This window comes from Brevibacillus brevis (genome assembly GCF_022026395.1).
In the GTDB taxonomy this organism is placed as follows: domain Bacteria; phylum Bacillota; class Bacilli; order Brevibacillales; family Brevibacillaceae; genus Brevibacillus.
Genome location: NZ_CP041767.1, coordinates 3,929,728 through 3,985,700 on the forward strand (window position 1 = coordinate 3,929,728; position 55,973 = coordinate 3,985,700).

60 protein-coding genes, 5 tRNA genes and 3 riboswitches (2 of these 68 only partly in view) are annotated in these 55,973 nt (G+C 47.3%); of the genes, 21 read left to right on the plus strand and 44 right to left on the minus strand.

The window, feature by feature from the left end; all coding sequences use genetic code 11:
• The 3 genes from FO446_RS18785 to FO446_RS18795 all read right to left on the minus strand — a co-directional run.
• Positions 1-541 carry the beginning of a trans-sulfuration enzyme family protein gene (locus tag FO446_RS18785; RefSeq protein WP_173608236.1) on the minus strand. The gene continues 647 nt to the left of window position 1, outside the view, so only the first 541 of its 1,188 coding nucleotides appear in the window; it begins with the start codon at positions 539-541; its stop codon lies off the left edge, out of view.
• The gene (locus tag FO446_RS18790; RefSeq protein ID WP_237898758.1) at positions 538-1,701 is read right to left on the minus strand and encodes an aminotransferase class I/II-fold pyridoxal phosphate-dependent enzyme; all 1,164 of its coding nucleotides are present in this window, start codon (positions 1,699-1,701) and stop codon (positions 538-540) included. Before FO446_RS18790 ends, FO446_RS18785 begins: the two co-directional genes overlap by 4 nt.
• Before the next feature lie 94 nt (positions 1,702-1,795).
• A riboswitch (SAM riboswitch) is annotated at positions 1,796-1,915 on the minus strand.
• Positions 1,916-1,989: 74 nt separating this feature from the next.
• Positions 1,990-2,448 carry a pyridoxamine 5'-phosphate oxidase family protein gene (locus FO446_RS18795; protein ID WP_007723265.1) on the minus strand — a complete coding sequence of 153 codons (459 nt, stop codon included), beginning with the start codon at positions 2,446-2,448 and terminating at the stop codon, positions 1,990-1,992.
• 167 nt (positions 2,449-2,615) lie between these two features.
• On the opposite strand from FO446_RS18795, the gene FO446_RS18800 reads away from it, so the two are divergent.
• Positions 2,616-2,927, plus strand: coding sequence for a DUF5665 domain-containing protein (locus tag FO446_RS18800; protein WP_015892138.1), 312 nt, complete (start codon positions 2,616-2,618; stop codon positions 2,925-2,927).
• A 9-nt stretch (positions 2,928-2,936) separates the two neighbouring features.
• Here the strand turns inward: FO446_RS18800 and FO446_RS18805 are convergent, their stop codons facing one another.
• From FO446_RS18805 to FO446_RS18815, 3 genes are all read right to left on the minus strand, one after another.
• Positions 2,937-4,325 carry a hypothetical protein gene (locus FO446_RS18805; protein WP_237898759.1) on the minus strand — a complete coding sequence of 463 codons (1,389 nt, stop codon included), beginning with the start codon at positions 4,323-4,325 and terminating at the stop codon, positions 2,937-2,939.
• A 190-nt stretch (positions 4,326-4,515) separates the two neighbouring features.
• Positions 4,516-4,791, minus strand: coding sequence for a hypothetical protein (locus FO446_RS18810; RefSeq protein WP_173608239.1), 276 nt, complete (start codon positions 4,789-4,791; stop codon positions 4,516-4,518).
• Positions 4,792-4,801: 10 nt separating this feature from the next.
• A complete protein-coding gene (locus tag FO446_RS18815; RefSeq protein WP_088908425.1) occupies positions 4,802-5,128 on the minus strand; it encodes a YlaH-like family protein in 327 nt (108 codons plus the stop codon).
• 231 nt (positions 5,129-5,359) lie between these two features.
• On the opposite strand from FO446_RS18815, the gene FO446_RS18820 reads away from it, so the two are divergent.
• Positions 5,360-5,833, plus strand: a complete 474-nt coding sequence (locus FO446_RS18820; RefSeq protein ID WP_173608240.1) for a glutathione peroxidase — start codon at positions 5,360-5,362, stop codon at positions 5,831-5,833.
• A 69-nt stretch (positions 5,834-5,902) separates the two neighbouring features.
• Here FO446_RS18820 and typA read toward each other — a convergent pair whose 3' ends face one another.
• On the minus strand, positions 5,903-7,744 hold the full coding sequence (gene typA, locus FO446_RS18825; RefSeq protein ID WP_048033790.1) for a translational GTPase TypA: 1,842 nt from the start codon (positions 7,742-7,744) through the stop codon (positions 5,903-5,905).
• A gap of 139 nt (positions 7,745-7,883) precedes the next feature.
• On the opposite strand from typA, the gene FO446_RS18830 reads away from it, so the two are divergent.
• Positions 7,884-8,495, plus strand: a complete 612-nt coding sequence (locus FO446_RS18830) for a YhcN/YlaJ family sporulation lipoprotein (protein ID WP_173608241.1) — start codon at positions 7,884-7,886, stop codon at positions 8,493-8,495.
• 79 nt (positions 8,496-8,574) lie between these two features.
• Here FO446_RS18830 and speD read toward each other — a convergent pair whose 3' ends face one another.
• The gene (gene speD / locus FO446_RS18835; RefSeq protein ID WP_007723244.1) at positions 8,575-8,976 is read right to left on the minus strand and encodes an adenosylmethionine decarboxylase; all 402 of its coding nucleotides are present in this window, start codon (positions 8,974-8,976) and stop codon (positions 8,575-8,577) included.
• A gap of 319 nt (positions 8,977-9,295) precedes the next feature.
• On the opposite strand from speD, the gene FO446_RS18840 reads away from it, so the two are divergent.
• Positions 9,296-9,790 (plus strand): GNAT family N-acetyltransferase, encoded by a 495-nt coding sequence (locus FO446_RS18840; RefSeq protein WP_221869087.1) that lies wholly within the window; start codon positions 9,296-9,298, stop codon positions 9,788-9,790.
• A 107-nt stretch (positions 9,791-9,897) separates the two neighbouring features.
• Here FO446_RS18840 and FO446_RS18845 read toward each other — a convergent pair whose 3' ends face one another.
• The 3 genes from FO446_RS18845 to FO446_RS18855 form a co-directional block, all read right to left on the minus strand.
• On the minus strand, positions 9,898-10,494 hold the full coding sequence (locus FO446_RS18845; RefSeq protein WP_173608243.1) for a hypothetical protein: 597 nt from the start codon (positions 10,492-10,494) through the stop codon (positions 9,898-9,900).
• Positions 10,495-10,840: 346 nt separating this feature from the next.
• The gene (locus tag FO446_RS18850) at positions 10,841-11,347 is read right to left on the minus strand and encodes a DUF4446 family protein (RefSeq protein ID WP_221869086.1); all 507 of its coding nucleotides are present in this window, start codon (positions 11,345-11,347) and stop codon (positions 10,841-10,843) included.
• 227 nt (positions 11,348-11,574) lie between these two features.
• The gene (locus tag FO446_RS18855; RefSeq protein ID WP_048033797.1) at positions 11,575-12,174 is read right to left on the minus strand and encodes a hypothetical protein; all 600 of its coding nucleotides are present in this window, start codon (positions 12,172-12,174) and stop codon (positions 11,575-11,577) included.
• 230 nt (positions 12,175-12,404) lie between these two features.
• Between FO446_RS18855 and FO446_RS18860 the strand changes: the two genes are divergently transcribed.
• Positions 12,405-13,040 carry a YktB family protein gene (locus tag FO446_RS18860; RefSeq protein ID WP_173608245.1) on the plus strand — a complete coding sequence of 212 codons (636 nt, stop codon included), beginning with the start codon at positions 12,405-12,407 and terminating at the stop codon, positions 13,038-13,040.
• A gap of 84 nt (positions 13,041-13,124) precedes the next feature.
• Here FO446_RS18860 and FO446_RS18865 read toward each other — a convergent pair whose 3' ends face one another.
• On the minus strand, positions 13,125-14,129 hold the full coding sequence (locus FO446_RS18865) for an NAD(P)H-dependent flavin oxidoreductase (RefSeq protein WP_396021479.1): 1,005 nt from the start codon (positions 14,127-14,129) through the stop codon (positions 13,125-13,127).
• Between the two features lie 121 nt (positions 14,130-14,250).
• Here FO446_RS18865 and FO446_RS18870 point away from each other — a divergent pair, with 121 nt between their 5' ends.
• Positions 14,251-15,723, plus strand: coding sequence for an aminotransferase class I/II-fold pyridoxal phosphate-dependent enzyme (locus tag FO446_RS18870; protein WP_173608247.1), 1,473 nt, complete (start codon positions 14,251-14,253; stop codon positions 15,721-15,723).
• An 86-nt stretch (positions 15,724-15,809) separates the two neighbouring features.
• Positions 15,810-17,780 (plus strand): beta/alpha barrel domain-containing protein, encoded by a 1,971-nt coding sequence (locus FO446_RS18875; protein WP_237898762.1) that lies wholly within the window; start codon positions 15,810-15,812, stop codon positions 17,778-17,780.
• Between the two features lie 69 nt (positions 17,781-17,849).
• On the opposite strand, the gene FO446_RS18880 is transcribed toward FO446_RS18875, so the two are convergent.
• From FO446_RS18880 to FO446_RS18900, 5 genes are all read right to left on the minus strand, one after another.
• Positions 17,850-19,748, minus strand: a complete 1,899-nt coding sequence (locus tag FO446_RS18880) for a hypothetical protein (protein WP_173608248.1) — start codon at positions 19,746-19,748, stop codon at positions 17,850-17,852.
• A gap of 106 nt (positions 19,749-19,854) precedes the next feature.
• Positions 19,855-19,980, minus strand: coding sequence for a GapA-binding peptide SR1P (locus FO446_RS18885; protein ID WP_007723214.1), 126 nt, complete (start codon positions 19,978-19,980; stop codon positions 19,855-19,857).
• Between the two features lie 118 nt (positions 19,981-20,098).
• Positions 20,099-20,896 carry an alpha/beta hydrolase gene (locus FO446_RS18890; protein ID WP_173608249.1) on the minus strand — a complete coding sequence of 266 codons (798 nt, stop codon included), beginning with the start codon at positions 20,894-20,896 and terminating at the stop codon, positions 20,099-20,101.
• 108 nt (positions 20,897-21,004) lie between these two features.
• Complete coding sequence (locus FO446_RS18895; protein ID WP_015892160.1) at positions 21,005-21,304, minus strand: DUF3055 domain-containing protein; 300 nt, start codon at positions 21,302-21,304, stop codon at positions 21,005-21,007.
• Positions 21,305-21,382: 78 nt separating this feature from the next.
• Positions 21,383-21,931, minus strand: coding sequence for a MarR family winged helix-turn-helix transcriptional regulator (locus FO446_RS18900; protein ID WP_007723208.1), 549 nt, complete (start codon positions 21,929-21,931; stop codon positions 21,383-21,385).
• 180 nt (positions 21,932-22,111) lie between these two features.
• On the opposite strand from FO446_RS18900, the gene FO446_RS18905 reads away from it, so the two are divergent.
• Together FO446_RS18905 and FO446_RS18910 are read left to right on the plus strand one after the other, a co-directional pair.
• Positions 22,112-22,540: a DUF1885 family protein gene (locus FO446_RS18905; RefSeq protein ID WP_221869085.1), complete on the plus strand. Its 429-nt coding sequence runs from the start codon at positions 22,112-22,114 to the stop codon at positions 22,538-22,540.
• Between the two features lie 110 nt (positions 22,541-22,650).
• Entirely contained in the window at positions 22,651-23,289 is a 639-nt protein-coding gene (locus tag FO446_RS18910) for a glycoside hydrolase family 73 protein (RefSeq protein ID WP_173608251.1), read from the plus strand.
• A gap of 110 nt (positions 23,290-23,399) precedes the next feature.
• Here the strand turns inward: FO446_RS18910 and FO446_RS18915 are convergent, their stop codons facing one another.
• The 5 genes from FO446_RS18915 to dapD all read right to left on the minus strand — a co-directional run bounded on the left by FO446_RS18915 (position 23,400) and on the right by dapD (position 27,824).
• Positions 23,400-23,762: a DUF4912 domain-containing protein gene (locus FO446_RS18915; protein WP_007723202.1), complete on the minus strand. Its 363-nt coding sequence runs from the start codon at positions 23,760-23,762 to the stop codon at positions 23,400-23,402.
• A 112-nt stretch (positions 23,763-23,874) separates the two neighbouring features.
• The gene (locus FO446_RS18920; RefSeq protein WP_048033807.1) at positions 23,875-24,474 is read right to left on the minus strand and encodes a hypothetical protein; all 600 of its coding nucleotides are present in this window, start codon (positions 24,472-24,474) and stop codon (positions 23,875-23,877) included.
• Positions 24,475-24,747: 273 nt separating this feature from the next.
• Positions 24,748-25,881 (minus strand): N-acetyldiaminopimelate deacetylase, encoded by a 1,134-nt coding sequence (locus tag FO446_RS18925; RefSeq protein WP_173608252.1) that lies wholly within the window; start codon positions 25,879-25,881, stop codon positions 24,748-24,750.
• A 3-nt stretch (positions 25,882-25,884) separates the two neighbouring features.
• Entirely contained in the window at positions 25,885-27,099 is a 1,215-nt protein-coding gene (locus tag FO446_RS18930; RefSeq protein ID WP_237898764.1) for an aspartate aminotransferase family protein, read from the minus strand.
• Positions 27,100-27,113: 14 nt separating this feature from the next.
• Positions 27,114-27,824, minus strand: coding sequence for a 2,3,4,5-tetrahydropyridine-2,6-dicarboxylate N-acetyltransferase (dapD, locus tag FO446_RS18935; protein ID WP_007723196.1), 711 nt, complete (start codon positions 27,822-27,824; stop codon positions 27,114-27,116).
• Between the two features lie 91 nt (positions 27,825-27,915).
• Positions 27,916-28,105, minus strand: a riboswitch (Lysine riboswitch).
• Between the two features lie 140 nt (positions 28,106-28,245).
• Here dapD and FO446_RS18940 point away from each other — a divergent pair.
• Together FO446_RS18940 and FO446_RS18945 are read left to right on the plus strand one after the other, a co-directional pair.
• Complete coding sequence (locus FO446_RS18940; RefSeq protein ID WP_173608254.1) at positions 28,246-28,686, plus strand: flavodoxin; 441 nt, start codon at positions 28,246-28,248, stop codon at positions 28,684-28,686.
• A gap of 68 nt (positions 28,687-28,754) precedes the next feature.
• On the plus strand, positions 28,755-29,303 hold the full coding sequence (locus FO446_RS18945; RefSeq protein ID WP_173608255.1) for a GNAT family N-acetyltransferase: 549 nt from the start codon (positions 28,755-28,757) through the stop codon (positions 29,301-29,303).
• Here FO446_RS18945 and FO446_RS18950 read toward each other — a convergent pair.
• Genes FO446_RS18950 through FO446_RS18960 form a run of 3 tightly spaced genes read right to left on the minus strand, consistent with a single transcriptional unit; the run spans position 29,278 to position 32,443 of the window.
• A complete protein-coding gene (locus FO446_RS18950) occupies positions 29,278-30,123 on the minus strand; it encodes an EcsC family protein (RefSeq protein ID WP_173608256.1) in 846 nt (281 codons plus the stop codon). The genes FO446_RS18945 and FO446_RS18950 overlap by 26 nt on opposite strands.
• A gap of 22 nt (positions 30,124-30,145) precedes the next feature.
• Positions 30,146-30,340 carry a hypothetical protein gene (locus tag FO446_RS18955; protein ID WP_229088093.1) on the minus strand — a complete coding sequence of 65 codons (195 nt, stop codon included), beginning with the start codon at positions 30,338-30,340 and terminating at the stop codon, positions 30,146-30,148.
• A gap of 60 nt (positions 30,341-30,400) precedes the next feature.
• The gene (locus FO446_RS18960; RefSeq protein ID WP_237898765.1) at positions 30,401-32,443 is read right to left on the minus strand and encodes a hypothetical protein; all 2,043 of its coding nucleotides are present in this window, start codon (positions 32,441-32,443) and stop codon (positions 30,401-30,403) included.
• Positions 32,444-32,633: 190 nt separating this feature from the next.
• Here FO446_RS18960 and FO446_RS18965 point away from each other — a divergent pair, with 190 nt between their 5' ends.
• Both FO446_RS18965 and FO446_RS18970 read left to right on the plus strand, forming a co-directional pair.
• On the plus strand, positions 32,634-33,434 hold the full coding sequence (locus FO446_RS18965; protein ID WP_173608259.1) for a class I SAM-dependent methyltransferase: 801 nt from the start codon (positions 32,634-32,636) through the stop codon (positions 33,432-33,434).
• On the plus strand, positions 33,431-34,105 hold the full coding sequence (locus FO446_RS18970; protein WP_173608260.1) for a type 1 periplasmic-binding domain-containing protein: 675 nt from the start codon (positions 33,431-33,433) through the stop codon (positions 34,103-34,105). The genes FO446_RS18965 and FO446_RS18970 overlap by 4 nt, the downstream gene beginning before the upstream one ends.
• Before the next feature lie 92 nt (positions 34,106-34,197).
• On the opposite strand, the gene FO446_RS18975 is transcribed toward FO446_RS18970, so the two are convergent.
• Genes FO446_RS18975 through FO446_RS18985 form a run of 3 tightly spaced genes read right to left on the minus strand, consistent with a single transcriptional unit; the run spans position 34,198 to position 37,926 of the window.
• Positions 34,198-35,715: an efflux RND transporter periplasmic adaptor subunit gene (locus FO446_RS18975; RefSeq protein ID WP_173608261.1), complete on the minus strand. Its 1,518-nt coding sequence runs from the start codon at positions 35,713-35,715 to the stop codon at positions 34,198-34,200.
• Between the two features lie 24 nt (positions 35,716-35,739).
• Positions 35,740-37,200, minus strand: coding sequence for an ABC transporter permease (locus tag FO446_RS18980; protein WP_173608262.1), 1,461 nt, complete (start codon positions 37,198-37,200; stop codon positions 35,740-35,742).
• Positions 37,201-37,224: 24 nt separating this feature from the next.
• On the minus strand, positions 37,225-37,926 hold the full coding sequence (locus tag FO446_RS18985; RefSeq protein WP_173608263.1) for an ABC transporter ATP-binding protein: 702 nt from the start codon (positions 37,924-37,926) through the stop codon (positions 37,225-37,227).
• Between the two features lie 221 nt (positions 37,927-38,147).
• On the opposite strand from FO446_RS18985, the gene FO446_RS18990 reads away from it, so the two are divergent.
• Entirely contained in the window at positions 38,148-38,321 is a 174-nt protein-coding gene (locus FO446_RS18990; protein WP_007723176.1) for a hypothetical protein, read from the plus strand.
• A 170-nt stretch (positions 38,322-38,491) separates the two neighbouring features.
• A complete protein-coding gene (pdxK, locus tag FO446_RS18995) occupies positions 38,492-39,319 on the plus strand; it encodes a pyridoxine/pyridoxal/pyridoxamine kinase (protein ID WP_237898773.1) in 828 nt (275 codons plus the stop codon).
• A gap of 71 nt (positions 39,320-39,390) precedes the next feature.
• Here the strand turns inward: pdxK and rarD are convergent, their stop codons facing one another.
• A complete protein-coding gene (rarD, locus tag FO446_RS19000; RefSeq protein WP_237898777.1) occupies positions 39,391-40,299 on the minus strand; it encodes an EamA family transporter RarD in 909 nt (302 codons plus the stop codon).
• A 287-nt stretch (positions 40,300-40,586) separates the two neighbouring features.
• Here rarD and FO446_RS19005 point away from each other — a divergent pair, with 287 nt between their 5' ends.
• The 3 genes from FO446_RS19005 to FO446_RS19015 all read left to right on the plus strand — a co-directional run bounded on the left by FO446_RS19005 (position 40,587) and on the right by FO446_RS19015 (position 42,467).
• Positions 40,587-41,495: an EamA family transporter gene (locus tag FO446_RS19005; protein ID WP_173608266.1), complete on the plus strand. Its 909-nt coding sequence runs from the start codon at positions 40,587-40,589 to the stop codon at positions 41,493-41,495.
• A gap of 145 nt (positions 41,496-41,640) precedes the next feature.
• Positions 41,641-42,102: a DinB family protein gene (locus FO446_RS19010; RefSeq protein WP_237898778.1), complete on the plus strand. Its 462-nt coding sequence runs from the start codon at positions 41,641-41,643 to the stop codon at positions 42,100-42,102.
• On the plus strand, positions 42,099-42,467 hold the full coding sequence (locus tag FO446_RS19015) for a glyoxalase superfamily protein (RefSeq protein ID WP_173608268.1): 369 nt from the start codon (positions 42,099-42,101) through the stop codon (positions 42,465-42,467). The genes FO446_RS19010 and FO446_RS19015 overlap by 4 nt, the downstream gene beginning before the upstream one ends.
• Positions 42,468-42,551: 84 nt before the next feature.
• On the opposite strand, the gene FO446_RS19020 is transcribed toward FO446_RS19015, so the two are convergent.
• The 8 genes from FO446_RS19020 to FO446_RS19060 form a co-directional block, all read right to left on the minus strand.
• Positions 42,552-42,627 (minus strand) — tRNA-His (locus tag FO446_RS19020).
• 17 nt (positions 42,628-42,644) lie between these two features.
• A tRNA-Leu gene (locus FO446_RS19025) sits at positions 42,645-42,731 on the minus strand.
• A gap of 9 nt (positions 42,732-42,740) precedes the next feature.
• Positions 42,741-42,816: transfer RNA gene (locus tag FO446_RS19030), tRNA-Val, on the minus strand.
• A gap of 38 nt (positions 42,817-42,854) precedes the next feature.
• Positions 42,855-42,928: transfer RNA gene (locus tag FO446_RS19035), tRNA-Glu, on the minus strand.
• Positions 42,929-42,936: 8 nt separating this feature from the next.
• Positions 42,937-43,029 (minus strand) — tRNA-Ser (locus tag FO446_RS19040).
• Positions 43,030-43,865: 836 nt separating this feature from the next.
• Entirely contained in the window at positions 43,866-44,675 is an 810-nt protein-coding gene (thiM, locus tag FO446_RS19050) for a hydroxyethylthiazole kinase (protein ID WP_173608269.1), read from the minus strand.
• A complete protein-coding gene (locus tag FO446_RS19055) occupies positions 44,641-45,183 on the minus strand; it encodes a hypothetical protein (protein WP_232773746.1) in 543 nt (180 codons plus the stop codon). The genes thiM and FO446_RS19055 overlap by 35 nt, the downstream gene beginning before the upstream one ends.
• Before the next feature lie 280 nt (positions 45,184-45,463).
• Positions 45,464-46,900, minus strand: coding sequence for an RtcB family protein (locus FO446_RS19060; RefSeq protein ID WP_173608271.1), 1,437 nt, complete (start codon positions 46,898-46,900; stop codon positions 45,464-45,466).
• 183 nt (positions 46,901-47,083) lie between these two features.
• On the opposite strand from FO446_RS19060, the gene FO446_RS19065 reads away from it, so the two are divergent.
• From FO446_RS19065 to FO446_RS19075, 3 genes are all read left to right on the plus strand, one after another.
• On the plus strand, positions 47,084-48,379 hold the full coding sequence (locus FO446_RS19065; RefSeq protein ID WP_237898780.1) for a helix-turn-helix transcriptional regulator: 1,296 nt from the start codon (positions 47,084-47,086) through the stop codon (positions 48,377-48,379).
• Entirely contained in the window at positions 48,366-49,175 is an 810-nt protein-coding gene (locus FO446_RS19070; RefSeq protein ID WP_237898782.1) for a WYL domain-containing protein, read from the plus strand. The genes FO446_RS19065 and FO446_RS19070 overlap by 14 nt, the downstream gene beginning before the upstream one ends.
• A gap of 102 nt (positions 49,176-49,277) precedes the next feature.
• On the plus strand, positions 49,278-50,384 hold the full coding sequence (locus FO446_RS19075) for an N-acetylmuramoyl-L-alanine amidase family protein (protein ID WP_237901075.1): 1,107 nt from the start codon (positions 49,278-49,280) through the stop codon (positions 50,382-50,384).
• Here the strand turns inward: FO446_RS19075 and FO446_RS19080 are convergent.
• The 7 genes from FO446_RS19080 to FO446_RS19110 form a co-directional block, all read right to left on the minus strand.
• Positions 50,369-50,845, minus strand: a complete 477-nt coding sequence (locus FO446_RS19080; RefSeq protein ID WP_173608274.1) for a hypothetical protein — start codon at positions 50,843-50,845, stop codon at positions 50,369-50,371. The two genes, FO446_RS19075 and FO446_RS19080, sit on opposite strands and share 16 nt — an antisense overlap.
• 170 nt (positions 50,846-51,015) lie before the next feature.
• On the minus strand, positions 51,016-51,672 hold the full coding sequence (locus FO446_RS19085; RefSeq protein WP_015892187.1) for a YitT family protein: 657 nt from the start codon (positions 51,670-51,672) through the stop codon (positions 51,016-51,018).
• A gap of 278 nt (positions 51,673-51,950) precedes the next feature.
• Positions 51,951-52,517 carry a bifunctional adenosylcobinamide kinase/adenosylcobinamide-phosphate guanylyltransferase gene (gene cobU / locus FO446_RS19090; protein WP_173608276.1) on the minus strand — a complete coding sequence of 189 codons (567 nt, stop codon included), beginning with the start codon at positions 52,515-52,517 and terminating at the stop codon, positions 51,951-51,953.
• A 12-nt stretch (positions 52,518-52,529) separates the two neighbouring features.
• On the minus strand, positions 52,530-53,306 hold the full coding sequence (locus tag FO446_RS19095; RefSeq protein ID WP_221869068.1) for an ABC transporter ATP-binding protein: 777 nt from the start codon (positions 53,304-53,306) through the stop codon (positions 52,530-52,532).
• A 9-nt stretch (positions 53,307-53,315) separates the two neighbouring features.
• Positions 53,316-54,353: a FecCD family ABC transporter permease gene (locus FO446_RS19100; RefSeq protein ID WP_173608278.1), complete on the minus strand. Its 1,038-nt coding sequence runs from the start codon at positions 54,351-54,353 to the stop codon at positions 53,316-53,318.
• Position 54,354: 1 nt separating this feature from the next.
• Positions 54,355-55,350 carry an ABC transporter substrate-binding protein gene (locus FO446_RS19105; protein ID WP_232773748.1) on the minus strand — a complete coding sequence of 332 codons (996 nt, stop codon included), beginning with the start codon at positions 55,348-55,350 and terminating at the stop codon, positions 54,355-54,357.
• Positions 55,351-55,505: 155 nt separating this feature from the next.
• A riboswitch (cobalamin riboswitch) is annotated at positions 55,506-55,655 on the minus strand.
• 149 nt (positions 55,656-55,804) lie between these two features.
• Positions 55,805-55,973, minus strand: partial view of an MBL fold metallo-hydrolase gene (locus FO446_RS19110; RefSeq protein WP_232773749.1) — the end only. Its footprint extends 776 nt past the window's final position; 169 of the gene's 945 nt are visible here — the last part of the coding sequence; its start codon lies off the right edge, out of view; the stop codon is at positions 55,805-55,807.

Genomic DNA, 55,973 nt, shown 5'->3' on the forward strand with positions numbered 1-55,973 from the left:
GGCGCTGGTAATACGGGGTAAGGAACGTATTATCGACAATGACGAGCACGCCGTGCTCCTTCGCGATTCGAGAAACCGCTGCAATATCTGTCACCTTTAAGGTAGGATTGGAGGGAGTCTCCAGGTAAACCCCTTTTGTTATCGGTGTAATGGCTGCGCGAACGGCTTCAGTATCTGTTGCATCCACGAATGTAACGGAGATGCCCATTCTCGACAATACTTTAGTCAAAAAACGAAACGTGCCACCGTATACATCCTCCGCCACTACAACATGGTCTCCGGCTGAAAACAGCATGAAAACGCTGGAAATGGCAGCCATGCCAGATGAGAACGCGAAACCTCGTGCGCCTCCCTCCAGAGACGCAATGGCTTCCTCCAAAGCCTGCCTGGTCGGATTGCCAGATCTGGCGTAATCAAAAGTACCTGGCTGATCGATATCAGTCTGATGAAATGTGGAAGCTTGATAAATCGGAACCGACGACGCACCTGTGAACGGGTCAATGCAAGTGGAACCGTGGAGGATCTTGGTTGCAAAATTCATCGTACACTCCCCCCTACGACCAAACTAGCATTCAAGGCCTGAAACAAATCGGCTATGACATCATCTGGATGCTCGATGCCAACCGACAGTCGCAATAATCGATCACAAACACCGACATGCTCTCTGACTTCTTGCGGGATATCCGCGTGAGTCTGCGTCGCCGGATACGTACACAATGACTCGACACCACCCAGGCTTTCGGCAAAGGACACGATTTGCAGATTTTGCAGGAACAATCCCACCTGCTCTGCATCGCGTACGCGGAACGATACCATCCCACTATGCCCGGTCGCTTGATTCACCTGGATCTCATGCCCGGGATGCTCTGGTAGACCTGGATAAAATACCTCCGCTACTGCCGGATGCTCACGCAGTTTTTCCGCTACAATCAACGCGTTGGATTGATGACGCTCCATCCGCAATGCCAATGTCTTCATCCCGCGAATGAGAAGCCAGCAATCCTGCGGTCCAAGTACAGCACCGATTGAATTGTGCAAAAACCGGATTTTTTCCGACAACTCTTCTCCTTTTGTTACGATGAGTCCAGCCAGTACATCGTTATGTCCTGCCAAATACTTGGTTGCACTATGTAAAACGATATCTGCACCAAGCTCTAGTGGGCGTTGACAATAGGGGGTTAAAAATGTGTTGTCTACAATCGTCAGGAGCCCGTGCTGTTTCGCCAATTGCGTTACTGCTCGAATGTCGGTAATCTGCATGAGCGGATTGGTTGGTGTCTCGACGAAGATGGCCTTTGTCTCTGGGCGAATCGCATTTTTGAGTGCATCAATGTCACGCAAATCCACGTACGAAAATGTCAGACCGTAACGAGAGAGCACTTGCTCGAACAATCGATAGGTTCCCCCGTAAAGATCGAGTGAAACGATCAGATGATCCCCCTGGGAAAACAAGCCCATGACGGTGTGAACAGCAGCCATACCAGAGGCGCAAGCGAATCCTGCATCTCCTGATTCCGCTTCAGCGATGGTTTCCTCCAAAATAGTGCGAGTAGGATTAGCTGTGCGCGTATAATCATATCCAGTGCTCTGGCCCAAGGCAGGATGACAATAAGCCGTTGCATAGTAAACAGGAAAACTCACCGCCCCTGTTTTTTCGTCTCTGCCTACTCCCGCCTGAATCAACTTTGTTTCCAATTTCATGTCTGTTTCTCTCCCTCCAATAGTGTACGAGGGCATCAAAAAAGCCCCCTTTCCTCTGAAAGAAGGCTTTGTTTACGTCACCGTAAGCAAATCCTTCTCATCTTTCAGAGTTTGATAACTCTGCAGGAATTAGCACCATTATCTCCCTGTTAAAATACAGGTGATTGGTTGCCGGGCATCATCGGGCCAGTCCCTCCGCCGCTCTGGATAAGAAGATTGCTATTCAATTCGATTGACCCTAATAGTAAAGGATCGGCAGGATTCTTGTCAACAATTTATTTCCACCCGTTAATTTGCATCTTTCAAGGCGGTCATAACTTGATTGTCCAGCTTCGCTGCTGCGTTTTTGTCATACGTTTTTTCATATTGTGGTTCTACGGAAATACGGGAACCGTAAAACATAATATCACGAACAGCCTCAATTTTGATCTCTGCCATGGCCAGCTTGAGCGGAACTCCTTCCAAGCGGTCTGTTTTAACGACAGCACGACCATTAATGGCAAAAGACGAGCCGGCACCGATCAAATGCAGGACAACCTGCGGTTCCTTCGCAATATTAGCCAAAATACGGGAGCGATTATCCACGGCAAAACGAATCGTATCGGCGCTGACAGCATACGTCCAGGACAAGGAGCTGAGCGATGGTGCCCCTGACTCATGGTCTACTGTGCCCAAAGTAACAAAGCGCTCCTTTTGCAAGAGCTTGAATAAATCTTCGGAAAGAGATTGGGAAACAGTTTCAGCCATTTCAAAGCCTCCTAACAAACGTTTTGTACGTTCATTTTACCCTTCGCACAGCTGATAGGCAAACGTTTCCTCTCCACCTTGATTCTGGTTGTCTTTTTCCCTAGACTGGTAGGTAACGATACCGAATAGTGAAAGGGGATGACAGCTTGTCGCCTACAGACCGTCTCATGCAGCAAATTGATCAAGTTCTTGAAGAGCTTCAGGAAGTTCGGAAGGTAAATGAGCGGATGCACAAAATTGCGATGTTCCTGGAAGATATCCGACTAGCAGATGTAATCCAAAATTACACAGCCCCGCGCAAGCTGCTCTGGATCAATTTCCTCGCAGGTCTTGCCCGGGGTCTGGGATTGACGATTGGTACTGCTATCGTTTTGGCTTTCCTCGGCTCCCTCTTGACGCAATTTCTTTCGATCCCCATTCTGGGTGATTACATCAGACAATTGGTGGAGTACGTCGAGACTTACAAGCAGCGGCCTTAATGATAGAGACTAGTCTCTGTCCTCGTCATGATCGTCATCGTCATCATCGTGATCGTCATTCCATTCCTTACCGTGCTTTTTCCAATAACCATACGCGTTGCCGTTGGGATGCTTATCTTTCTGCTTCCCTTTTTCTTTTTTCTTTTTGTCATCATCATCATTTTCATCGCCGTCTGTTGGCTTCACAGGCTCGACAATGACTTTTGTGCTTAATGCAACGTCAGCTTTCTTAACCAGCTTATCGTCTTCATACAGTGCGAATTGAATGGATTTGGCGCTAAAGGAACGATTCTTGTAAGACAAGGTCAAAGAAAACTCACCTTTGTCATTCGGTTCAATCTCTTTTTTCTGACCGTCTGGAGCGATCACAAACAGCTCAGTATCGTCCTTTTTGTTCCAGCCGCTTACTGTCCCTTTCACCTGAATGGACTTGGCGGCAGGATTGTTTACAGCAGTCGCCTTGATGGCATATTCGGTCGCTTGATCCTTATCAGGGGCGTTAACAATTTCTACCTGAACGGATTCGGAATCAACCTTCTTGCCATCCTCATAAACCTCGATCAAGGCTTTTTGATCTTTTGCTGCTTGTACATCCTTTACTGAAACCGTAAAGCTGCTTACGCCATCCCACAGCTTCTTCACGTTTGCGTCTTTTTTCACGCCATTATAGGTGACAGTTACTTTGTCTGCCCCCTGCTTGACAATTCCTTTTACTTTTAGTTCTTTTTTCTTCGCATCCAATACAGTCATGGTATGGATGATCATTTCCTTATCTTCTTCTGCTTTTGGAACGATCTTTACCTTTTCGCTATCGACCAGCTTGCTGCCTGCGTAGGCACTCACGGTTACATACGGTTCATAGGATGCATCCGGAGCTTCAAAGCTGACTGTAAAAGAGTGATCGTTGGTCGGAACGACTTCAATGATGTCAGAATTCGGCTTTTTCACAACAACCTTGGTGACATCCGAAGTCACAATCCCCTTTATGTATACCTTGTTATTTTCAGTCTTGGCATTTACGCTCACGATTTCTTCAGCATTCTCTGTCAGGCGCACTTCCAGCCAGATATCGCTGTAGTACTCGTTGTAGATACGCTCCCACTCTGCTTTGTTTTCTTCCATATACGTTTGGAGCTTCGTATTCAAGTTAATCTCATCTACAATAATGTACAAGTGATCTGCCTGATTCTTCAAGAGCATGTTCAGTGTCGTTGGATCATTTTGGGCAAGTTCCTTAAGATTGTAGCGCGTGACTTGCTTCCCCTCGTCATTCATGACTACCTTTGTGGCACTTGGACTAGCAATCGAGCTTGCATTGGCAAAAATTGGCGTCAAACAGCCAAGAATACCTGCCGCTGTCACCACTGCTAATACGGGCTTGGTCATGTACTTTTTCAATGGTAGTTCCCCCTTCTCGTCTGTCAAAATCCCCCTGTATGCTTGGGGCATGAATATTGACGGGAAATCATTTTCAAAAGTTGCATGATCCAAGAAACCGCGTCTTATTACCTATGAAATGCGCATGATACAAAAAAACTCCACCCACCTTCCGAATCATTTCGGCAAGTGGAGGGGAGTCATTGTCCCGTTAGTTGCAGTTGTACTTGGGTTCGCTTTCAATCGCGACCAATAAAGCTTCGACTGATTCAGCAGGGTATCGCACTTCCACAGACTGTGAATCAGCGTTCCCAAATAGCACGTACCAGCTACCTTCCTGACGATAACCGATATCGCTCATTTGATGATCCTCTCTCAGCAATTGCAAGAAAAAAGCAGCGGTATCCAAAGCAGAGCGGTCTTCTGGTCGCGCATCGGCAACCACTTGAATTTGGAGCCAATTAAAAAGTGCATCTTCACGCTTCACGTGGTTCTCCTCACTTTCGCCCAGTTTGCTCCGGTTTGATCCGTACCTTTACAATCACGAGTATCGCGATCGCCACCAGCATTGCACTTTTCACAGGAAGCTGCACATCCAAAATAGCGAAAATGAGAGCTCCAACAAATAAAAGGATGTACAAGAGCACGTTTTTCAAAATAGGCATACGGATACGGGTAGCAAAGCCAAGATAATAGACAATAATTAATTCCACAAACAAAATCCAGGCCCGATATTTATCAGCCCATATGCGAAAGCTGTCATATGCTGTGAGCTGATCTGGATTTGTTGGCACATAAGTTGATGCGATTTGTATCCAGTCCATCACTTATCTCTCCTGTCTTCAAGCGGTGAAACTCCTACCGCTTCACATGCCACCTCATAGGCGGAATGAAACGAATAGTTACTCCTTTTTTCTTAGGAAAACGCTATCTTTCTTACTTTATCAGGTGGTGCATTCTGTGTCAAAAAACGGTAGGCCCTTCCATGTGGCTGGCAAGATTTTCGCCGTACATGCTATGATGAGGGTATGTCAGTTGAAAAAGGTGGGAATAAGATGAGCTTGTATGATATTGCCGTCAAAACGATTTCCGGTGAAGAGCAGACATTGGACGCCTTCAAAGGCCATGTCCTGCTAATCGTGAACGTCGCCAGCCAATGCGGCCTTACCCCTCAATACAAAGGGCTACAGGGGCTGTATGAGCGTTATCAAGATAAGGGGCTGGTCGTTCTTGGCTTCCCTTGCAACCAATTCGCTGGGCAAGAGCCAGGAACAGAAGAGGAAATCGCAACGTTCTGCGATCGCAATTACGGCGTGACGTTCCCGCTATTTGCGAAGATCGATGTCAATGGTCCTGGTACCCACCCGTTGTATCAGTACTTAAAGGAACATGCTCCTAGCGAAGAAAATCCAGATATCGAATGGAACTTCGCCAAATTCCTCGTGGATAAAGACGGTCGTGTCGTGAAACGCATCAGTGCTCGTACTCAACCCGAAGAACTCAGCTCAGATATTGAGAGTCTGTTGTAAGGACAAGCCCAAATAAAAACGCCACTTCATCCCCAAACAGGATCAAGTGGCGTTCTTTTCTTTTCAATCTTACGCTTGCGGTTGTGCTTCATAGCGTCTTTGCTTCTCATAGCGCTCACGATCTGATTTGTTCAGATATTTTTTGCGCAGACGAACGGATTGAGGCGTTACTTCGCACAGCTCATCGTCGTTCAGATATTCCAGTGCCTCTTCCAAAGACAACATGCGAGGAGCCTTCATTTTGACAGTCTCATCTTTGGTCGCAGAACGTACGTTGGTCGCATGCTTTTCTTTACATACGTTCACAACAAGATCGTTGTCACGGTTGTGCTCGCCCACGATCATGCCTTCGTATACTTCTGTACCTGGGTGAATGAACATGGTTCCGCGATCTTCTACGGACATCAAGCCATATGTGGTAGCTGTTCCTGTCTCATGGGAAATAAGTACCCCTGCGTGACGTCCTCCTACCGCTCCTGGTACAAGTGGACGATAGCTGTCGAAGGAGTGGTTAAGAATACCGTAACCGCGTGTAATCGTCAAGAACTCTGTACGATATCCGATCAAACCGCGGGATGGAATAATGAATTCCAGGCGAACTTGTCCGAAGCCGTTGTTGATCATGTTAACCATCTCGGCTTTACGTTGACCCAATGTCTCCATAACCGCCCCTGTGTACTCTTCAGGCACATCAATGATCAACAGCTCAGCCGGTTCCATTTTTTGGCCATCGATCATACGAATGATAACCTCAGGCTTGGACACGCCCAGCTCAAAGCCTTCACGACGCATGTTCTCAACCAAGATGGACAAGTGCAATTCACCGCGTCCGGAAACCACATACGCATCTGGCGAATCTGTTTCATCTACACGCAGAGATACATCTGTCTCCAGCTCAGCCATCAGACGATCACGCAGTTTGCGGGAAGTCACGTGCTTACCTTCGCGACCAGCAAACGGGCTGTTATTCACAAGGAATGTCATTTGCAGGGTAGGCTCGTCAATTTTCAGGAGTGGCAATGCCTCTGGATGATCAACGTGGCAAACGGTTTCCCCAACGTTGATATCGTCAATACCAGAAATCGCTACGATATCCCCTGCTCTTGCTGTTTTTTGCTCAACACGCTGCAAACCGGAGAATCCGAACAGCTTTTGAATCCGTGCCTTTTTCACTTCGCCTTCGCGTGTAGTGACAGATACCATTTCATTCAGGTTCATGGTACCGCGATAGATGCGGCCAATCCCAATACGACCCAAAAAGTCGTTGTAATCCAGCATGGTTACTTGCATTTGGAGCGGAGCAGATTCGTCTGCGTCAGGAGCAGGCATATGCTCTACGATGGTGTCAAACAGTGGGCGAAGGTCGCCTTCCAGCTTATCTGGCTCAAGTCCTGCAATCCCTTGCAGACCAGAAGCATATACGATCGGGAATTCCAGTTGGTCTTCCGTCGCATCCAGATCAATGAACAGGTCGTACACTTCGTTGATAACTTCTTGAGGACGTGCATTGTCGCGGTCTACTTTGTTCACGACAACGATAGGGGTAACTTTAGCTTCCAGCGCTTTTTTCAATACAAAGCGCGTTTGTGGCATACAGCCTTCGAAGGCGTCGACGATCAACAGAACGCCATCCACCATGCTCATGATACGCTCAACCTCGCCACCGAAGTCAGCATGGCCTGGTGTATCCAAGATGTTAATCGTGAAATCTTTGTATTTGACAGAAGTGGTTTTCGCCAGGATCGTAATTCCACGCTCGCGCTCCAGGTCGTTGGAGTCCATCATTCTCTCTTCTACCTGTTGGTTCGAGCGGAATGTGCCCGATTGGATCAAAAGTTTGTCAACCAGTGTGGTTTTTCCGTGGTCAACGTGGGCAATAATTGCAATGTTGCGTATGTCAAGACGCTTCATGTGAACCTCCTCTATTATGCATACCTTCCATATTAACAGGTAGTGAAACGCGGCACAATGGGCAGTTTTTTACGGGAGCCACTTCCAGAGTAAGAGACTTCGTTTTCGTCATACTAAGGAAAATGGAGGTGGCATACGTATGAAACGGAGTGGCCCGAAATGTTTGGTTGGCTTGCTTTTGATTGCAACCATGATGACCGGATGCGCAAGCTCGAACAGCCATCCAAAAAATCAAGCGCACACACAAAGTACCACCAATCAGCAGGCCCCGGGTGCCAGGACTAGCCTCGCTCATGATTATCATGCCTACACTGGCGGAATCAATGCCCGCAATTATCACAAAGGCTATACGGTCAATGGTTTCAATCAGGATTTGGCTGAACAGCTCACCTTGGTCGCAGATGAAGTGCCTGGTGTGGAACGTGCTACTGTTCTCGTAAGCGGCACAGATGCAGTCGTCGGAATTCGTGTTCGGAAAAACTTTGGCCCTGAGCAAACGCGCATAATCGAACAGCAAGTCCACTCAGCCGTTCGTTCACGTGTTCCCAACTTCTCGATCCAAGTAGCCTCCGACGCAGCCACATTTGATCGGATTCGTGCCATCCATGCAGATATTTATGAAGAAGCTACGCATCGGACCAATCAAGTTGATGTGAGACCCAACATGAATAGTCAGATCACCAATACATCCACGGAATTTCGTTCTCTGCTCCATGATATTGGCGGCAGAATTCCTACTGTCACTCCATGATGACAAATAGGAATCGAAGCTCCATATAAAAGAGGTGCGGAATCAGCCCGCACCTCTTGAAAACTTTTCCATTTGTTCCTTACTTTGCCGCTTCAACCAGTTTCATTTCTGGCTCAACAACTTGCAGTTCACCCAAACCACGAACTAATTTCTTCGCGTAAGTTTTTTCCGGCTTCAGCACGGATACCAAGTAGTCGATAGCGATTTGCGGATCAACGGTTTCCCCACACGTGTAGCAATCCAGGGCAGCAAAGCCGCGCTCAGGATACGTATGAATGGACAGGTGGCTTTCCGAGAGAAGAACCAGTACGGTAGCACCCTGAGGAGAAAACTGCTTCGCTTGCACACTCAGTACCGTAGCACCGCATGCCTCAGCAGCCTCAATCATTTCCTTTTTCAAAAATTCTGCGTCGTTCAACAAATCAAACTGAACTCCCCATGTGTCAACAGCAACGTGTCTTCCGAAAGTCGAATATTCCATCTTTCGGTTCCCCCTTCCTAACGAGTGTAATGTTAAACATCGCTAGGACCTGCGTCATTCACTAACGGGGGCGGTTTCCGTTGTTATCCACCCTTTAAAGTGAATCCTGGTTCCTAATCCTGTTTCCAACGAAAACAACAATACCATGCATCGGCCTAGTTTGACAATACCCTTTTTCAATAATCTATAAGAACAATACAAATAGGCTGACGGCTGTCTCGACAGAATGCGGAGCCGACGCCTGCTACAAGTGGCCCTCACCTATTATGAAATATGCTAAACTTTTAGAAATGAACCAGAATGGAGAGGATCACAACACATGATTACTATCCGTAATGCCAAAGCAGAAGATTTGCCAACATTAATCGCCATCGAGCACCTTTGCTTCTCACCAGATGAGGCTGCAACACAGGAAGCATTTGAGAAGCGTATTCGATTGATTCCTGACAGTTTTTTTGTAGCGGAAGCGGATGGGATCATTGCGGGTTTGGTCAATGGACCCGTCATCGAATCCACCTTCATTACCGATGATCTGTTTCAAACGATTAAAGAAAATCCGGCAACTGGCGGACATCAAACCATTTTAGGATTAGCGGTTTCTCCCGCTTACCAAAATCGCGGTATTGCCTCCATGCTCCTCGCACACCTGGAAGCCTCCGCAAGAGAGTCCAATCGTGAGACAATCACGCTTACGTGTAAGGAAAATTTGATTGGCTACTATGAAAGTCATGGATACCTCAACAACGGTGTTTCCAGCTCAGATCATGCTGGAGCCATTTGGTACAATATGAGCAAGCCATTACAATTGCGCTAAGTGAAGGGCAAATAGTAAAAGCGGGACCTCTTGTTAGGAGGAAACCCGCTTTTTGTTATTCGCTATGTGATCCAATAAAAAAGGGCGCACCAGGCACCCTTCTTTCACTAAACTTCTAATTCAAATAGACGTCGCGATAACGTTGCTAATCGAACATCAATTGCTGGAAGTTTTTCTGGGGCAGTTCTCTTTGCCCAATTACGCAAATCCAGCCATCGGTCCGTCTCTTGACGTAAGGACTCAATCTCCTGCTCGCTGCCATCCTGCTGGAACAAAGCCTCCAGCTCATTGGCCATGTGCAGAGAGTTATTTTCAAAGATGGACACTTCTTCGTCTCCGGTTAGCTCCTGAATGCTCACAACCGATCCTTGATCGTAGTGATACACCATTGTGAAGCCGTCATAAATCCGGTGGACAATTCCATAGCCTCGGAACGCTTTCATTGCTTTTCTCATAGCATTTGCCAACTGCCGATCTCGAATTAGATACGAGCTGTCGCATGAGTAGCGGCTGCCAACCCGACAGAAATTCAATTGAATTTCTCCGGTCTTGTCATTCAAGATTACGTCACGATCGCCATTGTCACACACTTTGACTTGGACTGAAATGTGTTCATTGGTGAAAAGCGAAACGAACTGGTTCAGCTCTTCTTCATTCACCGTGAAATAGGCCTTGGCGTAATTAGTTGCTAAACGCTGTGCCATAAATATCTCCTCAATTCTTTTGGTTTGCATGGGCCGAGTACGACCGAACAGTTATCCAAAACAGAGGAGATACGCTAAGTATCAACAAAAGAACGCTGTAGAACCTGGCCTTGCCCTCCGCATCGAAAATCGATTTGGGTAATGAAGGCGGATCACCTACTTTTTGTTTTTCGCAAAAAAGCCATTTTTGACATCTTTATTATACCTCAGGTGCCCTCAAAAGTCTTGAGCAAAATGACGATGAATTTTAGCAAAAAACAGGAATATCCGCAATCAGAAGCAAGGAAATGAAAAGAACTCTCTGATTCATTCATATGCTTGCTGTTTCATTGAAATTCAGAGCCACTTATATCCCTGCGGTTGAGGTCATCGCTTTTTTGATCGCAGCCTGTTCTTCTTCAGACAAATGGTAGCTCGATGTTCCCTGCTCAAGCGGCTTGGCGTACACGCGAGATTCTTCTCGTCCAAAAATGCTGGTGATCACGACACCGTTCCCAGCGTCATCTGTTACCGCCAGCGAAAAGCTAAGATCACTGCCGACATCCCCGAAGGCATTGTAACGGATAATCGCTACTTTGCCGCATTGTGCTGCCATTCGTTGTGACAGACGATTGATGGCAAACTGCTGATCGTTATGCTGCTTTTTCATTTCCTCTACCTGATCCAGCAGTCTGTGCAAGCCTTCCTCGAGATTGGCTCCTCCCGTCCCTGTCATAATCCGGTTGATCGATTTCCTCAATCGATTGATCCGGACAGACTGCATAATCACGATCCATAACAGGATCAGTGTCAATGCGATGACGGCTAAAAGCAGGATCGCTACATTGGGGATTTGTGATAGGAATGCTTCCAAAACTTTTCTTCCTTTCCGGCGCGTTCGTAAATATGCTGTTAAAAACCTTCTTTATTGTACAACCGTCGAGCCTCCCATTCAAACAAGTCTTTCATAAAAACAACAATTACTACATTAGCGACTTTTCCATCAAAAAAAGCGACACCCTCATTTGTTTGAGATGTCGCTTTTTCATTCCGTATTCGTTTGTGTCAAACTCATCGTCCTTTGGCTATCCTCCAGTCTGCCTACGCTTCCAAAAGCAACATTTCCCGACGAAGCTGCTTTAATCGCTCCGTGGACTGCTTCATTTGACTTTGGTCTTTGGCTTGCATCGCGTCATACAACGTCGCCAGTTCATAATCCAACTCCAGACGCAGCACCGGGATGCGTTCTTCCGAGTCACGTCGTTTCATCGCGGCAATTACCTGATCCATCGTTACATTGCAAAATTTTTCATAGATCACTTTTTTCTCAGCTCCTTTTAATTCCACTATTCTGATAACTTCTCCGTACTGGATTTGCTTCAGCAAGACGCACTCTTCAAAAGTGACCTTGATCATGGCATGCCCTTTCGCCCGCTCTACGAAGTGGTACAGTACCAGTGCCACCCGAGAATCATTGACAGGAATGCCTGCAATGTGCAGCTTATAGGACCCGTTTAAACGCTGCATTTTCCAGTCGGATCGGCCATCTGTGGTGTTCACGAGGAGGTGAAACTGCTCGGGAGATTCTTTCCACGTGACGCTCACCCCTGCTTCCACCAGGGCCTGCACCATCGCGTGCAATGTTTTGCGGTCAAACCAAACTGCCAAATGAAAATACTCCAACTCCATGCCGAGATTCATCTTCTACAGGCCCCTCCCGTTGACAGAATACTCAGATATCATTTTTGCCGTAAGGGAGTGAGTGGTATATCATATTATTCAGACTTTGGTTTTGCTATTCATAAACTCGGCATGTATTTTTTTCCTGGATGGTATGATATCATATGGAGGATTCCAAGCTCCCTTGACGGGGACGATCGCCCTTTTCTTTCCAGTGGGGTTCGATGATGCTTAAAAGAGGTGTTTGTTACATGCCAACGTTTCCAGGTTTTCGTCAAGAAGATTTTGATGTTTTTGCCATCGATGGACTGGATGCCCGAATGGACGCAATCAAAACCAATATCCGTCCCAAATTCGAAGTACTCAGCCAACACTTTGCGCCCTTTCTCTCCGTAGCAACCGGGGATGAAATGTTTACGCACATAGCAAAACATGCACGCCGTACGGTGAACCCACCAGCTGATACGTGGGTTGCCTGGGCTAATGATAAACGCGGTTACAAAAAACATCCGCACTTTCAAATCGGCTTGTGGGGAACACATTTGTTCGTTTGGTACGCGGTAATTTACGAGTCTCCTTCCAAAGAGATCATCAGCCATGCGTTTAACAAGCATCTGGATGAGGTCATTGCGATGGTTCCGGAGCACTTTCACTGGTCCCCAGATCATATGCAACCAGCAAGTACGTCTCAAAAAGAATTGGGCACCGCTGGCGTGAAAAAGTTGGTGGACAGGCTTGCACAGGTAAAAAAAGCGGAGTTGCTCTGCGGAATTACCATTGACCGTCATGATCCAATTCTGGCAGACGGAGAAGCATTGGTGAGTCGTCTCGAAGAAACATTTGGCGTGTTGAGTAAGCTCTATACATTAGGAAATTCTCGTGGATAGACCGCCTCCCGCTTTCTTTATTTAAGTTATATGCAAAAGAACAGGTCCGCTTTCATTTGAAAAACGCAGGCCTGTTCTTTTGTTTTAGGAAAAAGACCGCAGTCGATCCAACGACTTGCTCACATCGCCAAACATGCGGTCAAACAATTGTTGGACACTTGGTACATCGTCAATCAATCCGATAACCTGACCAGCCCAACCAAAGCCGCGCTGGCTGTCGCCCTCATAAATAAAGGTGCAGTTGTTCTCTCCACTGATGAAGCTCTTTAACTGCTCGTAGCCTGCCCCTTCTTTTTCCATTTGGAGAATATGATCAGAGCCTGGTGTGCGAACGACCCTCGCAGGTGCCCCCAATGTGCGCTTGATAACAGCGGTATCGTGCTCCGTCCCAGCAACCAACGCCTCTTTGTAGGCCGAATGGGCATGGACACACTCTTGCGTCGCAATAAATCGCGTTCCCATCTCCACACCTTCTGCACCGAGTGCAAGCGCTGCCAAAATTCCCCGACCATCACCGATGCCACCGCTAGCCAATACCGGAATTTTCACGGAATCCACCACACGCGGAATCAAAACAAACGTCCCGATATCATCTCGTCCCAGGTGCCCCCCACCTTCTTGACCAACAGCCATCACTGCATCCGCACCAATCGATTCTGCTTTTTGTGCTTGGCGGGCAGACGCAACCAAGACGAGCTTTTTGATGGGATGACCATCGAGTCTTCGCAGCAGCGGCTCTGGATTGCCTCCTGTCACCGAAACAGCCGCCACTCCTTCTTCAATCGCCACATCCAGCATTTCTTCATACGGCCGTCCGTGTTGACCAATTGCATAATTCACACCAAATGGTTTATCCGTCATTGTACGAACCTTGCGAATCTCCTCCCGCAGTGCACCCGCCGATGGCAAGGACATAGCCGTAATTTGACCGAGTCCCCCCGCATTTGACACAGCCGCAGCCAAGTCTGCGTAAGCCAAATATGCCAAGCCACCTTGAACTACTGGATATGTTATTTGAAGTAGCTCCGTTACTCTCGTTTTCATCCTTTTATCACCCCGTGTAAATGTCCTTCTCGGCTTACAGGCCAAACTCCTGCCGCCACACGTAAACCTGAATAAAAATTCGCTTGCTTTCCCCCCCTATTTTGCTATACTCAATTTGTTTGTTTTTCCCCTTATTATTCTTGATTAGTAAAGTGAGGCGATCGTAGTGAGACAAATGAAAACTCCTTTGTTCAGCGGGTTGTTGGAGCACGCCAACCGGAACCCGATTCAATTTCACATTCCGGGCCATAAGAAGGGTATGGGTATGCATCCGGCATTTCGCGAGTTCATCGGGGACAACGCTCTTTCGATAGACCTCATCAACATTGCGCCATTGGATGACTTGCATCACCCGAAGGCAATGATTAAAGAAGCACAAGATTTGGCAGCCGAGGCATTCGGCGCTGACCATACATTCTTTTCCGTGCAAGGTACAAGCGGTGCCATCATGGCGATGATTATGGCGACCTGCAGTCCTGGCGACAAAATTATCGTACCGCGTAACGTACACAAATCGATTATGTCGGCGATTATTTTCGCAGGAGCAGTCCCAATCTTTATTCACCCTGCCATGGACGAGCGTCTGGGTATTTCTCACGGGATCACAGTGAAGGCCGTGCAAAAAGCACTGGAAGCCCATCCTGATGCTGCTGCCTTGTTGGTGATTAACCCGACGTACTTCGGTATTGCAGGTGACCTGCGTGAAATCGTGCGGGCTGCCCATAACTATGAAATTCCTGTATTGGTCGACGAAGCTCATGGTGTGCATATTCATTTCCACGAGGAACTGCCAATTTCGGCCATGCAAGCTGGTGCCGACATGGCAGCGACCAGCGTACACAAGCTGGGTGGCTCTTTGACTCAAACGTCGATCTTGAATGTACGGGAAGGGCTCGTCGATGTCGATCGGGTGAAAACAGTCATGAGTATGCTCACGACGACCTCGACTTCTTACATCTTCCTCGCGTCGTTGGATATGGCCCGTCAGCATTTGGCCCTCAATGGAAAAATGCTCGCTGATCAAGCGATGGAACTGGCAGCAAAAGCCCGGGATATGATTAACGAAATCCCGCGCATCTACTGCGTTGGCAAGGAGATTCTTGGAAAGCCTGCGACTTTTGCAATGGACCCAACCAAGCTCCTCATCCACGTACGCGATCTCGGAATCACTGGATGGGAAGTCGAGAACTGGCTGCGTGACAAGTACAACATTGAGGTAGAGATGAGCGATCTGTACAACATCCTCTGCTTCGTTACTGCCGGAGATACGGAAGAATCCATCCGTGCGCTGGTAAATGGCTTGCGTGATTTGTCCGTTGAATTTTCGCACGTACAAGCAGAAGACAAGCCGACGATCTCACTGCCGAATATCCCTATGCTGTCCACCACCCCACGCGAAGCTTTCTATGCAGAAACAGAGACAATTCCGTTGGCGGAAGCAGCAGGTCGAGTCATCACCGAGTTTATCATGGTGTATCCTCCAGGCATCCCGATCTTCCTTCCCGGGGAAGTAATCACCGAGGAAAATATCGCGTACATTCAGGAAAACATTCGGGTCGGATTACCCGTACAAGGTCCTGAAGATGAGACACTGAAAACGATCAAAGTCGTAAAAAGACAAACCGCCATTTCTGGCTAAGCGATCCGAAACGAAACATAGCTGCCCTCTTTCTCGAGAGAGCAGCTTTTTTATTTTTTATGCAAACATTTTGAGATAAGATGGAAATGGGAAAAATCAGGAAAGTAGGCGATCCTGCCATGCCAGACTGGTCGTATCAAACGTTGTTTCGGCCACTTCTCTTTCTCATGCCACCCGAACGAGCCCGGTCGATTACATTGCAGTCAATTGGTACATTGGCCAAAATTCCGGGTGGTCCGTTCATCATTGAATGGATGGGACATATGGAGCCTCCCTCACATCTCTCCAGAACAATTGGCCCAGTCACGTTCCCTACTCCAGTCGGGTTGGGTGCCGGGTTGGACCCGGAATGCATTGCCATTCAAGCGCTGTCCAAATTCGGTTTCGGATTTCTCGAGCTGGGACCTGTGTCCAAAGAACCGATTGATTCCCGCGGCACCATTCAACGTGACATTGCCGCAATGAATATCCACTACCCCTGTCTTTTGGTAAATAATGGGATACACACCCTTCAGAGGCGCTTGGAGGGGGCTTCTGGCATTAAAATTCCGATCGGAGTCAGATTGGCCTGCCAACCAAAAGTCGGCCTGAGAGAAGCCACGGAAGAGCTTCAGGAGCTGATCGACAAATTGGAGCGTTTTTGCTCGTTTTTCACGATTGACACGCGGGCGAATATAGGACAGCCAGAATGGAGCCACACAGCGTGGAAGGAGCATTTTTCCTGTTTGCGTAACCAAACGGATCTCCCCCTCTTGCTAGCGATCCCTCCGAGCCTTGCTGAACGGGAAGCGCTCCCGATTCTTACCTCGGCAAAAGAAGCAGGACTCAACGGTCTAGTTGTCGCTGGAGGCATTATTCAGGAAGATTCACCATGTGCGAACAACACTGTTTATACCACGGGGAGGAGTTCACACGAGCAAGCCGTCAAATTTGTCTCCTGGGCACGGGAACAGTGGTCAGATGCCCTTATCATTGGATCAGGCGGGATTCTGGAACCACAAGATGCTCTGACCTTTCTTGCAGCGGGTGCCGATTTTGTGCAGTTGCATAGCGGCTTGGTCTATTCTGGACCCGGCTTGCCAAAACGAATTAACGAAGCCATCTTGCAAACACAACCAGAAGCTGATCCTCCTCAAGAAAAGCGACCTGCTTTTTTATTTCCTTCATGGGTATGGGGGATCTTGTTGGGCGTGGGCATGATGATCGGTGGGGCACTTGCTTGGCTGGTCGCCGCAACAACTGTCGTTCTCCCCTACGACGTACGCTTTCTCGGGATGTCAGCCGACCAGCTCACGCTCTTAAATCCGCAAATTCTCTCTTTCATGTCCCATGATCGGATTAGTCTGGCAGGAACGATGATATCCATAGGAATTTTGTATAGCCAACTAGCTTACCATGGCCTGCGCAAAGATATTCACTGGACGCGGACCATCTTGCTCGTCTCCGGCTCCGTTGGGTTTTCCAGCTTCTTTTTATTTATTGGATACGGGTACTTTGATTACGTGCACGCGATTTTAGCGCTCATGTTGTTTCCCTTGTTTTTGCTCGCATTACGAACTCCAGCAACCGTTCATTTGACGCGCCTACCGCCACAGCTTCACAACGATCAGGATTGGCGAATGGCTCTATGGGGACAATTGCTGTTTGTCATCATCGGATTTGGTTTGACAGGGGCTGGTATCATCATTTCGATCATCGGCGTCACGGGTGTCTTCGTTCCTTCCGACCTCGTCTTTCTCTGCGTGTCTGCCGATACCTTGCAGTCTTACAATGAGCGATTAATTCCGGTTATCGCTCATGACCGTGCTGGCTTTGGCGGGGCATTAGTTTCGAATGGCTTGGCTGTCTTGCTGATTAGCCTTTGGGGTATCAGGCGAGGAGAAGCGTGGATTTGGTGGACATTGTTTTTAGCAGGCATTCCGGGCTTCGTTTCTGGCATTGGCATACATTTTACTGTTGGCTATGTTGATTTTATTCATCTTCTGCCCGCTTATGTTGCCGTCATTTTGTTTCTCGTAGCACTCGTACTTTTGAAGCCGTATTTATGCCGGACATAAATAAAAACAGACGAAAGAAATTCTTTCGTCTGTTTTTCTCTCATGGAACCTGACTCGATTTATTCAGAATCAGTCCTCGTCTTCCTCATCATCTTCGTCGTCATCATCGTCACCCGGAGCGAACGCCAATGTGTAGACGTAAGGAGCTTTGTCGCGATCATCTATCCAGACAATGCGATTTCCACCCATGCGCGGGCTTTCCATTTCCGCATCATCATCCCACTCGATATCGCTAAATGCCCCCTCTTCGAAATCATACAGCTCAAAGTAGAACTGCTTGCCTTTTCCGGACAGACGATTGTCTTCGAATAAAATCATATTTCGTGAAGCCTGTGGATTTTTTTGGTCACCTTCCGTATAACGTAGCAGCGGATTGACTTTTTGGCGGTCGATGTTGTAATAATACAAATCCCAACCTGTTTTGGAATTGCCAGTATCTTCGCTCCAAACTACGAAATCATCGCCAATCTCTGCTTTCTCCACTTTTACGTTTTTACGAATTTCTCTTTCTCTATCTCCCTCGATATCGTAGAGAACGATCGTTGCATTCTTTTTGCCTTCTTGGACTACCCAGGTTGCATAGTCCTGATAAATATCAACGCTTAACGGTTCATCTTTCAGCCTTGATACCTCAGTATGCTTTCCAGTGGACAGATTTGTGATGATCACTTCCGCTCTGCGATCGACATTGACCCACAATAGATGTTCTCCGTCGACTTCATAAAACTTTTCACTCGGCTTCTGGTCATCATCTTCGTTTGTGATCTGGGTTTGGACGCCTTTACGAATATCGTAGGAGAAGAGTGCGTCTTCCCGCTGATCATACCAAACAACATAACGAGAACTTACGACAGGACGAGCTGCATCGTGATCTGAACTACTGATGGCTTTGCTCGTTCCTTTTACCATATCGTAAAGAACGATAGCATTGTTATTCTTAGACTTTGATACATATGCGACATAACGATCGTGACCAGCTGGATCAATAGGATCACCACCTACATTACCCAGCGGAACTTGCTCTTTTTCGTCCAGATCATACAGGTGAAGCTGGAGCTTTTTATTACTGTCCTTTTTCGCATACAAAACGTAGTCGCCAAAAATTCTCGGCCCTACATTTCCATAAAGGTTGGAGTCAATCTTCTTTTTGGACGATTTATCAACGGTACGATAGATCAGATCATTACCATCAGCATACACATAATCGTCTTTGTACGTATGTACAAATTCTTTGTCGTTCGAACCGTTCGTCAATTCTTTGTTTCTGCCATTGCTGATGGTATGCACGTAAATTTGATTATAGGAGCGATTCTCATACAAAATTTTATTCGTGGAAAGAGTAGGACGCCCTTGATCGCCTTTTTGGACGACAGCCGCCTTTTCTTCTTTGGCTTTGATATCGTAATAGTAAATATCGCTGTTGCCATCACGTTCATCTTCCCATGCGACATAAGCGTCGCTTACAACCGGGTTGCTTGCTTTTCCACTCGCAGATACGACCTCTGTATCGCCTGTAGAAATTTTGTACAGATAAACATCCCCGTTATCTGTCCAGACAACGTTTTTATCCCCGATCTCCACACCATCGACAGATGCTGACCCGTCTGACAAACGGGTTTCTTTTTCCTTCGCGATGTCATACAAGTAGACTTCAGAACCTCCGTCACGGGAGTCGATCCACACGACATAATCACCATCGACTTTTGGATTCGTCTTTTCAGATTCCTTGTCGCCAATTTGTGTTTGCGTACCTTTATCGAGATTGTAGAGGGTTACAGTTTCTTCCCCTTCAACCATCCACACGGCATATTTTTTGGAAATGTCGTAACCGGCTCCGGAAATTTCAGGCTTGCTTGCGTCGATTTTTTCTTCATCACCAATACTGTAGGCAAGCGCCGGTGTCCCGCTCCACAGAGATGTGACCAAAAGTGCAGCGGCCAGCATTCCCTGCATCGGTTTTCGCTTCATGAAACAATTCCTCCTTTTACAACGATTTTCACACTTCTCCATTATCCTCCATACGGAAAAGGTTGTCAAAAAAAACAGGCCTCAACATAGGCCCGTTGACTATTTTTTATTCTTTTTCCTGTCTTTCCCCAGGTCGGCAGTCACAGTTGCACACCGCATAAAGTGTTTTTACTGAATTACATTCAAAATGCTCGATGATGGTTCCGCAAGTCTGACATACGATAGTTCCCATCTATGTCCCCTCCGCATTCAATTGATTCACATATTTCCACAAATGTTATGTTACATTCATCTTAATATGCTACGTCATTAGGAGTCAAGATGCATTTGTTGATAATTAGTATGTCACATTAATTCGATATATTGTCATTCAACCAGCTCACGATTTTTTGCAAGACTTCTTCCTTTTCAGGCTCATTCAAAATTTCGTGTCGCAAGCCCGCGAATCGTTCAAACGTCTGTCTGTCTGAAAGACCCGCTGTAAACTGTTCCACTGCATCCGCATCTACCAATGAATCAGCACCAGCTTGCAAAACAAGGACAGGATGCTTGATTTGACTTCTTTCCGCCCACGCCTTTTCCATAGAGCGATTCAATTCCGTGAACCATCTGACACTTACCTTGGAATAATTGAGCGGATCGTTCTGATAAGCAGCCTGAACCGCTTCGTCACGGGATACCATGTCGGGAGTGATTCCATTCGGCATGACAAGTGTTGGCCAGACCCGATCGAGAAACTGCGCCAATTTCTCCTTCCACGCCGGAACAGTCAGTTTGAGCTTCAAGCATGGAGAGGTGAGAATTAACCCTGCCAACTCTTTGCTCCGCTCATCCGTCTGAATAAAGCGAGTCGCAATGAGACCACCCAGACTATGCCCCATTAAACATACAGGCTTCTCTCCTGACGCATCGGCAAGAGCGGTACTCGTCCACTCACGTACACGGGACAAATAGTCTTCGAATGATTGAATATGCCCCCGTCTCCCAGGAGAGCGCCCCCATCCCGGCAAATCTTCCGCATATACATCCCAACCTGCCTGATTAAAATAAGCCGCTACATGCCCATAACGCCCATGATGCTCTCCCGTTCCATGGACGAGAACAATCGCTCCCTGAGAATCTTTGGCCGACCATTTATGTACACCCATTCTCCCTGTTCCTCCTACTGCTTGATTTCTTTCGATTATACTAAAAACGGAAGGCCGTATTTTACGAAAAAAACTAAAACGAGCAGAAGATAAACTTCTGCTCGTTACCTAATACTGATTTTCTTCAAATGGAATGGATGGTAAATGTTCCTGGAAAAACTCAGCAAGCGCGACGGCCTCGTTCTCTGAATCCAGCCTGAAAATTTTTTGCAGGTATCCTGGATTCACCGCATCTTCAGAACTGAGAAGAGTCGATTGCCCTGTCTGCATACAGATCACCAACGGCTTCCCATAAAACTTGTGTGTAAATACCATGCCAAAGTCGTATCGTGTTCCCTCTGAAATAAAACCGAGAAAACGTACATTAGCATTCTCCGAAACGTCGTATAAGTGGTCGTAGTGCTCCATCAGCAATCCCTCCTCAACAGTATTTTGGCCTCCGAATTTCGTGAAATATTCGGATTATTCACTAGTATAAGCGAAAAATCACGTTTTTGCCACCCAAACAGCATCATTTACCAGACGCGTTGGGTTAATGACCCTGTCTTCCCCTTCTTGAATCCATCTTACTTTTTCGGCACCATGCAACGATTGCGCGACAAAGGAAAGGCATTCAAAGAACAGTTCAACTACTGCTGTACTGTATCGTTCCTCCATTTTCTCCAATGCATACGTCAATCTAAAAATATCTGGTACACTTCTTCGACTGGCTTCCAATACTTCTTTTCCTTTTTCAGTCGGGTATACGTGAACCACCCGCCCATCCAACTCCGACTTTTCGATGGTCACCATGCCTTTCTCCATTAATTTCTTGATATGAATGACAATCGAAGAGGGATGCCAGAAGGTCCAATCTGCAATTTGTGTGACGCGTACACCTTCATAACAGTAGATGATCCAGAGAATGTTTAACTGTACGGAAGAATCCAATTCGGCTTCCTTCGCTGCCCGCTCCCAGTCTTCTTTGTTCACCACATCGATGGCGCGCATGGTGTTTAAAGCTTCGAATACATGTCTAATTGAGGCCTCCTGCATGCGTATATTCCTCCATGATCCTTTATCGTTCATCTAACGGCATATAAATATGATATATATTTTACACTTTTCAGAAAAAACACGCAATTGTTTTTGGTCGCCAACTGCCTCATTGCCAAAGAGTGGAAGACAATGCTACACTAAACGCACAGAATACCGGTACTAGGAGTGAGTGCAGTCGTGAAACTTCAATCGGCCTACATCTATTTCGTTGATGGTTCTACCGCAGCATCTGCAAGTATTGACGACGTGAAAGCCAAGTTTACGCGATACGTTGACATGACAACAAAAACAGGAAAGCAGTTGGGCTGGACCTATGCTGACGCCGCTTTCCCCTACACCCTAGAAGAACGCCCGGAAGGAAAGGAATCATGGTTCCTTCTCAAAGGAAAAGACCCTAATATGTACAAAGCCATCGTTGTTGGAGTCGGGAGCAAAAATGAAAACGGTTCCGAAAAGCACTACATACAAGTGTCCCTCCCTGAATCTGCGACGCATGGCGATAAAAACAAGGCAAATGAGTACTGTCGATACTTGGCACGTGATTATAAAGCAGAGCTCCACCTCTTCAACAAGCGCATTCAATATTTCCAACCTCGAAAACCATAAAGAAAGATGGAAAAACAGTCGAGAAATTTCGACTGTTTTTCATGTTCAGGCCTATTCCCTCTGACCTCTTTTTTTCATACGAATAACAAAGAGAGGAAAGAGGTGAGCTTATGGATGCGCAAGCCTTTATTCAGTTGGTTGCTAACCATGCCAGGAAGACTTATTTGAACGATCGTCTCTTCCCCTCCATTATCATAGCGCAAGCCATACTCGAATCTGGTTGGGGTGAAAAAGTACCTGTTGACCCTGCCACTGGAACATCCTCGTACAACCTCTTTGGAATAAAGGGAGTGGGACCTGCAGGCTCTGTCACCATCGAAAGCAAAGAGGTGGAAAACGGAAAGACCGTTATACGTACTTCCCAGTTCCGCGCTTATGAAAATTACCAGCAATCCATGGAAGACCATGCCCAATTTTTACGTAAGCCCGCTTATAAAAACGTGCTGGCAGCCACAACTCCCGCACAAGCCGCGCAAGCCTTAGAAGAAGCCGGCTACGCTACTGATCCTGCGTATGCTGAAAAACTGACGCGCCTCATTCAGACGTACAACTTGACCCAGTACGATCAATTCGTTCCAGAAGATCCACAATCGTTACCTCCCTGGAAACTGGATCTGGGCAATCGTGCGCTACAGGAGGGCTTGCTGACATCCCATGAATGGCTAGATAAGTTAGATGAACCAATGCCAGTATGGGCTGTTTTAGCGGTTGCCCTGCGACTGCTGGACAAACAGCGAGAGAAGCCGTGAGTCCATAAAACAATCAAAAGCCCCATTTCCACTAGCAAATATCGTGGGTAATGGGGCTGTTCCGTATAAAAATGCATTGCCGCAGTCGTAACGTTGCTCGAGCACGTTGATCAAATCATTTGAGACCTGGACAGCGAATAAAACCTTCCGTCCACCATCCGAATTCCCAGATCGACGCAATATTCCAATCCTTGCGTCACTCCGTACAAAATCCATTCGGAAGAACGGTGGTTGATATCAAAATCAGTGTAAAGGTCAGTGCCATCATTTCGGATCTCTTTGCGGTACGTCACATCAAAAAGGCGTAGGACAAAAGGCAGTTCAGCAAACGGAATAGCAAACTTTCGCTCTATTTCTTGCTCAAACTCCTTCGTCATGCTCCACTCTGCCTGAATGGATTGCTCATCTTTCCAGGCAATGCGTATACTCGGGCCTTCTACATCTGTGGACGATCGCGGGGGATTTGTCTCCATTCGCTCCCATCGTTCCTTTCTTTCATGTACTTGCTATCACCAAGTATATTGGCTTTTCCGTATATTATAGCACGGGGACATGCAAAGTGGAAACGCATCCAAGCCATAATTTTTAGCGGCCAACTGTAAATGTATTTTCTCCGACGGTTACATAAGAAGTGAATTTCTCGGATTTCATTTGAACTTGTACTTTATAAGTGCCGTATGCTTCGAGTTTCGTAGATACAAAAGGCTCTGAAAAATAGAAGCTGTTTGCATTTTGCGTGGAGTATTTCCATTCTTTCCCTTTGGACACTTCTTTGCCGTCCGGTCCGACCAACACAAGTTGCATGCGCAGGTCTTTGGCTACAGGCGCGTCATCAACCTCTACGAATACGTTAAACGTACGAGGCACATTTTTGTCGCTGTATCCTTTGACAGGGTTGCTGAAAACAACATTTTTATTGCGGGTCTGCTGAATCCCTTCGACCACAATAATATTTACGTTTGGCTTAATCACTTGCAATTTGCCAGATTGCTGATCGTAATCGGCGAAACCACCGAGCTTGTTCACTATTGATTCAACCGATTCGGCCTTGGATGCTGGCATTTCACTCGCAACGGTTTCTGCGCCGAAGAATACGCGCATCGCACCCTCTCCAAGCGCAGTAGTGCTCCCCACCCCTGCTGCTACAGTCAACGCCAACAAAGCCGACAACCATGCTTTTTTCATGTCAATAATCCTCCTGTATGTGTGCGCGGCAGCGCTTGTTTTTCCGGAATTTCTTCTCCCTAGTTTATACGTTTGGAAAAGGAAATAGTTGTGCTGCCCTGATAAGTTTTTTCAACAATATCCACATTATCCACAAGCACAAAAACCTTAGGAAGAAAGACTTATACACAGAGATGTTAGTAACTACTTCTTACCCTTGACCAGAATACGGGCGGGAAGGACACAGAAAAAAGAGCGGCTATCCAGCCACTCTTTTTTTGTTCCTGACACCTGCTACTCCTGTTGCGAAAGCCATGTAAAATACCGGGAGACCAGTCGAACGGCAACCTCGATCGCGTCTTCGTTCGGCTCAATTTTGGAATGGTGCAAGCCGTACGGCGTTTGCACACCCAGCCAGAACAAAAAGCCGGGGATTTCTTTCAAAAAGTAACCGAAGTCTTCTCCGGTCATGGCTTCCTTGCAGGTAATGAGAGTTACCTCTTCACATTGGTCCTGTACCCATTGCATGAAGTCTGTCGTTAGCTGCTCCTCGTTGTAAACCTGGCAGTAGCCAACACCGTAATCAATCGTTGCCTGGCAATCAAAGCCTATTTCCACTCCCTTTACGAGAGATTCAATGCGGCTTTTGACGAGTGCCATCGATTCCATCGAAAAGGTTCGGATGGTCCCTTCTAGCCTGGACTTCTCCGCGATGATGTTCTGCTTCGTCCCGCTCTCCAGCTTGCCAATCGTTATGACGGCCGAATCCAATGGATCGATATTGCGCGAAATAATCGATTGAAGCTGAGTCACAAGATGGCTTCCTGCAACCACCATGTCATTCGCCTTGTGGGGGAAGGCTGCATGCCCCCCTTTGCCAACCAAATCAATGTACAACTCAGAAGTATTGGCAAACAAAATTCCTGGCTTCGTCGCAATATGACCAACTGGATATTCCGGCGCGATATGCAGGGCAAAAATGCAGTCCGGTCGCCAGTCTGCAAACTCTTCACTTTCCATCATCGGTTCAGCACCGCCAGGGCCTTCTTCTGCCGGCTGAAAGAGAAACAACAAATCATCTGCGATCGGATGCTCGGTAAAATGCGTCAGGAGGCCAAGAGCAATTGCCATATGCATGTCATGCCCGCAAGCATGCATGTATCCTTCATGAAGCGATCGAAACGGATAGGACGTTTCCTCTACGATCGGCAGGCCATCCATATCCGTCCGCCAGGCAATTAATCGTTTTGGCTCTGTTCCTGCCAGCTTGACCAAAATGCCTGTCCGCCACGTTTTGATCTCGATTCGCTCCTGAGGCAGCTTTTTCAAATAATCAAGCAAGTATTGTTGCGTCTTCACTTCAGCGAAGCCTGGCTCCGGTATTTGGTGCAGGTCTCGGCGAATTTGTGTAAACAAGGAAGTCGTCATGGTCTACGCCTCCTTTTTCGTACTTGTTCTTGCTGTTAATTGCTCCTCAAACACGGCAAGGAAACGGTCCACATCGGCTTTGGTCAACGTCAGTGGCGGAAGCAGACGAACAATCGTTTTCTGCGTCACGTCAACGAGAATTCCTTCGTCAAGCAATGCTTGCTGCAAGTGGCTTACCTCTTCCGGGGTGGAAGAGAGCGGAATTCCAACCATCAAGCCTTTTCCGCGCAGGGATTGCAGCTGATCCGGAAGGCGCGATCGCAACGCTTCCAAGCCCGACCACAGGTACGCAATCACTTCTTCTACGTGAGCGATGAAGGCTGGATCAAGCAATTCGTCCAACACGACATTCCCCAGGGCAGCAGACAGTGGCGATGGTGCGAATGTCGTTCCGTGATCCCCTGGTTTGAACTGATTCATCAGCTTTGGACCAGCGATGACACCGCCGAGGGGAAGCCCTCCTCCTATACCTTTGGCAAAAAGGATAAGGTCTGGCGTTACGCCTGCATGCTCATAAGCAAAGAGCTTTCCTGTTCTGCCCATTCCTGTCTGGATCTCGTCCATGACAAAGAGCATACCTTCTTGCTCACAGATCGCAGCTACCTCTCGCAAGAACGCTTCGGATAACGGTACGACACCGCCAGAACCCAATACTGGCTCCATGAGGACCGCAGCGGGTCTTGCTTCCTGGCAAATCGCTCGCAATCCTGCCGTGTCCTCCACATCCAATTCATAAACAGGAAAAGCTGGCTGAGGAAAGTCTTGATAGACGTGAGCCTGCCTCGTCAGACGCACTGCTCCGAGTGTTCGCCCATGAAAGCTGTTGCGCAAGACAACGATGCCTTCACGACCAGCTCCCTCGTTTTTTGTCCATTTGTGAATCAGCTTGATGGCAGACTCTGTGGCCTCTGCACCAGAGTTGGTGAAAAACACCTTACCGCTGATGCTGTTCGCAACCAAACGCTCGGCTAAACGAATAGCCGGCTTGTTTAAAAATACATTGGAAATATGCAAGAAGCGCTCTCCCTGCTCACGCAGAGCCTGTACAATGCGCGGATGAGAATGCCCCAAAACGTTTACCGCGAGTCCGGTAAACAAGTCGAGATAACTCTTCCCGTTCGTATCGTACAAGTAATTTCCTTCGCCTTTGTCTATGGCAATCGGAAGTCTTTTGTAAGAGGAGACGATATATTGTTCATCGAGCGAACGCCAGTCCATGTGCACTCTCTCCCTTACAGCTGACGTAGCTCCTGCTTGATCTCTGTCTTGGAACGAGTTTTTTCATCGATTTGCTTGATCACACGTGCAGGCGTTCCCGCAACTACTACGTATGGAGGTACATCTTCAATGACGACAGCGCCTGCTGCAACGACAGCACCTTTTCCTACGCGTACACCTTCCAGAATGACTGCATTTGCTCCGATGACAACATCATCTTCGACAACAACTGGCTGTGCAGACGGCGGCTCGATAACGCCCGCGATAACCGATCCCGCACCGATGTGGCAGTTTTTCCCGATAGTTCCACGTCCACCTACTACAACATTCATGTCGATCATTGTACCTTCACCGATAACTGCACCGATGTTAATGGAAGCACCCATCATAATGACCGCGTTGTTACCAATTGTCACTTGGTCACGGATAATTGCGCCTGGCTCAATACGCGCTTGAATCCCTTTTGTATCCAGCAATGGAATGGCGGAGTTGCGACGGTCACTCTCTACTACATAATCTTCAATTTTGTCTGCGTTAGCAGCGAGCACTGGCTCAATCTCTTTCCACTCACCAAAAACAACACCAGTAGGACCAGTAATGAACGCTTTGGAGCTCGCACCGAAGTCGATTCCCTCCAGGTTCCCTTTCACATATACTTTCACGGGTGTTTTCTTTTCGCTTTTTTGGATAAACGCGATAATTTCGTTGGCATCCATCATATTCATTGTTACATCCTCCTCAAAATAACAGCATGGTAAATCAAAAAAAGCAATGAGTGCATTCGCTATCTCATTGCTCTTGATGCTACATAAGCAAATCATAAATAGCGCTCCACAAAAAGACGTAAGGTCCCTTGTGACAGGATGTTCATTTTTCATGAGACACCCCAGCCTGTGCTACGTAGGGACATAGCATAAGCTTCGGCGCTTTAGCCTTTCTTCCTTCTCCTGCCCCCTGGCAGATTGCGAAAAGACTTACTCTTCTTCGGCGCACCTCTATTTAGAGTACATTATTATAATTTTATTTAACTCTACCAAAATCAATGAAACGTGGCAATAAGAAAAAAGTTATTGACAACGATTCTCATTTTCATTATTTTATTTATTGAGAATGATACTCATTATCCAATTGGAGGGTTTACGTTTTATGAGCATTTTGATGGTTTACGCGAGCATGACAGGGAATACACAGGAAATTGCTGAAGCAATTGCAGAAGGTATTCGTTCCACTGGTGCTGAGCTGGAGATAAAAGAAGTGATGGATGCAAACGCAAAAGAACTCGAGGCTTACGACGGAATCTTGCTTGGCGCCTACACATGGGGCGACGGCGAACTCCCAGATGAATGCATGGATTTTTATGAGGAAATGGACGATATTGACCTTAGCGGGAAAAAGGTTGTTGCTTTTGGCTCTTGCGACTCCGCTTATGAGCATGTCGGTGCAGCAGTTGATATTTTGCTGAAAAAGGCGAGCGAACGGGGAGCAGAAACACCAATGGAAGGATTGAAAATCGAGCTTTCTCCTACTGCAAAAGAAGTGGAAACTTGCAAAGCATTTGGGGTATCGTTTGCTGAATTGCTCGGATAATCGGTGTTTCCCAAATAGTCTGGCACATGCTATACTATCAATCCAACTTTTTCAGGAGGATTGATCTCATGACACTACATACGGACGAGATTCTCTTACGGCCTCTCCACCAACAAGACGCAGCCGAGCTCCTAGAGCTTCGGCTGCGCAATCATGACTTTCTCCAACCATTTGAACCGATCCGCCCCGCTTCATTTCTGACCCTCCCAGTACAGCAAGAACAGATTTCACAAGCGCAGAATGATTTTGAACGTGGCACGGCCTATGCTTTCGGCGTATTCTCCCGGGAATCCGGAAAGATGATTGGACGTATTGCGTTGTCAAATGTCGCACGCGGCGCATGGCAAAATGCAACGATTGGTTACTTCATGGATCAGGCGTGCAATGGCAAAGGCTATACGACATTAGCCGTAAATCTTGCCCTTCGCTTTGCTTTCACGGATGCTGGGCTACACAGGGTACAAGCGGCTGTAATGCCTCGCAACCAAGCTTCCATTCGTGTCTTGGAAAAAAACCGTTTTCGCCAGGAAGGCCTTTCGTTACGCTATTTGCAAATTAACGGCGTATGGGAGGACCATCTTATCTACGCTCTTACTGCTGAAGAGTGGTCTTTGTAATCTCCCCACTCTTTTCGCTATCGCGCAGCCGCTCCAGGATGCGCCGTTTGCGGTACAGCATCATCCCCGCTTCGGCGACATCCTGTACGGTTGAGCGATTCAAATACGCCCCGAACAAAATACCCGCAATGGGCACCATTTGAAATAACTTTTTCCACCCAAAGTTTTCTGTGTACGTTACCACGACTTCACGCCATCCCTGCAATTGCGCCATTACCTCTCTCTGGGCAGTTGGGTCATCAAAGCGGGAGAGCTCAGCGAGTATCGCTTTTTTCCCTACGATGTCCGATGAAGCAAACTGCAGGCATTTGACGACAAACAGCCGCTCCTTCTTCTCTTCCGGTCGATAGCCATAGGCAAGCGCCATCTCTTGTAAAACTTTTAGGGATGTCCCCATCAATAACGGGATATCGATCGCAAGGGTAAATATCCCCCCGAAGCCAGTCGTCGCACCTTGTACCGTGGCAAAATTCGCACGTGAATCCTTCAACTCCATGGCGACTTCATTCATGATCGTAAGCGGAACAGCGGCTATCTCCTCCTTGCCAATAACAGAAGTGCCCTGTCCCTCTAATCGTTTGCCAAACCGCTTGTATATCGGTTCATCCTGCACCAAATAAGTTCCACCTGTTTCAAGAAAGGCTGCCATTTCATCTACGGCTTTTCCCAGCTTCTCCTGAACGAATGCAGGCGTAATCCGATCCAACAAAACAAAAGGAAGTCTGCCAAGCTTTTCCCAGAACCACAAGTCGTTCTGGTCCTTCTCCCAAGCCTCCACTTCGTGTAATGCCGTAACCAATGTCTCCCTAGACTCCTTCAACACCAATAACCTCCCTGGCTGCTCACTCAGATTCTCCTCGCTTCCACTGACATTGGTTGCGCAAGACGGACTTGATATAGTCCCGCAACTCTTCTGACGTGGCGTGACAGACGAACTCTCTTTTATGTCTTACGATCCCCAGCTTCAAATGTTTCACTTGCTCTCCTTCGATCCGAAAGCCGAACTTTTCTAGGATTGCCTTCTGCTCATTTGTCACAGGACTTCCTCCCCTTGTAGTCGAAAACCCCCATGCCAAATTGCAAGGGGGTCTTCCTACCTACTTTACTTCAATTGTCATCGTCAATGTTTCATTACGCTCATTTTCATCGGTTTTCTTGGTGTGCTTTCTTTTGGAGTTGATAACTGTGCAGGTTTTATTGGTGAGCGTATTCGTTACCTTGATCTTGTATTCCCCAGGCTTATCCGTATCGATATACCTTTTCAAATTCAGTGATTCAAGTCCCTCACCATCGTCGCCATCACCTTTGCTTGGCTTGATGCTGGCGATTTCTTCTTCCCCGAAAAAGATCTCGATCCGATTTTCTGAGGAAATGGTACCGTTACTGTGCTTCCGATTGGCACCAATACCAATTTCTCCATGTTTCCATTCAAATTTCGGCATATAGTAGGACTTCTTTTCGCTCTTATCCCTGATCTTTTTGGAGCCGACAAGCTCAGCATGAGTAGCGATCAGTCTTAAGTCTTCCCATTCTTCGAGATTATCGCCTGCATTCACGGTAATCTTTTGTCCGTCCCGGTATTCCTTTCCGCTCTCGCTTCGAAGAAGAAGTGGCGAACTTGGCGGAGTTACACCTGTATCATCCGGCTCACATGACGGATACGACTTGATTGGAGGCGAATCTTCTATCACTTGAACGTAGCCGCACCATACCTGCGACGGGTCTCTTTTGCTATAGTAGTTGACTTTGTAGCGACCTGGTTTGTAACCGGACAACAGCAATGCCGTGTGATCCCAGCTCAATTTGCTCTCGTCGGCAATGACATTATCGATCGCCCATACACCCGGCCCTTCATCATCATCCGCTTCACTTCCATATTTGATGTGTTCGGCAGCAGTTGCCAGCCAGATCACATGAACAGGATTCTGATACAGCTTGATTGTATTATCAGAGGAATACAGGTTCATCTTTTCTACCGTCGGTGTTGATTGTTCGTTCTGCTGCATCAACACATCCATCGTGACATTTCCATTAGCAGGGCCGCAGGCATTAGGTGCACCTGGTATTTGTATTTGAACCGTTGTCGCCGAAGTATCGCCCCACATAGACGATGTCTCTTTTTGCCCCGAAACAGGCTCAAAGGTAACAGCGATTGTGATTCCGGCCAGTCTCTCAGGAATGTCCACCTCAAAGTGCTGCGCGTCTGTCAAGGTTTGTCCGGTTCCGTTCACCGACCATCTTCCTGGGATTGGCGAATACAATGGAACCTTCCCTGGTGCTGCTGGAGCTGTTATTTTCTGATCTTGCGTGAGCTTTTGACCACTTGCATCTGTCCCCATGTACAGCTCTGCAACGCCTACTTGAATCATCGTCATCCAAGGTGACATGGTAGTATCATCAGGAACAAAGAGGAGCTCGTACTGCCCCGTCAACAATGTCCCCGTCGAAAATATGGTTTCTTGAACAGACCTCATTTCTGTATTCGTGGACTTATTTGTTAATTTCCAAGTGCCCGGTACAGAACTAGTAAAGTCGTGTGAACCCATCATTCCAAAAATCGCCGTTTGTCCGCCGCTTGGTACTGGTTCTCCCTCAGCCTTTTCCCCATTAAATATGCTCGGGTAATTTTGGGCCTCTACCAGAAATCGCACATGCAACGTGCTGCTCTTCCCTTTGGCATCCGTCACAATAAAGGTCAAGGTATGCGAGCCGGCAGATAGCTTTTGTGCTGGAATGGTAAACCGAGGCACTTGCCATTTGAAAGAGGTCTGTGGGGAGGTAGTTTCGGCTTGATACTCCGATAACTCTACGCCATCCAATAAAACTTGCTTCCGATTGAGGTTAGTGCCAGTTCCATAAGTGGTCTGTATCACGTCAATATCAAGTGGTGTCTCGGGAGGAAGAATAAACTCATCATTCTTCACCCAGTTCCAACCATTTGAATCCAATCCTGCAACCTGATAATCGTTAAAGATAACCATATCGTGAACAGGCTGCTGCCGGAGTGACTTAGATACTTGGCTGTTTTTTTTCATGGATGCTGTTGCCCCGGCCCCCATGGCTGGCAGTACTGACACACCTGACAAAAAGGTGCCCGTTGCCAAACACACTAGAAGTGCTTTTACAACCCATTTTTTCACGAATTGTCCTCCTATTTCTTCCTTTCAATTTTTCAACTGTGATCATTCGACAAAAACAGCGAAATATCCTTTACAATCACAGAGCTTTTTGCGCCATCGGTATAGTTAAAAACTATTCAGTTTATAATTTATATAGATTTGACTTATATCCCCCCCAGTTGGTAAAAATGGATGAAAGGGAGGGATTCGGATGGTTCAAACCAATCAATGGAATGCCGGGCTATACGACGCCAAAATGAATTTCGTTTCTGAATACGGCAAAGGTTTAGTGGACTGGCTACAGCCGGCTTCTGGAGAAAACATTCTTGACTTAGGCTGTGGAACAGGTGACCTGTGTGCTCAACTATCTCTTGCAGGAGTTAATGTGACAGGAATCGACTTTTCTGCCGCCATGATTGAGGCTGCTCGTCAAAAATATCCGCAGTTTGCCTTTGAAGTAGCCGATGCACATACGTATCGTACAGATGTCAGCTACGACGCTGTCTTTTCTAATGCCGCACTCCACTGGATGAAACGTCCTGCTGAAGTCATTGAAACCATTTGGTTGGCTCTAGCTCCCGGTGGACGCTTTGTCGCTGAATTTGGAGGGCAGGGAAATTGCGGACAAATCACCAAGGCATTACGGACTGTTTTAGCACGAAGAGGAATATCTGCCGACGAGCGCTCGCCTTGGTATTTTCCCAGCATAGGAGAGTACACGACTCTTTTGGAAAAGCAAGGATTCCACGTCGTACTTGCCTCCCATTTTGATCGCCCGACAGTCATGGCTGATGGAGACCTGGGGCTGTCACATTGGCTGAATTCTTTTTGCAGTCCTTTTTTCGCGGGACTGTCCTCAAATGAAATTCAGCAAGTATGTAGCGAAGTCACTGACTTACTGCGTCCTGCTCTGTTTCAAGAGGGACACTGGGTGCTCGATTACAAGCGTATTCGCCTCATTGCCCATAAGAAATCAGAGAAGGATACTCTACATGGGGGAACTGCACAATGACCCGTATTGGCTGTCTCCATGGACATTATTCGAATATTTCCCTCTTATCAGATGCGTTCGCAGCCTTTGACGTAGAGCTCATTCATTTTGTTGATCCAGGTTTACTCCTGCAGAATGAAGGAACCTCTGTCCATACCAAGGAACAATCGCATGCCAAATTACGTGAGCAACTAAACTGGATGCGAAACTGCGGGGTCGATGCAATCGTGATCACATGCACGCAGTATGCCGCACTGGTAACACCAGAAGATGAAGCAACTGCCACTGTTCCACTCTTCACAATCGATGGACCTTTTTTTCATGAGCTTGCACGGCATACTGAGCTACAAGTTCTGCTGTTCTCCAATCCCGCTACTGTTCAACCTACGATGGAGCGTCTCGTGAAACACGCCCATTCTCAGAACCTTCATCCAGAGATACAAGTGTCTCTCGTCGAAAATGCTTTTGCCCTGCTCATGGAAAACAAGCAAGAAGCTTACAGAGAAGCCATAAAAGACGCCCTGTATCAGCTCCGCCAAACGTTTCCAGACCAACCTATTGCAGTGGCACAGCTCTCCATGGCCCCTGTTGCTGATCAATTTGCAAAGGAAAATGACTGTACAATTTCCCATCCTTTACATAGTTTGACGTCGCTAATGTCCGTAGCGTTACAATTGCGTTCAAGCCGTTGAAAAGGGAATGCGTGTAAAAAACAGCCCCGTTTGCTTAGGTCTAATGGCCAGTGGCAACGGGGCTGTCGCATAAACACGAATTCAATTGGCTTTTACATGCCTTCGGAGTTGGTCACCAGAACCTCTTCTCCCTCATTCAAGCCGCCTTTGATTTCAATAAAATCATATCCTTCAATCCCGATTTCTACGTCTTTCGGCATTGGATCTCCGGTGCTCGGATCTTTCACCATTACCGTTCCCTGACCTGGTCCCAGAATTTCAACTGCATTGCTTGGCAAGCGCAGGACATTCTGTGCTTGGGCGACGATAATATCGTTGTCTCCCGTCATTCCATGCTTAAAATCAGCCTTGTCTAGCAATTCCACTTTTACCGCGAAACGAACTTCCTTGTCTTCTTTTTTCCCTTCTTTCGGGAGCTCTACGACTTTGCCTTTAAACGGCTCGGTACCGAATGCATACACATAAACATCGACATTTTGTCCGATTTTAATCGCGGGGATATCAAGCTCTCCAACGGCTGCCATAAAGTAAACAGAAGACGTGTCCATAATAATGGCTGCAGGCTCTGATCCTGGCGCTTCGCCTTCTTTTACGCCCAGCTTGGTGATTACACCGCTAATTGGCGCCGTTACTTGGTTCTTCGCAATTTCACGCTTTTTCTGCTCCATGTTCAATAAGGAACTTTTTAGCGCCAGTTCTTTTTCCATCAGCTCCATACCGGACGCTTCCATATCCATCTTGAACAGTTGTTGCCCTACTTTGACTACATCGTCCTTTTTGACGTCGATCTTGCCGATTTTCCCGTACGTACCAGCCAAGATTTCTATTTCATCCGGCAGCTGGAATTCTTTCTGATTTCGGCTTACGTATAAGAGGCCCTTATCATCCGTGTACTGTACCTCACCCTTGTCTCCGACGTAAATGGCCCCAGGCTTCTTGACCAATACCTCGACATTGTGAATTCCGCCAGCACCTTCTACTTTTTCACCTATTCTATCCACTTCTGTGACAACACCATCCACAAAATACATGGAAGTCGGAATGAATACCTTCACTTTTTGTCCTACACTGAATCGTTCAGACTCATAGGAGGTAAATTGCCCAATAATTTTCAAATAGTCGGTATTAGCCAGCTTGACTACCACCTGTTCCGGTCTTACATCTTGTCCTTCTTCTACAAGGACCTCAACCACTTTTCCTTCTTTTGTAGCCGTGATCTTGTCTTTCTTTTGCTTAATTTCATTTAGCTCTTTTTTCGCCTTTAAAATGTCCAGCTCCAGCTTTTGAATTTCCAGTTGTGCATCCGAGCTGTCTATCGTGAACAAAACATCGCCTTTTTTTACGGACTGCCCTTCTTTCACTAGCACACGTTGCACCTTGCCGCTGAGCTCTGGCTTGACTTCCTCACGGGCCTTCGCTTCCACTGTACCTGCTGAGTTGATTGTCTTCTTGACGTCACCTCGTTCCACGACCGCTGTCGGGAAGTTCGGTTTTTCTTCCGGCTTTTCTTCTGTAACCTCTTCGCCCTTGAAGTATGAGTAGCCGTAATAGCTGCCTCCTCCAAGAACGGCCACGACCGTGGCGATAATGATCCATTTTTTCTTGTTCATCTTACGTTCCTCACATTTCATCACTTATTCAGATCGAATCGCTTGCAGCGCACTTAAACGAGACGCGCGGATCGCCGGGAAGATTCCCGCCAACACCCCAATAATAAAGGAGAAGCCAATCGCAAAGAGTGCCAGCCAACCCGGAATCACTGCCAATTTTGTTGGCTCAGCCTCTGGATCACCACCGCCGCCGTAGCCCATGTTGAGACTATCCAAGAGACCGCCAGACGCTCCAAAGTAATTCACGAGCTCAACCGCTCCCCACGCCATTCCGAGACCAGCCAGTCCACCAATTAAGCCAATAAAGCCTGACTCCATTAAGAACAGCCAACGAATATTCAACACAGTGGCCCCGATTACTTTCATGATACCAATCTCTTTGGTTCGCTCTAAAATCGACATGATCATCGTATTGACGATTCCAATGGTTGCGACGAGCAAGGAGATTGCAGCAATTCCTCCGAGGACCATCTGAATCACGAAGAAGAAGTTATTGATGGTTTCCAGCTCACGTGCAGGCGACCATACTTCAAAGCCCTTTTCCTTCAACGCTTTGACTACACCCTCGACCTTTTCACGAGATTCTACCTTGACAGTAATTCTGTCAAATTCAAAGGTTTCCTTTTTGGCTTTATCGCGTGAACGGCGAGATGCTCCCTCTTCGACTTCGTCACCTCGACTGCGCGTGACCCACTCATTTAGCTCTTTCACTACATTAATCGGTACATAAACCGCGGCTGACGAGTTACGTTCTTCCGATTTCTTTAATTGACCGACAACCTTTACACGCAATTCTTTTTTCTCGTATTTTGGTTCATCGTCGATGCGATATTCGCGCGACAAGATGAGAGTCCCTGCTCTGTCTACGAGATTGAAGGTCAGTGCTTCTCCGCCCCCTATATCAGGAGGTGGCATCTGAGACATTTCATGCCGTCCAGCTCCGGCCTTTCTTCGCCGTTCCTCGCGCTTTTCCTTTTCTACGTCGCGCAATTCTCTGGATACATCGAAAGCGACCACTATCTCTTGTGGCGCCCCTGTCAGATAGGTTCCTTTTTCAATGTCATTTTTGCGATAGGCTGCCGACTCATTCACATCCACCCCAATAAGCTGAACGTAGCCTTCTCGTCTACCTACCTTAAGCTTCGCTTGCTCTCGTAATTCTTTTATCGGCATAACCGCCTGAATGCCAGGAATCTTTTTTAATTCCTGCACCGCTTGCATATTCAGCTTCTTGACCTTATCCTCTGGAACATCGATCCATTCACCATTTTCCTCGTACCAACGCAATGGCTCGACGTCCATCTCTGTCAAGTTCCCGAAGTTCTCCAAGCTTTTTACCGCACTTTCCTTAAGCCCTAAACTAAGCGCCATCATTGCGACGATTGCAGCCGTCCCGATCATGACACCAACCGATGTGAGGGCTGTCCGCAGCTTCATTCGCCACAGATTCCTCCAGACAATGCGAAAAGAATCCATTACCTTCACTGTTTGTTCACCTCATACCCTCGCCTACGCTGGTCTTGTCCTTTTTTGTACAACCCGTCCGTCCTGGAGATAAATGACGCGGTCGGACTGTTCCGCTACTTCCTGTTCATGGGTAACGATGATGAACGTAGTCCCATTTTCCTTGTTCATTTCTCTCATTAATAGGAGAATCTCTTGTTCTGTCTTCGAATCCAGGTTCCCCGTCGGCTCATCCGCCAAGATAATGCCAGGCTGATTGACGAGTGCTCTGGCAATACTGACACGCTGCTGCTGTCCACCACTAAGCTCATTGGGTCTGTGGTCGATACGACCTTCCAGCCCCACGCGGTGTAAGATTTCTGTTGCTTTCTCCCGACGTTTTTTCTTGCTTTCGCCTGCAAAAATCAGTGGAAGCTCTACGTTTTCCAACGCTGTCAGATTCGGAAGCAGATTGTATGACTGAAAGATAAAACCCATATTTTTACGGCGAAACAGGCATAGTTCGTTTTCGCTGTAGCTGGAAATCTCTGCTCCGCTAACCATGACACTCCCTTCCTCCGGCTTGGTCAAACCTGCAAGCAAATTCAAGAGCGTAGATTTGCCAGAACCCGATGAGCCACACAGGGCCACGAATTCTCCCTTGTTGATATGAAGGTTGATATCATACAGCACGGGCACTTTGATTTTTCCCGTTCCGTAGCTGTGATTGACCCCTGTCACCGTCAGCTCTCCTGTTGAATTGACCATCGTTTGTCGCACCTCATTCGTTCTTTCAAAATGGAAACTTTCGTAAACATCACATACTAAAGACGTAACATTTCGCAAAACGTAACGCTTCTTTCGGAAACATTTTACGATTTACGTAAACAACCATACTTTCTTCAAAAATATGTAACAGCTATGTAACCTTTTGCAGCCGGCTACGTATTACAATGTAGATGTCAACAAACCATGGAGGGTCGAAGAAGATGACTATCTATCGCTTTTTATTTGAAACAGCAACACGCAGATGGGTTGAAATCATCAAGGCACCCAGTATGTTTGAGGCAGCAAAGCAAGCCAAACAGCTTGCAACCAAGCGTTCCAAGTCCATGTCCACTACCATCAGCTTCTCTTTTCACCACGCTGCTTCTCAAGCATAAATGCACACATACATAAACCGCTTGCCCGCTACGGGAGGCGGTTTTTATATTTTGGGGATATTATTGACAGCACCGATTTCTTCCTCTTTAATATAGAGAGAGGCATTACAGTGCATGACAGTACAGATCCGCTTCGATTGTGCAGCGGTATACAAAGGGAGATAATCACAATGACCATGAAGAAAGCACTCACCATTGCAGGTTCCGACACCAGCGGCGGAGCTGGTCAGCAAGCAGACCTCAAAACGTTTCAGGAGCTTGGTGTTTTCGGGATGACCGCCCTCACCGTTATCGTAGCCCAAGATCCACATAACGAATGGTTCCACGAAGTGTTTCCGATCGATGTTGCGATTCTGGAAAAACAAATCGAAACCGTACTCGCAGGAATTGGCGTAGATGCTGTAAAAACAGGGATGCTCGGAACCACTGAACTGGTTGACCTCGCTACCCGTAAAATAAAAGAATACGATTTGAAAAATGTTGTCGTGGACCCTGTGATGATCTGTAAGGGTGCAGATGAAGCACTCCATCCAGAAATTGCAGTCAGCCTGCGTGAAGTCTTGCTCCCGCACGCGACAGTTGCTACTCCTAACCTGTTCGAAGCAGGTATTCTCAGCCAAATGGGCGCATTGAAAAGTGTCGATGACATGAAGGAAGCGGCGAAGCGCATCCACGACTTCGGCACCTCTTATGTCGTTGTAAAAGGTGGCAGCAAGCTTCAAAGCGGAAATGCCGTAGATGTTTTCTATGACGGGAAAACGATTGAGGTAATGGAATCAGAGCGCTTTGAGACGAGCTTTACTCATGGTGCCGGCTGCACGTTCTCCGCTGCAATCTGTGCGGAATTGGCAAAAGGAAGCTCTGTGCACAACGCAGTAGCTGTTGCCAAAGAATTTATTACCGAAGCGATTCGCCACTCGTTTGCACTCAATAAATATGTGGGACCTACTAATCACGGTGCGTACCGCATGAAAAAGCACGGCGAAGCGATTTGCTAATTACTTCTAAGTAAACAAAAACTCCTGACCAAATCCGAGTCTTTCTCGGCGGGTCAGGAGTTTTCTTATGATTACGCTTGTTTTTTGATAGCGACCTCGGGATTGATTGGGGCAGCTCTTCGTTTCATGCGTACGGAAGACACCGTAAATACAATAAGCGCAGACCAGATGAGTCCAAAGCTAATGAGATGTGTTTGGGTGAAAGGCTCACCGAATAAAAATACAGCTGATAAGAGCGATATCGTAGGTGCCAAGTATTGGATGAAGCCCACAACGGAAAGTGGGAGCCTAGTCGTTGCTTGGGCGAACCAGTAGAGCGGCATGGCAGTAGCTACCCCCGCAAGCGTCAGCAATAAAAGTTGCCACCACGCTAAGGAAGTCATCGTCTCCGTCCCATTGACCTGTAGCATCAACAGATAACCGAAAGCAATAGGGGCCACAAACAGCGTCTCCCATGCCAGTCCGATCATCGCCTCCATTCGGACGAGCTTCTTCGCCAAGCTGTAAAAAGCAAAGGTCAGAGCAAGTGATAGAGAGACCCATGGAATCTCACCGTACTCGAAGGTGATGAACATGACTCCGAAAGCCGCGAGCATAAGCGCGAGCCATTGCCCAGCATGCATTTTTTCTTTTAAGAAAAGGACTCCAAGCAGTACGGTGATGAGAGGATTCATGTAGTAACCAAGACTCGTTTGCATGACTTGATCGTTATTCACTGCCCAGATAAAAATGAGCCAGTTTGCGCTGATTAGCAGTGAACATATCGCTAATGCTCCGAGCATTTTAAAACCAGTAACCGCTCTCCACATACTGCGCCAGCGTTTCGTTACCTGGATAATGATTGCAACAAAAATAATCGACCAGACGATTCGATGAGCGAGTATCTCCCATGCCCCCATTGCCTGAAACAGCTTCCAATAGAGCGGGAGTAAACCCCAAGCCAAATACGCCACAATTGCATAAATAATCCCCTGTCTCATCCTAGCTCCTCCATGTGTTTCGCCTTCTCTTTCTCTATAGACAACTTTTGAACTTATTATCTATGAAATAGTGTAACGGAAATACGAAAAAACAGCTATGTATTCTCACGTAGAATAGCGCGTTCTTTACACTTTCATCCGTTACCATATTACCAATGCACGTAGCTAGCTAGTTACCTCAGTAGCATAGTAAAGCATGCACAAAAATTTTATTGTACCACTTTTATACCTGTAGTACAATAGTCATTATTCTTCCGAGTTTAGTCATACGAAAGGAACTTTTACTTATGACATACTGGCGATCTATCTTTTTAGTTTTACTCGGTGCGTGCAGCTACGGTGTCCTCTCGATCTTCATGAAGCATGCCTTTCACCTCGGCTTTACGCCATTTGAAATGAGTGGGAGTCAATTGATTTTTGGCGGCTTGATTATGACGGTCATGGCCATCCTTTTCTCGAAGCAGCGCTTTTCGTTTACGTATTTGTTGCTTTTGGCACCAGCCAGCCTGATGATGGCCTCAACCAGTCTTTTTTACCATCAGGCTGTTAGCCGGGTTTCTGCTTCACTCGCAATTGTTCTCCTCTTTCAGTTTACCTGGATCGGTGTCTTGCTAGAGGCGATTGTAGATCGAAAATGGCCGACCGCTGAAAAATGGGTGTCTCTGGTTATGCTTGGAGCAGGGACTGTTCTTGCAAGCGGACTAGGCGAAAGCGGTATTCAGAGCGTAGACATGGTTGGTTTGATCTTCGGTCTGATGTCTGGCGCGACCTTTGCCCTGGTTATTTTCTTCAGCGGGCGAATTCTCCCTGGAATGGATCCATACTTGCGAAGCGCGATTTCGATTAGTATGGCAGCCCTGATGCTCTCGATCGTTTATCCGCCGACTTTCTTGGTAAATGGTCAGCTTCTGCAAGGTTTACTGCCGCTCGGTCTTTTGGTTGCGATCTTCGGTTCGGTCATCCCGATCTTCTGTTTGGCTGTCGGTGTGCCGCGGATCGGCAATGGACTGGCTACCATTTTAAGTGCAGTCGAGCTGCCCACAGTCGTGCTCTTGTCGAGCTTCGTGCTTCAAGAGACTGTCTCTCTCCCTCAATGGGGTGGCGTATTCATGATCCTGGCTGCCATTTGTGTACCGCAAGTAAAGTGGCGGAAACTATTCTCCCCTTCTCACACCCTCGAGCAGGAAAGAATGTAGCGCCGTTTTCTATAAACCGCATACAAAAAGCGTGCAGACGAGCTGTTCTGCACGCTTTTTTTGGTACACCCCCTTCATATAGAAGGAAGGTAGATTCTCTGCCTCGAATTTATTTGCGAAGACTGCCACTCAAAGGGGGAAAGGTATGGAAAAGCGGCATTCGGTGTTATTCCAGCAACTAGAGGATTATCGACAGGAGACGTTAAAAGCAATCGATGGTTTGACAAATGAAGATGCGAACATCATTCCTGATGGTTTCTCCAACAATATCTTGTGGAATCTGGGGCACATTTATCTCGATCAGTATTTATGCGCGCACCTTACAAAAGAAACGATCCCGCTCCCCCCTGGCTTCAAGGAATGGTTTAACTTCGGGACCAAGCCTGCTGACTGGAAAACACCGCCGCCGAATCTCGAAACGCTCGTTTCCTTATTACAAGAACAACCTCAGAAGATACAGGCTGCTTACAAGGATCGATTAGACGAAGAGTTTCCCGCAACAGAATCCGGCATGCATACGATTGCGCAAGTGCTAGTACGAACGATTTTTCACGAAGGGATGCACCTCGCCTCCCTCAATACAATCCGGAGGTTTCTAGGCAAATGACTCAGACTATAACGCCAATTTTTCGCATGTTTGACGTTGAGAAGGCAAGAGAGTTTTATGTGGATTTTCTAGGATTTCAGATTGATTGGGAGCATCGTTACGAGGATCATTTTCCTTTATACATGCAAATTTCCTCTCCATCGTGCACGATTCATCTATCCGAGCATCACGGAGATGCTTGTCCTGGCTCAGCGATTCGCGTACAGGTGGAAAACATTGAGCTTTTCCATCAGTCCCTGTTGCGTCAAGGATACAAGTACGCTTGTCCTGATTTAGAGGAGACGCCGTGGGAAACGCGTGAAGTGAGCGTGACCGATCCTTTTGGCAATCGCCTTCACTTTTATCAGCCTGTCGATCACTCGTAAACAAATACAAAGAAAGCCCAGCGACAGTTCCTTTACAGGAGCCACCGCTGGGCTATTTCATTTTACATTTTGAACATAAATAGATGGGGCGATCGATGGGACTTGAACCCACGAGTGCCGGAGCCACAATCCGGTGCGTTAACCCCTTCGCCACGACCGCCATATATAGGGTTTGCTTGGTGCGGTCGAGAGGACTTGAACCTCCACGGTGTTGCCACCACTAGAACCTGAATCTAGCGCGTCTGCCAATTCCGCCACGACCGCATATAAAAATGGTGGAGGCTGACGGGATCGAACCGCCGACCCTCTGCTTGTAAGGCAGATGCTCTCCCAGCTGAGCTAAGCCTCCACAATCCCCCGCTATTTCATTGGGGGCGTTTTGCTAGGTGACCCGTAGGGGATTCGAACCCCTGTATGACAGCGTGAAAGGCTGCTGTGTTAAACCGCTTCACCAACGGGCCAAGTATCATGGCGGATGGAGTGGGATTTGAACCCACGAGACGGTTCGACACCGCCTACACGATTTCCAATCGTGCTCCTTCGGCCGCTCGGACATCCATCCATCGAGCCTGCAAGCGTTCGCTTCGGCAAGAATTAATCTATCATATTCACAACATGATTTCAAGTGATATTTTGAAAGTTTACGAAAAAAGGGAGATTGCCTAAAGCAACTTCACTTCCGGTTCAATATGATACAAGTAGTATTCCTTTACAAGACGGAGTGATGTCAGTTGTCAAAAAGAAAGCGCCGTTCAGTAGGCTTCCCCTGTTTGTACGGAAACTGGTGCGGGCCTGGATGCTCCGGGCCGGCTGCGCCGATTGATGATGTCGACAGATGCTGCAAGAGGCATGATTATTGCTATCAAAAGCACGGCTATTTTTCTTGTCACTGTGATCAGGAGCTCGTACGGTGCCTTCGAAATAAAGTAAATACCTCAACGGAAAAAGGGAGAATGGCCGGACTCATCTCGAATTTTTTCTCTCGAACAGGGTGCTTTCCCAGCAATCCACGCTAGTTTTTTCTGAATCGTTCTCCTTGTCAGTTTTCATCCAAAAAACGGTAACAACTTGGACATGAATCAGACATAATTCCCTTGTTTTTCCTTGTATTTTTTTGGTACTCTATTGAATGTCCAAGGAGGGTACACAGCGTGGAATTGCACATACGAACAGACGCCAGTGTGGCGCTGACGTTAAAGAGAGAAATTATTTGTCATGGTATTTCCCGTTTTTATGTCCGTCCATACGATGATGATCACGTTGAATTTATATTCCTAGCACTTTCAGAGCACCAGAAGAAGCTGCTGTCTTATTCACTGCGAAATTACAGCTACTGTCTAACATATCTAGCTTAATCGTTCTACGGTCATTTTCCTCCCCTTTTTTAAAGGGGAATTTTTATTCCCTTTTTTCGATATATCCAAAACGGCGAACATCGTCTGTGGTCAAGTTATACAAGGCATTCAAAAATTCGATTTGGAAACTTCCTGGCCCTACTACTGCTGCTTTCTCGGCTGCCAACTGAGCAGCAACACCGTAGCATACCAATGCCGCAGCTCCTCCGATCAGCTTGTCATTTGCAATGGCTGCAAACGCTCCCATAACAGACGTTAACAAACAGCCTGTTCCGGTCACCTTCGTTAAGATGGGATGACCATTATGGATCGAATAAGTCGTTTCTCCGTCCGAAATCACGTCGACCTTGCCCGTAATCGCTACGATTGTTCCTAGCTTTTTCGCTGCTGCTCTCGCTAGGTTCTCGACATCTCCGCCTGCTTCCTTCGCATCTACACCTTTAATCTCCCAGCGCTCACCTACGACATTGGCAATCTCGGCAGCATTTCCTCTAATGAAGGCTAGGTTGAGTTCCTGCGCAAGACGTTGACTTGTCTCGGTTCGATACGATGTTGCTCCCGCTCCCACCGGATCAAACAAAACAGGCACGCCATGCTGGTTCGCGGATTTTCCTGCGATCAACATCGCTTCGATCTCATGCTCATTCAACGTCCCTATATTCAATACAAGAGCTCCGGCTATCCTTGCCATGTCTGCCACCTCTTGTTTGGCGTACGCCATGACAGGTGACGCACCAAGAGCTAACAAACCGTTCGCTGTAAAGTTCGTGACAACTACGTTCGTTATGTTATGAACGAGTGGATTTTCCTCGCGCACTTTAATTAGTAATTGCCCGATTGTCTCCAGAATCATGATCGTTACCCCTTTCCTCTTGAACAGCGAATCGTGGAATCATCTTGTATACCTCGATGACTTCTCCTAATATAGAATGCTCTTGCATGACGCCAATAATGATATACGCTTGCTGTAAGATGGGTAATTCGTGCATGTTAGCTACAATTTTCCACACTTTCCCATCCTCATCCGTCACGCTGGCACTGAAGGAGACTCTTCCCGCCCCTTCTTTCAAGATATCCACGGCATCAAGGACTCCGCATATTTTCATCCGATCATCTGGATGCATGATTCGGTTTTCCTCGACCCATTTTAGCTTCATTTCTTCTACCTTTAGTGTTTTCCATCGATCAAGGAACTCCCAATCTTTGGAATGCGGAAATATATGCTTCGTTTGCTCAAGGAAGGTGTTGTACTCTCCGTGTAGCTGATCTACATAATCATCTACATCCTCAGAAATCACGCGAATCGAATCTTCTCCGCATGTACGGATGTGGTGAGCCAGGTATTTGAAGGACTCGATCATGTCAAAGTTTCCCCAGCCCCAGGCCTGTTCGCCGAAAACTCCCCCCCGGGTTCGGCATTTTAGGCAGGTGAAGTAATAGTATGTAGGCATATCTGTTCCCCTATCTCCCCTATTTTGTCTCTCTTTTGGTATCGGTTGAGGAAGCGATGCAATTTATGTTACATTCGAACCTATTTTTTGAAACTTCTCAGCAATTTGTTCACAATTTAACTTCTGTAATTTAGTGTAAGTTAAATTGCAAAAGGTGGCTCCCTCAAAATTTTCAGGAAGCCACTCTTCATTATACTCCTTTTATGGCAATAAGAGGGTTACATTTTGCTACGACAGATGCAAGATTTGCTCCCACAACCGAATCGATGATTTGATCCACATCTTTATAGGCTTGCGGGCATTCATCAAGGATGGAAGCAAGCGAACGGTGATTCACCATGATCTCGTCTTCCTGTCCCACGCGCATTGCCTGCTCAAATTGATCGATGGTCACGAGCTCCTTGGTTGCTTTGCGGGAACGAACACGCCCAGCACCATGACAGATCGAATAAAAGTTTTTCGCACCGGCCTCCGATCCAACCATGATATAGGACGATGTTCCCATAGAACCGGGGATCAAAGCTGGATGTCCGGTTTCGCGATAAGCCTTCGGATTTTGGAAATGGCCTGCTGGCAACGCCTTCGTCGCTCCTTTGCGGTGGACGAGCATCGGTGTGTTGCGATGGAATTCTTTCAAGGCGTAATTATGCATCAGATCATACAGGACAGGTGTACGCATCTCACTACCAAAAACATCCCGAAACGCCTGCTCTACTGAAAATCCGATCATATGCCGATTCGTTACTGCAAAGTTCAGCGCGGAGTACATCAAATTCAAATACTGTTGCCCTTCCTCGCTTTGGATCGGAGCATATACCAGGCTCGGCTCAGGATTATGAATCCCCCATTTGTACATGGCTTCCTTGAAGCTTTTGGTATAATCCCGCCCGAGCATAGCCCCCCACGCACGCGAACCGGAATGAATCATGATGACGACCTGGCCGTCGAACAGTCCCCACGCTTTGGCAATCTCCCTGTTCTCCTCCGCGATCTCGATATGCTGGATTTCAATAAAGTGGTTACCGCCCCCCAATGTCCCCAACTGGCCCCACGCACGACTCCAAGATTTTTGCGGTATTTGCTCCAGGAAGGAATGGTCGAATTCAAATGTGTACTTTTCCACATGCGAGAAAGAACGGCTTAAAGTGTCGGGTGCTGCTTCTGTATCCGGAATATAGTTGCTCGGCAGCCCTTTTAAACCATGCTTCACCACTTCCTCCAAGCGAATATCCGTAAAATGCGTATGACCCCGCTCGTTTGTCGGGACGTACGCTTCGATCGCTTCGATCAATGCACGTTTTAGGCTCTTGTCTTTGAGGTCATCTCGATGCAACGGAGTCAGATGTACACGCATTCCACATCCAATGTCTGATCCGACGATGGAAGGCGAGACAAATCCATCGGCAAGATTCCAAACGGCTGTCGTCCCAATGCAGGTCCCAACGCCTACATGCGCATCGGGGGTATACGAAAAATAAACATTTCGCGGAATCCGCAAATTATTGTCTGCCATTTGATATACGCGTTCACCGAAGCTCGAAAAGACTTCGTCATTCGCAAAAACGTGCACATCTCCATGCTCCAGCTTCACTTCACGATGGTTGTTTCCATGCAAAATTGTTTTCATTATCCAATTCTCCTGTCTCTCACAGCGTGCGCTGTTTTTCATACCCTTATTTTCCATCCGCGCATCTGGTTTGAACATGGTAAAAGTATTACGAATCTCTTTTTCTCATTGACTTCTCTTCAGCCTCTTCGTAATATGAGGACTAATTTGGAAATAAATGACGAATGAATAAGGATGAATGTAATGGCACGCGAAAGCTTTGACAAAGAGCTGCAATTGCTCCGTCTCCTGTTTTTGACCGCTGGTGCCTACAATCGGCAACAGTTAGCCGAGCGGCTCGGGATTTCCGTACATACGCTTGATAAAACGCTAAAAAAGCTGAAGGACATCCAATCGACCTTTTATCAGCATGTCGGGGATGAGGAGAAAAAAGAGTATTATGCACAGCTTCGTTACAACTATTTTGAGGTGACGGACAATTTCTTGATGTTTTTGTACCATGCGAAATCATTGAAGGATTCGGAAGTAGAACGACTGTCGCACATCTTGGAAAAGCTCAAGCAACAGCCTCTTTCCATTAAAGATTTGCTGGATACGTTTGTGGATACAGAGCCCGATGAAAAAACGATTCGTCAGGACATGAAATACCTCGAAGAAATTGGCGTGATAAAAAATGTGAGTGAGGTCAGGCCCTACATCTATCAATTCGACGGTGAGCTACTGGACTCGCTGACGGACGACGAGTTGTTGGATCTGTATGATTTCATCGACTTCATGGCCAATACACAACTTCCGGCCGTCCCTGGTTATCTTCTGCAAGAAAAAGTGAAGCGTTATCTCAAACATCGCTTGAAGCTAACCGATGCATCTACGTTTTTGTACAAATATCATTTTGTCTCACGTGTTCTCGATGAATATCAAGCTTTGCTTCTCACGGAAGCCATTCGTCAGCGAAAAATCGTTGAATTTCACTACTACACACCCAAACGCCGGAAGTTTTACGATTCCCAAAATACGAATCCGGCTTTCCAACGAGACACATCCGGGCGACATCAAAAAGTCATTCCACTCCGGGTTATTTTTGATCATCAATACGGCAGATGGTACTTGTTGGCCCAAGGATGCGGCAATGGTCCGCTGCGCAAATACCGCGTGGAAGGTATGACCAAGCTCGTAACAGGCAAATCCGTTACGCCGGAAATCTTCTCTTCCTTGCAAGCTAGTGCGGATGAGCGTATTGCCAACAGTTGGCTAATTGATACAGGAAAACTCGTAACCGTACGCCTGCGCTTTTTTCAGCCTCGCGACACGCCTCATTCCTTTATCCAAGAGCGAGTGGAGGCACAGGGGCAATGGGGGATTGTGACAGAAGAATCACGGGAGAGCTTTGTGTACGAGATAAACGTGAACAGCACGATGGAAATTACACCGTGGATTCGCAGCTTCGGTTCAAGCGTCGAAGTTCTTGAACCGCTGTTTCTTCGCAAGCAATTCCAAAAAGAATGGGAGGAGCTGCTCGCCTACTATGAATCTGTTTGATAAGATACATAATTACCAACTGGTGACACGGCTGGATGAAGCGGGTGTTTATCCGATAACCTCACACGAAAAAGCGTGGCTCGCCCTGATGCTGGAGAATCCATCTGCGGAAGAAATTTTCGAGCCCGCTACACTCGAAAAGCTTCACCATTTGACACATCTGCCTGATAATAAATGGACCGAACAAGAACGGTTCGTGGAAAAAGCGCAAACTCAGGCCAAGCAGCTCTGGAGCCCACTCGTGCGTACCCTGCGGCGAATCATTCTCAGCAAGAATCACATAAAAATAACCGCAGCCACGAACAAAGGCCCGGTTTTTCGCAATCAACGTGGGGTTCCCTACAAGCTGGAATATTCACTTGCCAAGAAGGCCTGGTACCTGATCTGGTTGAACATGTCTTCCAATCGACTGATCACGACTCCGCTGCATCTCATTCGCTCCGTCGATGAGCTTTACATAGAAGATGGATGGTATGACAGTTTTTTGCCGACTATCTCGGAACAGATCCAACAGCGCAAGCAGATGGCAAAAATCGTGATCATCCCTCGTTACAACACTGAGCTCCAGCGCATATTGTACGCCTTTTCCTGCTTTGACAAAGCGGTCGCTTTTGACCCAGAATCACAGGTGTATACAATCACCCTGCACTTTCTATCTGACGAGCAGGAGTTTATTTTATCGCGCATTCGTTTTCTCGGCCTGCGTGTAAAAGTAGTAGAAAACGATCAACTCAAAAAGCGAATGGCAGAGTCGGCAACGAACGCCTTGGCAAGATATACCGAAACTCCACATTGATTGTCCCAAAAAATCAGGAAATCATACCCTATTCGATTTCCTGCATTTCCCTTATGATAATTCAGGTGAGATAGTAGCTAATCCAAGTCAGAGGTAGAAATGATGAAAACAACATGTAAAAAAGCGTCTCTCATATGTGGGCTATGGCTTAGTCTGTCGTGGCCGTTTCTTACGGAGCCGGCGCAAGCAGCAAGTGTCATCCAGGCAAAGGTGGTCGCAACCTCTCTGAACGTTCGCAGTGAACCAGCCCTCAATGCTTCCGTTGTCGCTACCGTGCCGCAAGGAGCCGTCGTGACCATTACGGATGAAGCATATGGTTGGGCAAAAATTAAATATAATCAAAAGGTAGGCTGGGTAGCGGGGTATTACTTGCAAAAAGGAGCAGTAACGAGTGCGAGGTCAGCTTCTTCACCAGCCAATACGGCGACTACCAAAAGCCAGCAAGGCACGGTTTTGGCCGATTCGCTTCGAATGCGCAAAGGGCCAAGCACGAGCCATGAGATTGTCCTTTCGTTGCCCAGAGGAACCCGTGTAGATATTTTGAAAAAGCAAGGAGACTGGATCCAGGCGAGAACTTCCAATGGACAGACAGGCTGGGTGTCTGCGACATATATTGGCGATGCCAAAGCCAACGCCCCGGTGTCCAAAAGCACCAAATCGCCAGGCTTAAAAGGAAAAGTCATCGTCATCGACCCGGGACATGGTGGTTCCGATGTCGGGACACAGGGAACGAAGTGGAATAGCATGGAAAAAACGTTGAATTACAAAACGTCCATGCTGCTCGCCAGTAAACTGCGACAACGGGGAGCGCAAGTCTTCATGACGAGGACAAGTGACACAGAAAAGCCTTCGCTAGCGCAGCGTGTCGCTTTTAGTGAATCAAAGGGAGCGGATGCCTTCATTAGCATTCACTACAACTCTTCTGTGAAGCCAAATAGCGGTACCCTCACGTTTTATTATTCGCAAGGCAAAGATGAGCCATTAGCTCGAGCGATTGAGTCTCGCTTGGCAGGTGGCATCGGTTTAAGAAGCAATGGCATTTCATTCGGCAACTATCACGTTCTGCGCGAAAACGATGATCCATCCGTCTTAATTGAGCTTGGGTTCTTATCGAATCCAAAGGATGAAGGAATCGTCCGTACGTCGTCCTATCAAGACAAAGCTGCGCAGGCGATTACGGAAGCTCTAGCGGATTACTTCGGTCGATAATCGTAAGGCTGGACGCTGTAGGAGAACAGCTTCCGCTCGAATTTCCCTTTGGGGCCAATGATCTGATACCAGGTCTCTCCGATCAACAAGTCGGTTGCAAAATCCTTGTCCAGCAGATTGGTGATCGTCTCCATGACCGCTTTCTCATTGTCTTTTTGAATTTTCAACGACAAGGCCAGGACGAAATACGCCTGGTCTTCTTCCATTTCCAGCAAATGCAGACGGGCTGTACCACGGCGTTTGGCATTGAAACCATCGATCACATTTAACAGACCCTTTTTTGCTTGCACTTTATACTTTGTCGCTTCCCTCCAAGAGGAAATAACCGCATCGTACAATGAAAAGGTCAGGATGAAATGGCTGGCGTAATCCTTCGGGTTAAAAGGCTCCGGTCCCATTTGCTTCTCATCCGCTGGTATGACGACGAATGCTTTGTAGTTGCTAAAAAACGGATCGCTCATGGCAGGTCCTTTCCTTCGAGAGTATCTGTGTTGGTTAGTATCCACTAGGAAAGCAGGATATTATGTACAAAAACGGTCATAAACGTTCAAAAGGCCAAGTCGACATGAAAACCGACTTGGCCTTTTGCTTGCTTTTGTATAGGCATGTTTTTCAACTGAATATCTACTCATTACCGGTGGGTCATCGAGACACTTCCATGCCCGTGTTCCTCTTCCATGACCTCCACTCCTGCACCATGATTGACGGTCCAGGTGATGACTTGGCTGGAAATGACAACGGCCAAAATGGTATACATCATCTCTTTCATCGGTACGAACCAGAACGACATGCAAAGCACAATAACGTCCAGTAAAAGAAAGACCGTACCAATGGACAATCCCGTGTACTTACTGATCAACAGGGAGAAAATATCGTCTCCACCTGTCGCAGCTCCATAGCGCAGAACCAATCCGGTACCCAACCCGGTCAAAACACCGGCCAAGACAGACGCCAGCGGCATCATTCTGCTCATATCCATGACAATCGGTGAAAATCGTTCAAACAAATCGTAAAACACGGTAAAAGCAAGTGATGCAAAAATGGTGTCCCAAATGAACTGGCGGCCTCTTACTAACCAGGCAACCAAAAACAGTGGAATATCCAGCAAAAGCATCACCATCGCTGGCGACAAGTCAAAGGCGTATTTCGCCAGTAACCCTAAGCCAACAAACCCACCTTCAGACAGATGGTTCTGAAAGTTAATGTGATAATACGCAAAAGCAAGTAAACAAGCTCCAAACAAAATCATACTATAACGCTTAGATAACTGCAGCGCTCTCCTCATCATGGTTTCCTCGCATTTTTGTCGGTTTAGGCACAGACGACCAACCGACTACCGAGGAACATCGCAAGTATAAGTCGCTACTCATACAAAGGGCCCCGCTTTCGTAGTAGATTGGTCGTCTTCAGTGACGAGCGACTACTACGAAGCTAGATGTAGGAGAGGTCAAAACGTTTCCAGATCGTCCTATGGGGACGCATGGTATCCTGATCCCTTCCATGGCTTTTCTTGTATTATATCACAAAAAAGGTGAAAAGACGACTCGAAACCGTCTTTTCACCGAGCTAAAATTGGAAAGCTTGTCCTTTTAGTTCCACCGGAATCCCTGCTGTGACAAGAAAAACTTGATCGGCAACAGTTGCCACACGTTGATTCATCAACCCTGCCAAGTCACGAAACATACGGCCCAACGGATGTTGCGGGACGAGCCCGTCGCCTACTTCATTTGTCACCAGCAAAACGGTACCGGGGTAGTCTTTTAGCTGGTTTACCAGCACATCAACCTGCTGGAGCACTTTCTCAAATGGCTGTTCCTCTCCTTTATACAACAGCCAATTGGACAGCCAAAGGATCAAGCAATCAACCAAAATCACCGTCTGCTGTTCTTGTATGTCCTTTTGTGCTCCCAACTTTGCAAGCCATTCTGTCAATGCGTACGGCTCCTCAATCGTTTGCCAAGGAAAGTTGGATTGCAAACGGCGGTCGCGATGGTACAAGATCCGCTCTTCCATTTCCTCATCAGTGATTTGTGCAGTCGCGATGTAAACACCCGAGGAGCCCAAATGAGCTGCGTATTTTTCGGCAAACGTGCTTTTTCCGCTGCGTGCTCCACCTGTAATCAGTACAATCATGCTTCTGTCTCCTTACACTTGCGATTGCAAAATAATTTGCGGCAAATGATGAACAGGATGCTCCATGACAATCGGTCTGGTTCCGTATACAGCCTCTATTCTGTCACTTTGCAAGATGTCTTTTGGTGTGCCAACGCTTATCTGCTTTCCTTTATGCAGCATTAGGATACGATCGCAGTATAAGGAGGCCAGATTCAAATCGTGCAGCACAGCAATGACCGTCACCCGCGTCGTCTTTTGCCATTTTCGCACGATGTCCATCAGTTGAATCTGATACCCGATATCGAGGTAAGTCGTGGGTTCATCCAGCAATAGCACCTGTGGTCGCTGGATCAATGCCTTCCCCAAAGCCACGCGCTGCTTTTCCCCACCGCTCAACTGATCCAGTGTGCGCTCTTCCAAATGTTCAAGACCCAGCAGCTGTACGATTTCATCAATGAGCGATGCGACATCCTGCTTTTCTTCGCCCAGCCAATTTTGGTAAGGAAAGCGTCCCATCTCCAACACCTCTCGGACACGAAAGCCGACTGGCGGCAGACCCTCTTGCTCCAAAACAGCCAGTATTTTGGCAAGCTCTTTGCGTGGATAGGAAAGAAGCTTTTTCTCCTGAAGCAAAATGTCTCCGGCATCCGCCTTGATGACTCCTGAAATCATTTTCAGCAAGGTGGATTTACCGCTTCCATTGGGCCCGATGATGCCAAAAAATTCTCCCTTGTCCACGCAAAAATCGATTCCGTGCAAAACTGGCGTATCCTGATACGATTTCTGCAAGCTGCGCACATTGATCATAAGCTTACGTTACCTCTTCCTAAAGCGTTTATTTTGCTTCAATAAATAAGCGAAAAACGGTGCTCCCAGAAATGCTGTCACGACACCGAGCGGGATTTCTGTGGGACTTAGCAGCATTCTGGCGAGAGTGTCGGCCCACAGCACATAGATGCCACCGCAGATCGCAGCCATCGGCAGCAAAATACGGTGGTCAGGACCAACCAGCATACGGACGAGGTGCGGTACCACCAGGCCAACGAACCCGATAATTCCCGCGATAGAAACCGCTGCTGCCGTCAGAAGAGTCGAGACGACCAGAACCACCATCTTTGTTCGATCCACATGGACGCCGAGATGCGCAGCCTGCCGCTCGCCCAATGCAAAAAGGTTCAAGGAACGCGCATAGCTCACCAGCACCATTCCACCGATGACCAAGTACGGAATCAAGACGTACGTAAAGGCCCAGCCCCGAAATGACAGGCTGCCCATCAGCCAGAACACGATCTCATTGACCGTCTGATCGGATAGCGAAACCATAAAGGAAACGAGTGAGCCGAGAAAAGCCTGCACCACAACTCCAGACAAAATCAGGGTCTCTGTTTGGAGCTTTCCTTGCGTGTTTGCGAGTCCGAGTACGATCCATAGACTGAGCAGTCCTGTAAGAAATGCGACGACAGGCGTGCTCCATGCACCCAAAAAGCTGATTTGCAAGCCAAACAGGATTAAAAAGGCCGCTCCGACAGCAGAACCTGATGCCACGCCCATCGTAAACGGATCGGCGAGCGGATTGCGCAAAACTCCCTGAAAGCCCGCTCCCGCAAGCGACAAGCAAGCCCCAATCAAGACAGCCAATACAACGCGTGGAAAACGAACCTTCATGACAATTTGCTCAGATGACTCCGGCCACGTTACGGCAATCCAGTCAGAGAAGCCCGGGATCTGCTGGAGCAGGATGAGCCATACTTGTGAGATCGGAAGTTGTGCCGCCCCCATCGAGATGCTGATGACTATTGATGCCAGCAGGACGAGACAACTGACTCCTCCCCATATGAACAATCGTTTCTTCATTTTATTTCACCAAGTCAGGGTAAATCGCCTTGGCTACTTCGATCAAGCCTTGTGTAATGCGCGGACCAGGGCGGGACAAAATATTTTGGTCCATGCCAAAGATTTGTTTTTCACGAATCGCCTTCATTTTATCCCAACCATTGCGATTCGCGATCATATCCTCCAGCTTGACGCCGGTCTTTTCATCGGTAATTCCGCTCGCATACAAAATGACGTCTGGGTCGTTTTGCAAAATCTTTTCTTCACTGATCGGATTCCAGCCTTGGGTGTCAGAAGCAATATTTGTCGCTCCAGCCAGTGTGATGAGTTCGTCCATGAACTCGCCTTTTCCGACTGTCCAGCCTGGGGAGAATTCCAGGTATACCTTTTTCTTCTGTTCCGGTTTTACATTTTTCACTGCATCTTCAACGTACGCGATGTCTTTCTTCATTTGCGCGACGACTTTTTCGGCTTGTTCCTGTGTATTCGTGATAACTCCCATTGTTAAAACATTGTTAAGGATGTCATCCATCTTTGTCGGATGAGTAATGTAGACGGGCATTCCGAGAGATTTTAGCTTGTCAGCCACTGGCTTCTCCATCGAAATCCCACCGACGACCATATCCGGCGTTTGAGCGAGAATGGCTTCTTCATTCGGTTTGACGACGCCGCCAATTTTCGGCTTTGCCTTCGCCGCTTCTGGATAATCGTCATAGTCTGAGACAGCTACGATCCGATCTTCCAAGCCTAATGCGAACAATATCTCTGTCTCGGCAGGTGATGTTGAGACGATTCGCTCAGGAGCTTTTGCAAAGGTTACTTCTTTTCCAGTCGCATCCGTGACTGTCAATGGATACGTTGTTTGTTTTGCAGGCTGCTCGGCCGCGCTCTCTTGCGGTGTTGTCTGCGGTGCACCTGTTTGTCCACCTGGTGCTGGCTGGCTGTTATCATTACCCGCACAACCCGCGAGGCTCGCCGCTACCAGTAGTGGGATCATGAATCGCAATGAACGTTTCATATGTAGAACTTCCTTTCTTCATGTCTGATTGACTGTACCTTCCAATAAAAAAAGCGACCCTTGCTTCCATTCGGAAATCAAAGGGTCGGCACCTCAGGGCAAACAGACAGGATGGTCTGCTTCCTCAAATAGGCCGATCCTTTCCGCGAAGGCAACAGGCACGAAAACAAACAGGCAGGTCTCCTGGCTTACGGCTGAGGAACGAGCCGATTTACAGTGGCGGGACCGCGTCGGATTTTCACCGACTTCCCTTTTCACCCGATCTTTTTAAGAAAAGACGAGGCACCTATTTGCTGTTACGTTTGAAATTGTCACAGTCCATGATTCATCCTACATCATAGCATTCCTTGGATGAAAAAAGAATGACAAACACGTAAGCCAATACTTTCTTGCCTAACTAAAAATGAAAAACGCCTGAACAAAAGGTTCAGGCAAATGTAAAGCTTTTCGCAGGCTACTCTCGTTTGTGCAAATAATCCAGAATGCCCATGGAGCATACTTGCAAATCGAGCTTGAGTACTTCGAAAACGTCGTGGTCACCACTGATGCCTTGTGACTGTAGATGATCCGAGATTCGTTCAAACAGCGTACGAGACAATTCTTCATAGGTTTGTCCAGCAGCA

Bases quoted from the DNA above. Each gene is read 5' to 3' on its own strand.
- FO446_RS18790 (WP_237898758.1), bottom strand. From the start codon at position 1,701: ATGAAATTGGAAACAAAGTTGATTCAGGCGGGAGTAGGCAGAGACGAA.
- FO446_RS18795 (WP_007723265.1), bottom strand. From the start codon at position 2,448: ATGGCTGAAACTGTTTCCCAATCTCTTTCCGAAGATTTATTCAAGCTC.
- FO446_RS18800 (WP_015892138.1), top strand. From the start codon at position 2,616: ATGCAGCAAATTGATCAAGTTCTTGAAGAGCTTCAGGAAGTTCGGAAG.
- FO446_RS18815 (WP_088908425.1), bottom strand. From the start codon at position 5,128: ATGGACTGGATACAAATCGCATCAACTTATGTGCCAACAAATCCAGAT.
- FO446_RS18820 (WP_173608240.1), top strand. From the start codon at position 5,360: ATGAGCTTGTATGATATTGCCGTCAAAACGATTTCCGGTGAAGAGCAG.
- typA (WP_048033790.1), bottom strand. From the start codon at position 7,744: ATGAAGCGTCTTGACATACGCAACATTGCAATTATTGCCCACGTTGAC.
- FO446_RS18830 (WP_173608241.1), top strand. From the start codon at position 7,884: ATGAAACGGAGTGGCCCGAAATGTTTGGTTGGCTTGCTTTTGATTGCA.
- speD (WP_007723244.1), bottom strand. From the start codon at position 8,976: ATGGAATATTCGACTTTCGGAAGACACGTTGCTGTTGACACATGGGGA.
- FO446_RS18840 (WP_221869087.1), top strand. From the start codon at position 9,296: ATGATTACTATCCGTAATGCCAAAGCAGAAGATTTGCCAACATTAATC.
- FO446_RS18845 (WP_173608243.1), bottom strand. From the start codon at position 10,494: ATGGCACAGCGTTTAGCAACTAATTACGCCAAGGCCTATTTCACGGTG.
- FO446_RS18855 (WP_048033797.1), bottom strand. From the start codon at position 12,174: ATGAATCTCGGCATGGAGTTGGAGTATTTTCATTTGGCAGTTTGGTTT.
- FO446_RS18860 (WP_173608245.1), top strand. From the start codon at position 12,405: ATGCCAACGTTTCCAGGTTTTCGTCAAGAAGATTTTGATGTTTTTGCC.
- FO446_RS18875 (WP_237898762.1), top strand. From the start codon at position 15,810: ATGGGAAAAATCAGGAAAGTAGGCGATCCTGCCATGCCAGACTGGTCG.
- FO446_RS18880 (WP_173608248.1), bottom strand. From the start codon at position 19,748: ATGAAGCGAAAACCGATGCAGGGAATGCTGGCCGCTGCACTTTTGGTC.
- FO446_RS18885 (WP_007723214.1), bottom strand. From the start codon at position 19,980: ATGGGAACTATCGTATGTCAGACTTGCGGAACCATCATCGAGCATTTT.
- FO446_RS18890 (WP_173608249.1), bottom strand. From the start codon at position 20,896: ATGGGTGTACATAAATGGTCGGCCAAAGATTCTCAGGGAGCGATTGTT.
- FO446_RS18895 (WP_015892160.1), bottom strand. From the start codon at position 21,304: ATGGAGCACTACGACCACTTATACGACGTTTCGGAGAATGCTAATGTA.
- FO446_RS18900 (WP_007723208.1), bottom strand. From the start codon at position 21,931: ATGCAGGAGGCCTCAATTAGACATGTATTCGAAGCTTTAAACACCATG.
- FO446_RS18910 (WP_173608251.1), top strand. From the start codon at position 22,651: ATGGATGCGCAAGCCTTTATTCAGTTGGTTGCTAACCATGCCAGGAAG.
- FO446_RS18915 (WP_007723202.1), bottom strand. From the start codon at position 23,762: ATGGAGACAAATCCCCCGCGATCGTCCACAGATGTAGAAGGCCCGAGT.
- FO446_RS18920 (WP_048033807.1), bottom strand. From the start codon at position 24,474: ATGAAAAAAGCATGGTTGTCGGCTTTGTTGGCGTTGACTGTAGCAGCA.
- FO446_RS18925 (WP_173608252.1), bottom strand. From the start codon at position 25,881: ATGACGACTTCCTTGTTTACACAAATTCGCCGAGACCTGCACCAAATA.
- FO446_RS18930 (WP_237898764.1), bottom strand. From the start codon at position 27,099: ATGGACTGGCGTTCGCTCGATGAACAATATATCGTCTCCTCTTACAAA.
- dapD (WP_007723196.1), bottom strand. From the start codon at position 27,824: ATGAATATGATGGATGCCAACGAAATTATCGCGTTTATCCAAAAAAGC.
- FO446_RS18940 (WP_173608254.1), top strand. From the start codon at position 28,246: ATGAGCATTTTGATGGTTTACGCGAGCATGACAGGGAATACACAGGAA.
- FO446_RS18945 (WP_173608255.1), top strand. From the start codon at position 28,755: ATGACACTACATACGGACGAGATTCTCTTACGGCCTCTCCACCAACAA.
- FO446_RS18965 (WP_173608259.1), top strand. From the start codon at position 32,634: ATGGTTCAAACCAATCAATGGAATGCCGGGCTATACGACGCCAAAATG.
- FO446_RS18970 (WP_173608260.1), top strand. From the start codon at position 33,431: ATGACCCGTATTGGCTGTCTCCATGGACATTATTCGAATATTTCCCTC.
- FO446_RS18975 (WP_173608261.1), bottom strand. From the start codon at position 35,715: ATGAACAAGAAAAAATGGATCATTATCGCCACGGTCGTGGCCGTTCTT.
- FO446_RS18985 (WP_173608263.1), bottom strand. From the start codon at position 37,926: ATGGTCAATTCAACAGGAGAGCTGACGGTGACAGGGGTCAATCACAGC.
- FO446_RS18990 (WP_007723176.1), top strand. From the start codon at position 38,148: ATGACTATCTATCGCTTTTTATTTGAAACAGCAACACGCAGATGGGTT.
- pdxK (WP_237898773.1), top strand. From the start codon at position 38,492: ATGACCATGAAGAAAGCACTCACCATTGCAGGTTCCGACACCAGCGGC.
- rarD (WP_237898777.1), bottom strand. From the start codon at position 40,299: ATGAGACAGGGGATTATTTATGCAATTGTGGCGTATTTGGCTTGGGGT.
- FO446_RS19005 (WP_173608266.1), top strand. From the start codon at position 40,587: ATGACATACTGGCGATCTATCTTTTTAGTTTTACTCGGTGCGTGCAGC.
- FO446_RS19010 (WP_237898778.1), top strand. From the start codon at position 41,641: ATGGAAAAGCGGCATTCGGTGTTATTCCAGCAACTAGAGGATTATCGA.
- FO446_RS19015 (WP_173608268.1), top strand. From the start codon at position 42,099: ATGACTCAGACTATAACGCCAATTTTTCGCATGTTTGACGTTGAGAAG.
- thiM (WP_173608269.1), bottom strand. From the start codon at position 44,675: ATGATTCTGGAGACAATCGGGCAATTACTAATTAAAGTGCGCGAGGAA.
- FO446_RS19055 (WP_232773746.1), bottom strand. From the start codon at position 45,183: ATGATCGAGTCCTTCAAATACCTGGCTCACCACATCCGTACATGCGGA.
- FO446_RS19060 (WP_173608271.1), bottom strand. From the start codon at position 46,900: ATGAAAACAATTTTGCATGGAAACAACCATCGTGAAGTGAAGCTGGAG.
- FO446_RS19065 (WP_237898780.1), top strand. From the start codon at position 47,084: ATGGCACGCGAAAGCTTTGACAAAGAGCTGCAATTGCTCCGTCTCCTG.
- FO446_RS19070 (WP_237898782.1), top strand. From the start codon at position 48,366: ATGAATCTGTTTGATAAGATACATAATTACCAACTGGTGACACGGCTG.
- FO446_RS19075 (WP_237901075.1), top strand. From the start codon at position 49,278: ATGAAAACAACATGTAAAAAAGCGTCTCTCATATGTGGGCTATGGCTT.
- FO446_RS19080 (WP_173608274.1), bottom strand. From the start codon at position 50,845: ATGAGCGATCCGTTTTTTAGCAACTACAAAGCATTCGTCGTCATACCA.
- FO446_RS19085 (WP_015892187.1), bottom strand. From the start codon at position 51,672: ATGATGAGGAGAGCGCTGCAGTTATCTAAGCGTTATAGTATGATTTTG.
- cobU (WP_173608276.1), bottom strand. From the start codon at position 52,517: ATGATTGTACTGATTACAGGTGGAGCACGCAGCGGAAAAAGCACGTTT.
- FO446_RS19095 (WP_221869068.1), bottom strand. From the start codon at position 53,306: ATGATCAATGTGCGCAGCTTGCAGAAATCGTATCAGGATACGCCAGTT.
- FO446_RS19100 (WP_173608278.1), bottom strand. From the start codon at position 54,353: ATGAAGAAACGATTGTTCATATGGGGAGGAGTCAGTTGTCTCGTCCTG.
- FO446_RS19105 (WP_232773748.1), bottom strand. From the start codon at position 55,350: ATGAAACGTTCATTGCGATTCATGATCCCACTACTGGTAGCGGCGAGC.